Annotated in this window: 50 protein-coding genes (1 of these 50 running past the window's edge); 25 read left to right on the top strand and 25 right to left on the bottom strand. The window is 62.6% G+C overall.

Going from position 1 to position 56,663, the window contains the following annotated elements:
- Positions 1-1,644 carry the 5' portion of a monovalent cation:proton antiporter-2 (CPA2) family protein gene (locus tag PAN08_RS01040; protein WP_269789700.1) on the bottom strand. Its footprint begins 153 nt before the window's first position, so only the first 1,644 of its 1,797 coding nucleotides appear in the window; the start codon lies at positions 1,642-1,644; its stop codon lies off the left edge, out of view.
- Positions 1,645-1,969: 325 nt separating this feature from the next.
- Here PAN08_RS01040 and mgtE point away from each other — a divergent pair, with 325 nt between their 5' ends.
- The 3 genes from mgtE to PAN08_RS01055 all read left to right on the top strand — a co-directional run bounded on the left by mgtE (position 1,970) and on the right by PAN08_RS01055 (position 7,126).
- Positions 1,970-3,340, top strand: coding sequence for a magnesium transporter (gene mgtE, locus PAN08_RS01045; protein WP_269789701.1), 1,371 nt, complete (start codon positions 1,970-1,972; stop codon positions 3,338-3,340).
- A 263-nt stretch (positions 3,341-3,603) separates the two neighbouring features.
- On the top strand, positions 3,604-6,309 hold the full coding sequence (locus PAN08_RS01050) for a bifunctional acetate--CoA ligase family protein/GNAT family N-acetyltransferase (RefSeq protein ID WP_269789702.1): 2,706 nt from the start codon (positions 3,604-3,606) through the stop codon (positions 6,307-6,309).
- 79 nt (positions 6,310-6,388) lie between these two features.
- On the top strand, positions 6,389-7,126 hold the full coding sequence (locus tag PAN08_RS01055) for an alpha/beta fold hydrolase (protein WP_269789703.1): 738 nt from the start codon (positions 6,389-6,391) through the stop codon (positions 7,124-7,126).
- Between the two features lie 139 nt (positions 7,127-7,265).
- Here the strand turns inward: PAN08_RS01055 and dkgB are convergent, their stop codons facing one another.
- Complete coding sequence (gene dkgB, locus PAN08_RS01060; RefSeq protein WP_269789704.1) at positions 7,266-8,066, bottom strand: 2,5-didehydrogluconate reductase DkgB; 801 nt, start codon at positions 8,064-8,066, stop codon at positions 7,266-7,268.
- An 83-nt stretch (positions 8,067-8,149) separates the two neighbouring features.
- The gene (locus PAN08_RS01065) at positions 8,150-9,364 is read right to left on the bottom strand and encodes an MFS transporter (RefSeq protein WP_269789705.1); all 1,215 of its coding nucleotides are present in this window, start codon (positions 9,362-9,364) and stop codon (positions 8,150-8,152) included.
- A gap of 125 nt (positions 9,365-9,489) precedes the next feature.
- Here PAN08_RS01065 and PAN08_RS01070 point away from each other — a divergent pair, with 125 nt between their 5' ends.
- Complete coding sequence (locus tag PAN08_RS01070) at positions 9,490-10,392, top strand: LysR family transcriptional regulator (RefSeq protein WP_269789706.1); 903 nt, start codon at positions 9,490-9,492, stop codon at positions 10,390-10,392.
- 487 nt (positions 10,393-10,879) lie between these two features.
- On the opposite strand, the gene PAN08_RS01075 is transcribed toward PAN08_RS01070, so the two are convergent.
- On the bottom strand, positions 10,880-11,179 hold the full coding sequence (locus PAN08_RS01075) for a hypothetical protein (protein WP_269789707.1): 300 nt from the start codon (positions 11,177-11,179) through the stop codon (positions 10,880-10,882).
- A gap of 81 nt (positions 11,180-11,260) precedes the next feature.
- The gene (locus PAN08_RS01080; protein WP_269789708.1) at positions 11,261-12,220 is read right to left on the bottom strand and encodes an aldo/keto reductase; all 960 of its coding nucleotides are present in this window, start codon (positions 12,218-12,220) and stop codon (positions 11,261-11,263) included.
- 185 nt (positions 12,221-12,405) lie between these two features.
- Between PAN08_RS01080 and PAN08_RS01085 the strand changes: the two genes are divergently transcribed.
- Together PAN08_RS01085 and PAN08_RS01090 are read left to right on the top strand one after the other, a co-directional pair.
- The gene (locus PAN08_RS01085; RefSeq protein ID WP_269789709.1) at positions 12,406-13,263 is read left to right on the top strand and encodes a methyltransferase; all 858 of its coding nucleotides are present in this window, start codon (positions 12,406-12,408) and stop codon (positions 13,261-13,263) included.
- Positions 13,264-13,410: 147 nt separating this feature from the next.
- Positions 13,411-13,947, top strand: a complete 537-nt coding sequence (locus PAN08_RS01090; RefSeq protein ID WP_269789710.1) for a pseudouridine synthase — start codon at positions 13,411-13,413, stop codon at positions 13,945-13,947.
- A 225-nt stretch (positions 13,948-14,172) separates the two neighbouring features.
- Here PAN08_RS01090 and PAN08_RS01095 read toward each other — a convergent pair whose 3' ends face one another.
- Entirely contained in the window at positions 14,173-14,529 is a 357-nt protein-coding gene (locus PAN08_RS01095) for a hypothetical protein (RefSeq protein ID WP_269789711.1), read from the bottom strand.
- 186 nt (positions 14,530-14,715) lie between these two features.
- Positions 14,716-17,220, bottom strand: coding sequence for an ATP-dependent helicase HrpB (gene hrpB, locus PAN08_RS01100; RefSeq protein WP_269789712.1), 2,505 nt, complete (start codon positions 17,218-17,220; stop codon positions 14,716-14,718).
- A gap of 176 nt (positions 17,221-17,396) precedes the next feature.
- On the opposite strand from hrpB, the gene PAN08_RS01105 reads away from it, so the two are divergent.
- The gene (locus PAN08_RS01105) at positions 17,397-18,191 is read left to right on the top strand and encodes a TatD family hydrolase (protein ID WP_269789713.1); all 795 of its coding nucleotides are present in this window, start codon (positions 17,397-17,399) and stop codon (positions 18,189-18,191) included.
- An 18-nt stretch (positions 18,192-18,209) separates the two neighbouring features.
- Here the strand turns inward: PAN08_RS01105 and panE are convergent, their stop codons facing one another.
- The 3 genes from panE to PAN08_RS01120 form a co-directional block, all read right to left on the bottom strand.
- Complete coding sequence (gene panE / locus PAN08_RS01110; protein ID WP_269789714.1) at positions 18,210-19,148, bottom strand: 2-dehydropantoate 2-reductase; 939 nt, start codon at positions 19,146-19,148, stop codon at positions 18,210-18,212.
- 243 nt (positions 19,149-19,391) lie between these two features.
- Positions 19,392-20,186: an ABC transporter permease gene (locus PAN08_RS01115; protein ID WP_269789715.1), complete on the bottom strand. Its 795-nt coding sequence runs from the start codon at positions 20,184-20,186 to the stop codon at positions 19,392-19,394.
- Positions 20,183-21,136 carry an ABC transporter ATP-binding protein gene (locus tag PAN08_RS01120; protein WP_269789716.1) on the bottom strand — a complete coding sequence of 318 codons (954 nt, stop codon included), beginning with the start codon at positions 21,134-21,136 and terminating at the stop codon, positions 20,183-20,185. Before PAN08_RS01120 ends, PAN08_RS01115 begins: the two co-directional genes overlap by 4 nt.
- A gap of 100 nt (positions 21,137-21,236) precedes the next feature.
- Between PAN08_RS01120 and PAN08_RS01125 the strand changes: the two genes are divergently transcribed.
- Positions 21,237-21,986: a ferredoxin--NADP reductase gene (locus PAN08_RS01125; RefSeq protein WP_269789717.1), complete on the top strand. Its 750-nt coding sequence runs from the start codon at positions 21,237-21,239 to the stop codon at positions 21,984-21,986.
- Between the two features lie 176 nt (positions 21,987-22,162).
- Here PAN08_RS01125 and PAN08_RS01130 read toward each other — a convergent pair whose 3' ends face one another.
- Entirely contained in the window at positions 22,163-25,180 is a 3,018-nt protein-coding gene (locus PAN08_RS01130) for an ATP-binding protein (protein ID WP_269789718.1), read from the bottom strand.
- A 179-nt stretch (positions 25,181-25,359) separates the two neighbouring features.
- On the opposite strand from PAN08_RS01130, the gene PAN08_RS01135 reads away from it, so the two are divergent.
- Positions 25,360-26,592 (top strand): EAL domain-containing response regulator, encoded by a 1,233-nt coding sequence (locus PAN08_RS01135; RefSeq protein ID WP_269789719.1) that lies wholly within the window; start codon positions 25,360-25,362, stop codon positions 26,590-26,592.
- 395 nt (positions 26,593-26,987) lie between these two features.
- Positions 26,988-27,677 (top strand): LuxR C-terminal-related transcriptional regulator, encoded by a 690-nt coding sequence (locus PAN08_RS01140; protein WP_269789720.1) that lies wholly within the window; start codon positions 26,988-26,990, stop codon positions 27,675-27,677.
- Positions 27,678-27,713: 36 nt separating this feature from the next.
- Here PAN08_RS01140 and PAN08_RS01145 read toward each other — a convergent pair whose 3' ends face one another.
- Complete coding sequence (locus tag PAN08_RS01145; RefSeq protein ID WP_269789721.1) at positions 27,714-27,917, bottom strand: hypothetical protein; 204 nt, start codon at positions 27,915-27,917, stop codon at positions 27,714-27,716.
- A gap of 473 nt (positions 27,918-28,390) precedes the next feature.
- Between PAN08_RS01145 and PAN08_RS01150 the strand changes: the two genes are divergently transcribed.
- Positions 28,391-29,068: a response regulator transcription factor gene (locus tag PAN08_RS01150; protein ID WP_269789722.1), complete on the top strand. Its 678-nt coding sequence runs from the start codon at positions 28,391-28,393 to the stop codon at positions 29,066-29,068.
- Positions 29,069-29,608: 540 nt separating this feature from the next.
- On the opposite strand, the gene PAN08_RS01155 is transcribed toward PAN08_RS01150, so the two are convergent.
- Together PAN08_RS01155 and PAN08_RS01160 are read right to left on the bottom strand one after the other, a co-directional pair.
- Positions 29,609-29,869 (bottom strand): hypothetical protein, encoded by a 261-nt coding sequence (locus PAN08_RS01155; protein ID WP_269789723.1) that lies wholly within the window; start codon positions 29,867-29,869, stop codon positions 29,609-29,611.
- 168 nt (positions 29,870-30,037) lie between these two features.
- Positions 30,038-31,414 carry an amino acid permease gene (locus PAN08_RS01160; protein WP_269789724.1) on the bottom strand — a complete coding sequence of 459 codons (1,377 nt, stop codon included), beginning with the start codon at positions 31,412-31,414 and terminating at the stop codon, positions 30,038-30,040.
- A gap of 142 nt (positions 31,415-31,556) precedes the next feature.
- On the opposite strand from PAN08_RS01160, the gene PAN08_RS01165 reads away from it, so the two are divergent.
- Positions 31,557-32,288 (top strand): hypothetical protein, encoded by a 732-nt coding sequence (locus PAN08_RS01165; protein WP_269789725.1) that lies wholly within the window; start codon positions 31,557-31,559, stop codon positions 32,286-32,288.
- 14 nt (positions 32,289-32,302) lie between these two features.
- Here PAN08_RS01165 and PAN08_RS01170 read toward each other — a convergent pair whose 3' ends face one another.
- From PAN08_RS01170 to PAN08_RS01190, 5 genes are all read right to left on the bottom strand, one after another.
- On the bottom strand, positions 32,303-32,881 hold the full coding sequence (locus PAN08_RS01170) for an isoprenylcysteine carboxylmethyltransferase family protein (RefSeq protein ID WP_269789726.1): 579 nt from the start codon (positions 32,879-32,881) through the stop codon (positions 32,303-32,305).
- Between the two features lie 516 nt (positions 32,882-33,397).
- Positions 33,398-34,540, bottom strand: coding sequence for a nitrilase-related carbon-nitrogen hydrolase (locus PAN08_RS01175; RefSeq protein WP_269789727.1), 1,143 nt, complete (start codon positions 34,538-34,540; stop codon positions 33,398-33,400).
- Positions 34,541-34,750: 210 nt separating this feature from the next.
- Positions 34,751-35,257 carry a DUF3598 family protein gene (locus PAN08_RS01180; RefSeq protein ID WP_269789728.1) on the bottom strand — a complete coding sequence of 169 codons (507 nt, stop codon included), beginning with the start codon at positions 35,255-35,257 and terminating at the stop codon, positions 34,751-34,753.
- Positions 35,258-35,303: 46 nt separating this feature from the next.
- Positions 35,304-35,666, bottom strand: a complete 363-nt coding sequence (locus PAN08_RS01185; RefSeq protein WP_269789729.1) for a hypothetical protein — start codon at positions 35,664-35,666, stop codon at positions 35,304-35,306.
- The gene (locus PAN08_RS01190; RefSeq protein WP_269789730.1) at positions 35,663-36,850 is read right to left on the bottom strand and encodes a class I SAM-dependent methyltransferase; all 1,188 of its coding nucleotides are present in this window, start codon (positions 36,848-36,850) and stop codon (positions 35,663-35,665) included. The genes PAN08_RS01185 and PAN08_RS01190 overlap by 4 nt, the downstream gene beginning before the upstream one ends.
- A 457-nt stretch (positions 36,851-37,307) precedes the next feature.
- Here PAN08_RS01190 and PAN08_RS01195 point away from each other — a divergent pair, with 457 nt between their 5' ends.
- From PAN08_RS01195 to PAN08_RS01230, 8 genes are all read left to right on the top strand, one after another.
- Complete coding sequence (locus PAN08_RS01195) at positions 37,308-38,162, top strand: DUF1838 family protein (RefSeq protein ID WP_269789731.1); 855 nt, start codon at positions 37,308-37,310, stop codon at positions 38,160-38,162.
- Between the two features lie 89 nt (positions 38,163-38,251).
- Positions 38,252-40,687 carry a TonB-dependent receptor gene (locus tag PAN08_RS01200; RefSeq protein ID WP_269789732.1) on the top strand — a complete coding sequence of 812 codons (2,436 nt, stop codon included), beginning with the start codon at positions 38,252-38,254 and terminating at the stop codon, positions 40,685-40,687.
- 228 nt (positions 40,688-40,915) lie between these two features.
- Positions 40,916-42,280 carry an NAD(P)/FAD-dependent oxidoreductase gene (locus PAN08_RS01205; protein ID WP_269789733.1) on the top strand — a complete coding sequence of 455 codons (1,365 nt, stop codon included), beginning with the start codon at positions 40,916-40,918 and terminating at the stop codon, positions 42,278-42,280.
- Between the two features lie 55 nt (positions 42,281-42,335).
- On the top strand, positions 42,336-43,508 hold the full coding sequence (locus PAN08_RS01210) for an acyl-CoA dehydrogenase family protein (RefSeq protein ID WP_269789734.1): 1,173 nt from the start codon (positions 42,336-42,338) through the stop codon (positions 43,506-43,508).
- 3 nt (positions 43,509-43,511) lie between these two features.
- On the top strand, positions 43,512-44,516 hold the full coding sequence (locus PAN08_RS01215) for an NADP-dependent oxidoreductase (protein WP_269789735.1): 1,005 nt from the start codon (positions 43,512-43,514) through the stop codon (positions 44,514-44,516).
- A 9-nt stretch (positions 44,517-44,525) separates the two neighbouring features.
- On the top strand, positions 44,526-46,109 hold the full coding sequence (locus PAN08_RS01220) for an alpha/beta hydrolase (protein ID WP_269789736.1): 1,584 nt from the start codon (positions 44,526-44,528) through the stop codon (positions 46,107-46,109).
- Between the two features lie 15 nt (positions 46,110-46,124).
- Positions 46,125-47,687, top strand: a complete 1,563-nt coding sequence (locus PAN08_RS01225; protein WP_269789737.1) for an FAD-binding oxidoreductase — start codon at positions 46,125-46,127, stop codon at positions 47,685-47,687.
- Positions 47,688-47,998: 311 nt separating this feature from the next.
- A complete protein-coding gene (locus tag PAN08_RS01230) occupies positions 47,999-48,862 on the top strand; it encodes a PA4780 family RIO1-like protein kinase (RefSeq protein WP_269789738.1) in 864 nt (287 codons plus the stop codon).
- Between the two features lie 220 nt (positions 48,863-49,082).
- On the opposite strand, the gene PAN08_RS01235 is transcribed toward PAN08_RS01230, so the two are convergent.
- Positions 49,083-49,295 carry a hypothetical protein gene (locus PAN08_RS01235; protein ID WP_269789739.1) on the bottom strand — a complete coding sequence of 71 codons (213 nt, stop codon included), beginning with the start codon at positions 49,293-49,295 and terminating at the stop codon, positions 49,083-49,085.
- A 99-nt stretch (positions 49,296-49,394) separates the two neighbouring features.
- Here PAN08_RS01235 and PAN08_RS01240 point away from each other — a divergent pair, with 99 nt between their 5' ends.
- From PAN08_RS01240 to PAN08_RS01260, 5 genes are all read left to right on the top strand, one after another.
- Positions 49,395-50,294, top strand: a complete 900-nt coding sequence (locus PAN08_RS01240; protein ID WP_269789740.1) for a LysR substrate-binding domain-containing protein — start codon at positions 49,395-49,397, stop codon at positions 50,292-50,294.
- Between the two features lie 117 nt (positions 50,295-50,411).
- On the top strand, positions 50,412-51,287 hold the full coding sequence (locus tag PAN08_RS01245) for a hypothetical protein (protein ID WP_269789741.1): 876 nt from the start codon (positions 50,412-50,414) through the stop codon (positions 51,285-51,287).
- Positions 51,288-51,410: 123 nt separating this feature from the next.
- Positions 51,411-52,040: a PAAR domain-containing protein gene (locus PAN08_RS01250; RefSeq protein ID WP_269789742.1), complete on the top strand. Its 630-nt coding sequence runs from the start codon at positions 51,411-51,413 to the stop codon at positions 52,038-52,040.
- Positions 52,027-52,809: a hypothetical protein gene (locus PAN08_RS01255; RefSeq protein ID WP_269789743.1), complete on the top strand. Its 783-nt coding sequence runs from the start codon at positions 52,027-52,029 to the stop codon at positions 52,807-52,809. The genes PAN08_RS01250 and PAN08_RS01255 overlap by 14 nt, the downstream gene beginning before the upstream one ends.
- Positions 52,806-53,357 (top strand): hypothetical protein, encoded by a 552-nt coding sequence (locus tag PAN08_RS01260; RefSeq protein WP_269789744.1) that lies wholly within the window; start codon positions 52,806-52,808, stop codon positions 53,355-53,357. The genes PAN08_RS01255 and PAN08_RS01260 overlap by 4 nt, the downstream gene beginning before the upstream one ends.
- Positions 53,358-53,546: 189 nt before the next feature.
- Here PAN08_RS01260 and PAN08_RS01265 read toward each other — a convergent pair whose 3' ends face one another.
- The 5 genes from PAN08_RS01265 to PAN08_RS01285 all read right to left on the bottom strand — a co-directional run bounded on the left by PAN08_RS01265 (position 53,547) and on the right by PAN08_RS01285 (position 56,656).
- Positions 53,547-54,212: a Pr6Pr family membrane protein gene (locus PAN08_RS01265; RefSeq protein ID WP_269789745.1), complete on the bottom strand. Its 666-nt coding sequence runs from the start codon at positions 54,210-54,212 to the stop codon at positions 53,547-53,549.
- A gap of 241 nt (positions 54,213-54,453) precedes the next feature.
- On the bottom strand, positions 54,454-54,837 hold the full coding sequence (locus PAN08_RS01270) for a YbjQ family protein (RefSeq protein ID WP_269789746.1): 384 nt from the start codon (positions 54,835-54,837) through the stop codon (positions 54,454-54,456).
- Positions 54,838-55,033: 196 nt separating this feature from the next.
- On the bottom strand, positions 55,034-55,237 hold the full coding sequence (locus PAN08_RS01275) for a hypothetical protein (protein ID WP_269789747.1): 204 nt from the start codon (positions 55,235-55,237) through the stop codon (positions 55,034-55,036).
- 97 nt (positions 55,238-55,334) lie between these two features.
- Complete coding sequence (locus PAN08_RS01280) at positions 55,335-55,808, bottom strand: SRPBCC family protein (protein ID WP_269789748.1); 474 nt, start codon at positions 55,806-55,808, stop codon at positions 55,335-55,337.
- 440 nt (positions 55,809-56,248) lie between these two features.
- Entirely contained in the window at positions 56,249-56,656 is a 408-nt protein-coding gene (locus PAN08_RS01285) for an MAPEG family protein (protein WP_269789749.1), read from the bottom strand.
- Positions 56,657-56,663: the final 7 nt, after the last annotated feature.

Consider the following 56,663-nt stretch of genomic DNA (forward strand, 5'->3'; position numbering starts at 1 on the left):
TTGCACGTGGTCGCGTGCGGTCTCGGCGGGAATGCCCAGCGCGGTCAGCACGCGCTCACTGGTTTCAAGGCTGGAGCCGAACACCTCGCGGAACGGTTCGGCCGACATGTCCAGCAGCTTCCAGGCGTGTTGGCGGTTGCGGGCGCGCGCCAGCACCGTCGCGCCGGGATACATGCGGCGTACCAGCCGCACCGCGCGCAGGTTGGTTTCCGGGTCGTCCATGGCCATCACGAAGACACGGATGTGTTCCGCACCGGCCGACCGCAGCAGGTCCGGGCGGGTGGGATCGCCGTAGTACAGCTGGTTGCCGAAGCGGCGCAGGTCTTCCACCGTGTCCGGGTCGGCCTCCAGTGCCACGAACGGAATGCGTTGCGCGGTCAGCAAACGCGCTACCACCTGGCCAAAGCGGCCCATGCCGGCAATCAGTACCTGCGGCCGCTGCGCGCCGGCATCCTTCAGCGCGGCGTCCGGCGCATGCTCCGGGCGCGCTTCGGGCTTGCGAAGTTGCAGCACCCGCTGCAGGCCAATCATCAACAACGGCGTGATCGCCATCGACAGGCTGACGACTGCCACCAGCCGGTCGTGGTTGATGCGGCCCAGCAGGTGCGCGCGCTGGGCTTCGTTGAACACCACGAAAGCGAACTCACCGCCCAGCCACAACACGCTGCCCAGCATCAATGCACTGCGCAGCGGCATGCGCGCGGCCAAGCCCAGTGCGAGCAGGATGGAGAACTTCACCAGCAGCAATATCGCCACGCCACCGGCAATCACCATCGGCTCGGCGGCCATGCGGTCCAGGTTGATGCCCATGCCCACCGCGATGAAGAACAAACCCAACAACAGGCCTTTGAACGGTTCTATCTGCGATTCGATCTCGTGGCGGAATTCCGAATCGGCCAGCAGCACACCGGCCACGAAGGCGCCGAGGCTGGCACTGAGGCCGGCTTCGGTCATGATCCACGCGGTACCCAGCACCACCAGCAGCGCCGTGGCGGTGAACACTTCGGGCATGCGCGTGCGCGCCACAATCGCGAACAACCGCCGCAGCACCGGCCGGCCCAGCACGATGACCAAGACGAGCACGCCCAACGCAATGCCGGCGTCTTGCCACGTGAGGGTTTCGTTGCGCACGCCACCCAGCAACGGAATGGCGGCCAACAGCGGAATGGCGATCAGATCCTGGAACAGCAGAATCGCGAAGCCGAAGCGGCCGTAGTCGCTGTTCAATGCCTTGTGTTCGGACAGCAGCTGCAGGCCCACTGCGGTGGATGACAGCGCCAACGCGGTGCCGATCACCAGCGCGCTCTTCCAGTGGAAGTGGTACATCAGCAACAGACCGCCGAGGACGCTGGCAGTGAGCAGTACCTGCACACTGCCGCCGCCGAATACCGGCCGCCGCATCACCATCAACCGCGACGGCGACAGCTCCAGGCCGATCAGGAACAGCAGCATCACCACGCCGATTTCGGCAGCGTTGAGGATGCGGTCGGCGTCCTGCACGAAGCCCAGCACATGCGGGCCCAGCACCACACCGGCAGCCAGGTAGCCCAGTACTGCGCCCAGCCCGAATTTCTTGAATATCGGCACGGCAATCACTGCCGCCAACAGCAGGACCAAGGCCAGTTCGAGACCGCCGCTATGCATGAAACCGTGCTCCGTGGGGCTGTGCAGATGCACCGGCATCACAGCGAAACCGGCCCGCGCCATTATGCGGGCTGCGCTGTCAACGAAAGCGAATGCGCGCCCAACCGAGGGCTGCATCTGCCCGGGAAGCGGTTGACCCCGCCCGCCAACAGGCCCAGACTCGCCCCGCTGCCGGCGAGCCCGGTGCAGCACCCTCCCGGAGTCAAACCCATGTCAAGCGACAGTAGAAGTCGACCTCGATCGACACCAGCGGTGACGAACGCCTGAGTGGGCCGGTTCGCCAGTGCGGGTGTTGCGTGGTCGCATCGCAAACAGGCGAATCAACATGAACCAGAAGCAGCTCCTGCGTCCGGTGGCCGATGCGGCCACCCTGAGCGCACCTCTTGCCGATTTCAATACCGCGGATGCGGTGGAATACCTCAACACCCTGACGTTGCTCCGCGCGGCCGACACACTGGCGGCATTGCCATTGCCGCGTGCGGTCAAACTGCTGGAAGCTCCCGAACTGCAGCGCGCCGGTGAGCTGGTGGCCGCGCTGGCACCGGCCCGTGCGGCCGCCTTGCTGGGTTTGATGGCCGATGACCGTGCCACCGATATCGTCCACGAGCTGGATGCGGGTGAGCGGGCGCGGCTGATCCCGCTGCTGGCGCCGGAAGCGCGCCAATCCATCCAGTTGCTGCTGAGTTACCCGCCGCGCACCGCTGGCGCTTTGATGACCACCGAGTTCGTCGGCGTGCCAGCGGATTGGACGGTCGCGCAGACGCTGCAACATATCCGCGAGGTGGAGCGCACCCGCGAGACGGTCTACGCCATCTACGTGCTCGACCCGCAGACCCGACAGCTGCAGCAGGTGGTGACCATGCGTCGCCTGATCACCGGTGCGCCAGAAGACTCCATCGTTGACGTGGCGCAGACCAATCCGCCGGTCACCGTTGGCCCGCAGCTGGATCAGGAAGAAGTGGCGCAGCTGATCCGCCGCCACGACCTGCTGGCCATCCCGGTGGTGGACGCACAGCAGCAGATGCTGGGTATCGTCACCGTGGACGACATCCTGGACGCACTCATCGACGAGTCCACCGAAGACGTGCACAAGTTCGGCGGCGTGGAAGCGTTGGACAAGCCCTACATGCAGATCGGTTTCTTCGAGATGTTGCGCAAGCGCGCCGGCTGGCTGAGCGTGTTGTTCCTCGGTGAAATGCTCACCGCCAGCGCCATGCAGCACTACGAAGACGAACTGGCCCGCGCGGTGGTGCTGACCCTGTTCATCCCGTTGATCATGAGTTCCGGCGGCAACTCTGGTTCGCAGGCCACGTCGTTGTTGATCCGCTCGTTGGCGCTGCGTGAACTGCGCCTGCGTGACTGGTGGCGGGTGGCGCTGCGCGAGCTGCCCACGGGCTTGGTGCTGGGCGGCATCCTTGGCCTGCTGGCCATCGTCCGCATCACCATCTGGCAGCTCGGCGGTTTGCATGATTACGGCGAGCACTGGGTATTGCTGGCAGTCACCATCGGCGCGGCGTTGGTTGGCATCGTTACCTTTGGCTCGTTGTCCGGTTCGATGCTGCCTTTCATCCTCAAGCGGCTGGGCTTCGACCCGGCCAGTGCCTCTGCGCCATTCGTGGCCACGTTGGTGGACGTGACGGGACTGATCATCTACTTCAGCATTGCCGCGCTGATTCTGGGTGGAACGTTGCTGTGAGGCCGGTTGCGCCGGGCCAAGCCCGGTGGGGCCCTCATCACGGTTGCCAGAAGGACGGGTGAAGAGGAGTGACGAGTGCGGAAGGGCCAAACGAAAGTGAAAGCACTCCGCCCCAACCCTCCCTTTCGCAACGCGAAGGGGAGGGTGCTGGTGGCTTTGCCTCTGCACCCACGCACTCCCAACCGCCAGCTCCTTGATTCAACGCATGCCACTTCCACAGCGGGCCGTGTACCTTTGATCACGTTTCCGCAACTGGCGTCGTCATGAGCACTTATCACCTGCAAACCGTGTTCCGCCCCCGTTCGGTTGCCGTCATCGGCGGCAGCCCACGTGAACGGTCAGCAGGGCGCGCGGTGATACGCAATCTGCGGGCCGGCGGCTTTGCCGGGCAAATTGGTTGGGTCAATCCGCGTCACGCCGAAATCGACGGCATGCGCACGGTCAAAAAGCTCAAGGATCTGCCGTGGATACCGGACCTGGTGGTCATCACCGCACCGGCAACGATGGTGCCGCAAGTCGTGGCGCAAGCGGCCGAGCTGGGTGTGGCGGCCGCCATCCTGTTGACGGCCGGTTTGGGCAGTGGCCCAGGATCACTCGCAGCGCAGGTGGAGGCGGCGGCGCGGCCCAAGGGCATGCGTGTGCTTGGCCCACATTGTCTGGGCGTTATCGCACCACATGCACGCCTCAACGCCAGCATTGCCGCACACACGCCGCAGGCCGGTGACCTGGCGCTGATTTCCGAATCCAGTGCGATTGCCGCCGCGCTGGTGGAGTGGGGCGTGGCGCGTTCGATTGGTTTCTCGGGCGTGGTGTCGCTGGGTGATGCGCTGGACGTGGACTTTGGCGACCTGCTTGATTACTTCGCTTCGGACTACCGCACCCGCGCCATCCTGTTGTACGTCGACCAGATCAGTGACGCGCGCAAATTCATGTCCGCCGCACGGGCAGCGGCCCGCGCCAAACCGGTGGTGGTGGTCAAGGCCGGCCGTCAGCCCAAGCCCAACGGTGAGGGCATCAGCACCCATTCGCAGGCATTGGCGGCCTCTGATGCGGTCTATGGTGCAGCGTTCAATCGCGCCGGCCTGCTCCGCGTCAATGCGTTGGACGAGTTGTTCACCGCCGCTGAAACGCTGGGCCGCCTGGGTACGTTCCCAGGCCGACGCTTGGCCATCCTCAGCAACGGCGGTGGTGTTGGCCGGTTGGCGGTAGACCAGCTGCAGGCGTTGGGCGGTTCGCTGGCCGACCTGTCGCCCGCCACCATCGCGCAGTTGGACAAAGTGCTGCCCGAAGGGTGGTCGCGCGATAACCCGGTGGATATCGTGGTGGATGCCGACGGCGGGCGTTATGCCTCGGCCATCGAAGCGTTGCTGTCCGATGACGCCAACGACGCGGTGCTGGTGATCAACGTGCCCACGGCATTCACGTCGTCAGCCGATGCCGCCCAGGCATTGACCCACACGTTGGGGTTACGCTCGCGGCAGTTGCGCGAAAAGCCGGTGTTTGCGGTGTGGTTGGGTAACGATGACCGTGCCACGGTGACGCTCAACACCGCGCGCGTGCCGACCTATCCCAGCGAAGCCGAGGCAGTGCGCGGCTTCCAGCATCTGGTGAAGTATCGCGAGGCGCAGGCGGCGCTGATGGAAACCCCGCCCAGCCTGCCATCCGATTTCGTGGTGGACGTTGCTGCCGCGCGCGCACTGGTGGACGCCGCGCTGGCCAACGACCAGCAATGGCTGGACCCGGTCGCCACGCATGGCTTGCTGCAGGCGTACGGCATTCCATCGCTGGAAGTGATGGTGGCGCGCGACGCGCACGAAGCGATGGATCTCGCCCAGCCGTTGCTTGAGCAGGGCGTGAGCGTGGCGGTGAAGATTCTATCGTCCGACATTCCGCACAAGTCGGAAGTGGACGGCGTGCGTCTGAACCTGAGCACCTTGCCGGCGGTGCAGGCGGCGGCTACGTCCATCCTGAAACGCGCACGCGAGCTGCGCCCGCAGGCGCGCATCGACGGTGTGATGGTGCAGCCCAGCCTGCTGCGGCCCAAGGCGCGAGAGTTGATCGCCGGTATCGCGGACGACCCGGTCTTCGGCCCGGTGGTGGTGTTCGGCCGTGGCGGGACGGCAGTGGAAGTGATCGACGACAAAACCCTGGCGCTGCCGCCACTGGACCTGCGGCTTGCCCACGAAGTCATCGGCCGCACCCGTGTGTCGCGCATCCTCAAGGCCTACGGCAACGTGCCGGCCGCCGATGAGCGGGCGGTCGCACTGGTGCTGGTCAAACTGGCGCAGCTGGCGGCGGATATTCCGGAAATCCGTACGCTCGATCTCAACCCGCTGCTGGCCGACCGCAATGGGGTGATCGCGCTGGATGCGCGCATCGCCATCGCCCCGGTCAAGCGCCTGCACAAAGGGCGCGGCCATCCGCGCTTTGCGATCTTCCCGTATCCCACCGAATGGGAGCGCAGCATTCCCTTGTCCGATGGCAGCAAGGTGTTCATCCGCCCCGTGCGACCGGAGGACGATGCGTTGTTCCGCGCGTTCTTTGCGCGTGTTACGGACGACGACCTGCGGCTGCGCTTCTTCCAGTCGGTGAAGCATTTCAGCCACGAGTTCATCGCACGCCTTACCCAGCTCGACTACGCGCGTTCCATCGCATTGGTTGCCATCGACCCGAAGACTGGCGACATGCTCGGCGCAGTACGCCTGCATGCCGATGCGGACTACAACCGCGGCGAGTACGGCATCCTGATCCGCTCCGATCTCAAGGGCCACGGCATTGGCTGGAAGCTGATGCAGATCATGATCGAATACGCACGCTGGCAGGGCTTGAACATGGTGGAAGGCCAGGTATTGCGTGAGAACACCACCATGCTGGCGATGTGCCAGAGCCTGGGCTTCAAGGTGAAATCCGACCCGGACGACTCGACCCTGATGAATGTCACGCTGCCGGTGGCCGAGGGTGCGGTGTAGCGCTCAGGCGGGACAAGCACCGCCACTGCGTTCCAGCGGTGGCGCTGCCACTCACTCGCGGCAGGTTCACACTACCGCCATGGACATCGCCCCTACCGGGAACCCTCCCGAGAAAATCCCCTTGCTGCTGTTGCCGGGACTGCTCAACGACGCAACCCTTTGGCGCGCGCAGCTTGAGGCACTGGCCGATATCGCCGATTGCCAGGTCGGTGACCTCACCCGGCATGATTCGCTGCGGGCCACCGCCGAGGATGTGCTGTCGCACGCGCCGCCACGGTTTGCTTTGGCCGGCTTCTCTCTGGGGGGCTACATCGCCCAGGAAATACTGCGAATCGCGCCGGAGCGGGTCACCCATCTGGCGTTGCTGGACACATCGTTCAAGCCCGATTCGCCCGAGCGCGCCGCACAACGCATCGCACAGCAAAATAGCGTGCGCATGCCCGGTACGTTCCACGGCTTTGGCGACACGCTGATGCGCAGCTACATCGATGCCTCGCGGCTGCACGATCAGGTGCTGGTGGAGACCGTGCGCGGCATGACTTCACGGCTGGGAGCGGACGTGTTTCTGCGCCAGAGCCGTATCGAACGGGTGGATGGCAGCGAGGTGCTGCGCCAGTGGCGTGGGCCGACGCTGGTGATCTGCGGCAAGAATGATGCGATCACGCCGTTGACGGTGAGCGAGCAGATGGCCGCTTTGTTGCCACAAGCCACGCTGGTGGTGATTCCGCAATGCGGGCACCTGGCGCCGCTGGAGAAGCCGCAGGAAGTGAGCGCTGCGATGCGGGAGTGGTTGGTGGCGCCGAGTGGAGATGTGTGAAGTAAAGCCCTTCTCCCGTTTACGGGAGAAGGTGCCCCGCAGGGGCGGATGAGGGCGCTTTTGAGCTTTGCTTGCTAGAAGCTTCCCCTCACCCCAACCCCTCTCCCGTATACGGGAGAGGGGCTTAAGTGCAGAAGCTTCAATCCCAAGCCGGCGCGATTTCTGGATTCGCCACGCGCTCGCCGCGATCCAACGTAGTGATCTTGGCCATATCCTCATCATCCAATCGCAGCTCGGCAGCCTTCAGATTGCTGGCCAGATTCTCGCGCCGCGTCGAAGACGGAATCACTGCGTAGCCCTGCTGCAACGCCCAGGCCAACGCCACCTGTGCGGTCGTCGCTTGGTGCTTTTCAGCGATGGCTTGAATCACCGGGTCCTTCAGTACCGCGCCATACGCCAGGCTCATGAACGCGGTGACGTGGATGCCTTGTTCGCGCAGGTAACCGATCAACGCGCGGTTCTGCAGATACGGGTGCACTTCAATCTGGTTGGTAGCGATGGCGTCCGCGCCCAGGATATCGATGGCCTGACGGGTCAGGTCGACGGTGAAGTTGGAAATGCCGATGGCCTTGGTCAAGCCCTGCGCTTTGGCTTCCGCCAGTGCGCCGAGAAACTCGCGCATCGGTACGTCATCGTTGGGCGAAGGCCAATGGATCAATGCCAGATCAACATGGTCGGTACGCAGCTTGCGCAGGCTTTCACGCAGGCTGGCCAGCAGGCCGTCGTGGTGGAAATTGCTGATCCATACCTTGGTGGTCAGGAACAGCGACTCACGCGGCACCTTGCCACTGGCCAGTGCATCGCCCAGGTCGGCTTCGTTGTCGTAAATCTGCGCAGTGTCGAAGGCGCGATAGCCCAGTTCGAGCGCGTTGTGTACCGAATCGGTGAGCACCTGGCCTTTCAGGCGGTAAGTGCCAAGGCCAATGGAAGGAACAGTCATTGAGGTTCTCCTGAAGATGTCGCGACGCAGGCTACGCCGTGCATCGCGAACGGAAAGTAGTGGGTGGGCGAGATGGGGGTACGTCAGTGCGCGGCGACGGCGATGCCTTCGGCACGATCGTCAATGCCATCGCGGCGATCCAGGCGGCCGCTGAGCACGGTTAATCCGTAGGCGGCCACCACCACCAGCGCACCCAGCCATGGCGTGTGCATCAGGCCGATGTGGTCAACGACCAGCCCACCCAGTGAGGCACCCAGCGCGATACCCACATTGAACGCGGCGATGTTCAGGCCCGAGGCCACGTCGGTGGCCTGCGGCACGAAACGCTGCGCCTGCTTGACCACATAGACCTGCAGGCCCGGTACGTTGCCGAACGCCACCGCGCCCAGCGCCAGCACCGTCAACAGCACCAGCCAGGTGTTGTGCGCGGTGAAGGTGAGCACGAACAACACCAGCGCCAGCAGCGCGAAGATGCGCTTGAGTGCAGGAATCGGCCCCATCTGGTCAGCGAGGCGGCCGCCCCACAGGTTGCCGATGGCCACCGACACGCCGTACACCAGCAGTACCAGGCTCACCGCATTGGCGGAAAAGCCGGTCACGTCCTGCAGGATCGACGCCAAATAAGTGAAGGACAGGAAGGTGCCGCCGTAGCCCAGCGCAGTGATCGCGTACACCAGCAACAAACGCGGCTGCGCCAGCACCGCGAACTGCTGGCCGAACGTGGCCGGTGCACTGCGGGGCAGGTTGCGTGGCACAAACAACAGGCTGCCGATCAGCGCGATCACACCCAGTGCGGCCACGGCCAGAAAGGTCGCCCGCCAGCCCAGATGCTGGCCGATGAAGGTGCCCAACGGCACGCCGGTAACGAGCGCAACAGTCAATCCGGTGAACATGATGGCAATCGCGCTGGCGGCCTTTTCCTTCGGCACCACCGAGGTGGCGATGATCGAGCCGATGGAGAAGAACACGCCATGCGCCAGGCCGGTCAGTACGCGCGCCACGATCAGCGAGCCGTAGCCTGGCGACATCCATGCGATCAGGTTGCCAACGGTGAACAGCACCATCAGCGCGACCAGCAGTGCCTTGCGTGGCACCCGGCCGGTGAGCGCAGTGAGCACCGGTGCGCCGACGGCCACGCCCAGTGCATAGAGGGACACCAGCAGGCCGGCCGAGGGCAGGCTGACGTGCAGGTCGGCGGCGATGGTCGGGATCAACCCGACGATGACGAATTCGGTGGTGCCGATGGCGAACGCACCTAGCGTCAGCGCCAGCAGGGCAAGGGGGATGCCACGGGACATGGGCGTTTCCGGGGATGGACGAGGCTGCGAAGTCTGCGCGCCCAACTCTTGCCGAAAAAGCGGTCTTAATGCCAATGACTGTTGATTTTTAGTCAATAATTGGCCGTCTCCCTGACCCCATGCCCATGAAAACCACCCTCGACGAGATGCAGGCCTTCATTGCGGTGATCGACGCCGGTTCAATCACCGCTGCGGCCGAGCAGCTGGAGCAGACCACCTCCGGCGTCAGCCGCGCGCTGGCCCGGCTGGAAGAGAAGCTGGGCACCACGTTGCTGACCCGCACTACCCGGCGCCTGCACTTGACCGAGGAAGGAGAGGCTTTCCTGGAGCAATCGCGCGGCATCGTCGCCTCGGTGGAGGCGGCCGAGGAGCAGATCGCCGCCCGTCGTGAGCGGCCTTCTGGCCGCCTGCGCGTGGATGCGGCCATGCCGTTCGTGCTGCATGTCATCGCGCCGTTGGTTGCGGGTTATCGCGTGCGTTACCCGGAAGTCGCGCTGGAGCTCAACAGCAGCGAGCGCTACATCGACCTGCTCGAACGCCGCACTGATGTCGCCATCCGCATCGGTCCATTGGCCGATTCCACCCTGCATGCGCGGCCGCTGGCGCACAGTCGTCTACGCATCCTCGCCAGCCCGGCGTATCTGCAACAGCACGGCACGCCGAAAAACGTGGCTCGGCTGCGCGAACACGCCTTGCTGGGGTTCAACGAGCCGGATTCGTTGAACCATTGGCCGCTGCGTGACGAGGCCGGCACGCTGCTGCACGTGCGGCCGGTGCTGGCGGTATCCAGCGGCGAAACACTGCGGCGACTGGCATTGGAAGGCGCAGGCATCGTCTGCCTGTCCGACTTCATGACCGAGCGTGACCGTGAAGCCGGCACGCTGATTGAAGTGTTGCCAAAGCAGACGGTGGAAATACGTCAGCCGATCCACGCCGTGTATTACCGCAACACGGCGGTGTCGGCGCGGATCACTTCGTTCCTGGATTACCTGGCGCAGGCGATGGTGAACGCGCCATTCGCGCGGTGAACGCAGCGTAAGGCTGCTGCGCTTAAGCCCTTCTCCTGCGGCTGCGTTTAAGCCCCTCTCCCGCTAGCGGGAGAGGGGCTGGGGTGAGGGGGATCGAAGTCATTTGCTGGCCGAGTGCGGGTCTTTCCGAAGCTAATCGCAAAGCGCAGAGCACCCCTCATCCGCCCCTTTGGGGCACCTTGCTTAAGCCCCTCTCCCGCTGGCGGGAGAGGGGTTGGGGTGAGGGCGTCGAAGTCATTTGCTGGCCGAGTGCGGGTCTTTCCGAAGCCAATCGCAGGGCCTAAAGCACTCCCTCATCCGCCCCTTTGGGGCACCTTCTCCCGTTAACGGGAGAAGGGAGAGCAAGAGCAAGAGCAAGAGCAAGAGCAAGAGCAAGAGCAAGAGCAAGAGCAAGAGCAAGAGCAAGAGCAAGAGCTCAAAGCCAAAGCCAAAGCCAAAGCCAAAGCCAAAGCCAAAGACTCACCGCATTGCCCTCGGCCTCGGTCCTTCAGTGCATCCCTTGTCCGGATTCCGCGTGGTGCCAGGCATGTCGCACCAGCCAGCGGGCTTCATCCCATGGCACGGCCAGTGACGGGTTGTGCCGGTGATAGCTGTCCTGCAGCACTCGGTAGAGCTGTTCCTCGTTGGCACGGGGATACGCTTGATAGACGTCGTAGCCCATTTCCAGCAGGCGCTGGTAATGGTCGAAGTCGTGTTGGCCAAGCCGGCCGATGGCGTGGACGCCGCGCCAATAGGCGAGTTCGGCGTCACGATTGATGGCGCGCTGGGCTGCGGATGTGGTCTTCATGGGTAGGACTCCATTCGCGGTCTACCCCCTGTCCGGCCGATGCTACGACGCGTCCCGCGTCGCGTCCAATCACCGCCGCATTCAGCTTTGATCGGCGCTGGCCACGTCCAACTGGGTGATGTCTGCTTCCGAAAGCGCCAACCGCGCGGCAGCCAGTACATCGTGCAACTGCTCCACGCCGGTCGCGCTGACGATGGGAGCGGTGATGCCGGGGCGGGCGATCAGCCAGGCCAACGCCACCTGTGCTGGTGTGGCCTTGTGCGCGGCAGCCAGGTCGTCCAACGCAGTGAGGATGCGCAGGCCGCGTGGGTTGACGTAACGCTCCACCACTTTCGCGCCGCGCGCGCTGCTTTTGGCTGCATCGTTGGCGCTGCGGTATTTGCCGGTGAGGAAGCCACTGGCAAGTGAGTAGTAACTGATCACGCCCAGCGAATGTTCACGGGCCAGTGGCTCCAACTCGGCTTCGTAGCCTGCGCGGTCATAGAGGTTGTATTCGGGCTGCAATGTTTCGTAACGCGGCAGGTGGTAGTCGGCCGATACTTTCAGTGCATCGCGCAGACGCTTGGCGCTGTAATTGGAGGCACCGATGGCGCGCACCTTGCCCGCGTCGATTAGGCGCGCGAATGCACCCAGCGTTTCTTCCAGTGGCACCGATTCATCGTCTTCATGTGCCTGATACAGGTCGATGACATCGGTCTGCAGACGGCGCAGCGAATCCTCGACGGCGTCATTGATGTTGTCGGCTGACAGGCCCGGGTGTTCGGCCCATTTGGCTACCTTGGTGGCGACCAGCACCTTGTCGCGCTTGCCACTGTGCGTGAGCCAACGGCCGATGATGGTTTCCGACTCGCCACCGCGGTTGCCCGGCACCCACGCCGGGTAGACGTCGGCAGTATCGATCAGGTTGAAACCGGCATCGACAAAGGCATCGAGCAGGGCGAAGGAGGTTTTCTCATCAGCACTCCAGCCAAAGACGTTGCCGCCGAAAGCGATGGGGCTGGCCTGCAGGCCGGAGCGACCAAGTTCACGGAGCTGGGTCATGTGCTTCTTCCTGTTTTTTCTCAAGCCTCGCAGCATAGACGCAGATGGTTCCGGTGCGATGGCAGCAGGGGCGAAAACAGCGTTCCGCATTGCATTCTCTTGCTAACGCAATGTGAACATTCGTGGCGCATTACCGGTGATTCAACGCGTGCTAGGCTCGCGCCACACCCTTGCCGGAGTACGTGATGAACAAGCCAGTCCCGTTGCTGTGTGCCTGTCTGTTGGGCGTGGGCACCCTGATGTCCAGCCTGCCCGCGTTGTCCAAGGATGGCGCAGTTGCCGTCACCGAAATCCAGGTATCGCCGCAGTTGCAGGCGGCAGTGACCAACAGTAGTCGTACGGCGGCCAATATCGTGCGCGATGAATACCGCCATCCGGCGCAGACGCTGGCGTTCTTCGGCCTGCAGCCGCAACAGACGGTGATCGAAATCACCCCGGGTGGTGGCTGGTATGCGGAAATTCTGGCGCCGTACCTGCGTGAGGGTGGCCAGTACGTAGCAGCAGTAGTGGATCCATCGGCGTTGCCAGCCGGTGGCGGCCGTGATTACCAGCAGCGTTCACGCGATGGGCTGGCCAAGAAGTTCGCCGAAGCCCCGGCACTGTTTGACCGTGCCACTGAAGTTGCCTACAACCCGGCCGCTCCGGTGCTGGGCAAGCCGGGCACGGCCGATGTGGTGCTGACCTTCCGCAACGTGCACAACTGGCGTTCCAACAACCAGGCCGAAGGATTGTTCCGCGCGTTCTTCGACGTGCTCAAGCCCGGCGGCGTGCTGGGCGTGGTCGAGCACCGTGCCAAGACGGACGTGCCGGCTGACGACAAGAGTGGCTACGTCGGTCAGGCGCAGGTGATTGCCATGGCCGAGGCGGCTGGCTTCAAGCTCGATGCCAGCAGCGAGGTCAATGCCAACCCGCGCGACACCAAGGACCACCCCAACGGCGTGTGGACACTGCCGCCGTCCAACAACCATGACGCTGCCGATGCCGCCAAGTACAAGGCCATCGGCGAGAGCGACCGGATGACGCTGCGCTTTGTGAAGCCTTGAGGGTGGCGGGGGAGCGGGGAATGGGACAATGCGGCGGCGATACGTGCACTGCTCCGCCACTGAAAGTGGGAGCTGATCCTGGAGATGCTCTCGCCACGCGCCGCAAACGTTCATTCCCCACTCCCTGTTCCTCGACGCCTGTCTTGCATGCTCATTGCCTTCAATAAACCCTTCAACGTTTTGTGCCAGTTCACCGACCGCAGCCAACCGCCGCGCGCGACATTGGCCGGTTTTGGCCTGCCTGCCAACGTGTATGCCGCCGGCCGCCTGGACTACGACAGTGAAGGGTTGCTGCTGCTCACCGACAACGGCAGCCTTGCCCATCGTTTGACCGACCCGAAGCACAAGCAGCCCAAGACCTATTGGGTGCAGGTGGAAGGCGTGGCAACCGAAGACAAATTGCAGGCGCTGCGTGATGGCGTACAGCTCAACGACGGACCAACCTTGCCGGCCCGGGTACAGTTGCTGGAAACCGCACCGGCGTTATGGGAGCGCGACCCACCGGTACGCTTCCGCAAGACCGTGCCGGATGCCTGGTTGGCGGTAACGATTACCGAAGGCCGAAACCGGCAGGTGCGGCGCATGACCGCTGCCGTGGGATTGCCGACGCTGCGGCTGGTGCGCGCGTCGATGGGGCCGCATGCGCTGGGCGCGCTGCAGCCAGGGCAATGGCGGGAAATCTGAAGGGCAGGAGCGTGTAAAGACGGAAGTGGGAGCGGAGTGGTTGTTGCTCTCTTTCACTTCTCACGGCGCGTTACCTGCTCGCACCGCCAACATTGTTGGTCAGATGAGAAGCGGTGGAAACCAGTAGTGAGTAACGGTTGAAGCCAGAGCAGAGCTACTGCGCTTTTCTCACTTCCCGTAATTCTTCACTCACTCCTGGCTTCCACGCACCTCTGCTTCAATGCTTCAGGCGTCGCTACCGATATCGCTGGTTTCGTCGGTGACGCTGGCTGCATGGCGGCGGCGCTGGGCGATCTGGCGTGACTTGGCTTCCACGGCGTCATTGTCACGCTTGTTCTTGCGGTACAGCGCGTAGCCCAGCAGGCCCAGGCCGACGGCGGCCACGGCGATGGTAGCGGTGGGGTTGCGCTTGGCAACACGGGTCACGGCCTTGCCGCTGGTTTTCATCGCACCGATGGCAGCACCGGCCTTGAGCCACTCGGCGGCATTGGCACCGCCACCCTTGAGGCTGCCGCCTGCGTGGTTGACCAGTTCCATGGCGCGCTCCAGCGCCGGACCAGTGATATCGCTGAACTTGCTCATGTGGGGAGTCCTTGTTGTCGCGGGTTAGGTGCCCATTTTCGCTGCATGGGCGTGTAGGGGATGTTAGCCGGTACGGCGGAAGTCTGGAGTGGGTGGGATTCAGTGGTGAGTGAAGCGGGGTGAAGGCGACAGTAACCGCACCTTGTCCAACCCTCTCTACTCACGCCTGGCCTGCCTGCGCCGCGCTCACGTCCCGCGCGGCTTGGCCCGGTGTGTTGCCGTCGCACTCCACGGGTCATCCGGCCACGGGTGCCGGGGATAGCGTCCTTTCATTTCCTTTTTCACTTCGGCGTATGTGTTCTGCCAGAAGTTCTTTAGGTCGCCTGTCACCTGCAACGGCTTGCCACCGGGTGAGAGCAGGTGCAGCAGCAGCGGCACGCGGCCATCGGCGATGCGTGGCGTGTCGGCCAGGCCAAACAATTCCTGCAGTTTCACCGCCAGCACCGGTGGGCGCGGGGTAACGCCATCGTCGTCCAGTGTGTAGTCGATGCGGCGATCCATGCCGGAAGGCACGCTGATGCGTACCGGCGCATGGCGGTCGATCAACTGCCGCGTATTCCAGTCGATGCCGGATTTCAGTGCTTCGCCGAGTGCTTCTTCGGGCAACGCGTCCAATCGCGTTTTGCCGGTGAAGGCAGGCAGCAGCCAGTGGTCCAGTGTTGCCAGCAAGGCCGCATCGGAGAGATCAGGCAGGCCCAGCTCCGGCATCCAGTGGCGCAGGCCCATCACGCGCCCGCGCCATTGCTGCAGGTTCTCGGTCCAGGGCAGGGCATCCAGACCCAGTTCCTGCACCGCATCGGTGAGGGCACGTGCGGCATGGGCCGGGTTCACCTGGCCGGCGGGGCGGCTGTCGAGCACGATGCGCTCGAAGCTGCTTTCGCGGCGCGCTTCCAGTGCACGCTTGCTGCCGTTCCAGCGCACCACATCCTGCTGCCGGAAGCGCGTGGGGAAGTCACGACGCAGGCGTACTTCGTCCACCGGCGCGGCCCGCAGGATCAAGGCATCGCGCGGGTCGTGGCGCAGTTCGCTGATCACCAGCCACGGTTCGCCGCGCAGGTCGCTGTTGTCGAACTGACGCGCGCTGCGGCCATTGGCCAGCTGATAGCGCATCGGGTCACTCGGATGCTGCACGGCGATGCGGTCAGGGAAGGCGTGCGCAAGCAGGTCGCCCAACTCGTGTGCTTCGATATCGGCCGGTGGCGCGCCATCGCAACGCAGACGCCGTCGCCATTGCTTGGCAGCCGCATCAATGGCGGCCAGCGCGCTGCGATTGGCGTCATGCGGTGCGCGTCCATTGCGGAAAGCGGCCAGTGCGCGCCAGCGGGCGGCCAATGCGTCGCCGCCTTGGCGTAGCGGATCGCGTGCTTCCAGCAGTGCGGCCAGATCCGCCGCCAAAGCCTGCTCTCGGGTGTTCGTTGCCGACAGCAGCATCGCGGCCATGCGCGGATGCGTGCCGAGGCTGAGCATGCGTTTGCCCAGGGCGGTGATGGTGTTGTCGCTGCTCAGTGCGCCCAGGCGCTGCAACAGCTCGCGCGCGGCGGCGAGTGCGCCAACCGGTGGCGGATCAACAAAGCGCAGGTCATCACTGCCCCACGCAGCCAGTTCCAGTGCCAATGAGGCCAATTCGACCTGCATCATTTCCGGGCGCCGTTGTGGCTCCAGTCGCTGCGATTGCGGCCATAAGCGCCACGCCCAACCGGCGGCCACGCGGCCCGCGCGGCCTGCACGCTGGTCGGCGGAGGCCTGTGAGATGGCCACCGCATCCAGCCTCGAAAAGCCACTGTTGGGGTCGTAGCGCGGCTCGCGCGCCAGGCCGGCGTCGATCACCACACGCACGCCGGGCAAGGTTACCGAGGATTCGGCCACGTTGGTGGCAAGCACCACGCGGCGACGGCCATCCGGATCGAGTTGCAACACGCGGGATTGGTGCTCGATGGGGAGCTCGCCGTGGAGGGGGAGTACATCGAATCCTTCTCCCTGCGGCGAGGGACTTAAAGCCGCCTGCACCTTATTGATCTCCCGCTGCCCCGGCAGGAACACCAGCACGTCGCCCGGATGCTCAGCCAGCGCCTGCTCCACCGCGCGGCGGGTCTGCGCTTCCAGCGCCTCATCGCGACGGGCCGGAAAGTGGCTGACGTCCACCGGATAGCTGCGTCCTGCGCTGGACAGGCGCGGCGCATCGAGGAAGTTCGCCAGCCGTTCACCGTCGAGCGTGGCCGACATCACCACGATGCGCAGGTCGTCGCGCAGCTGGTCTTGCACGTCCAACGCCAGCGCCAAACCGAGATCGGCGGACAGGTGACGTTCGTGGAATTCGTCGAACAGCAGCGCGCCCACGCCTTCCAGCAGTGGGTCGTCCTGCAGCATGCGGGTCAGGATGCCCTCGGTGACCACTTCAATGCGGGTGCGCGCTGACACCTTGTTCTCGAAGCGGATGCGGTAGCCGACGGTCTCGCCCACCGGCTCACCGAGCTGCTTGGCCATGAACAGCGCCGCGCTGCGGGCGGCCACGCGGCGCGGCTCCAGCATGAGGATCTTGCGGCCTGCCAGCCATGGCGCATCCAGCAGCGCCAACGGTACCTGGGTGGTCTTGCCGGCGCCGGGCGGGGCTTCCAGCACCAGGCGCGGATGCGCAGCCAAGTGCTGGAGGATGTCGGGGAGTAGCGGAGTGATGGGGAATGCGAGTGACATCGGTCTATTGTAGAAGCGCGCCGGTGTTGCCGCCGGGCAAGGGGCATGAGCCTTGTAGCCCAGGCAAGCGCAGCACCCTGAGCGACGAAATTCAGGCTGTGCGGGCACTGCCTGGAATGCCTCAGGAGACAGAGTGTCTACAATCCCCCTCTCCCGTTTCCCTGTTCCCCGCAAAAATGCAATTGATCGACATCGGCGCCAACCTTACCCACGAATCCTTTGATCGCGACCTGGACGCGGTGCTCGAGCGTGCCCGCGCCGCCGGCGTGGTGCAGATGGTGATCACCGGCGCCAGCCGCGAGCATTCGCCGATGGCGCTGGAACTGGCGCAACGCCATCCCGGTTTTCTGTACGCCACGGCCGGCGTGCATCCGCATCACGCCAGTGAGTACACCGACGAATGTGACGCGGAAATGCGCGCGCTGCATGCGCACCCGGAAGTGGTAGCGGTGGGCGAATGCGGGCTGGATTACAACCGCGATTTCTCGCCGCGTCCTGCGCAACGCAAGGCCTTCGAGCGTCAGCTGCAGATTGCTTCAGAGAATGGCAAGCCGCTGTTCCTGCATCAGCGCGATGCGCATGACGATTTCATCGCGATGATGAAGAACTTCGATGGCCAGATCGGCCCGGCGGTGGTGCATTGCTTTACTGCCGAACGCCGCGAACTGTTCGACTACCTGGACCGCGATTGGTACATCGGCATCACCGGCTGGTTGTGCGACGAGCGCCGTGGCGCGCATCTGCGTGAGCTGGTCAAGCACATTCCTGCTGAGCGCCTGTTGATCGAAACCGACGCGCCGTATCTGCTGCCGCGCACGATGCGGCCGTTGCCGAAGGACCGCCGCAACGAGCCTGCGTTCCTGTCGCATATCGTTGAAGAACTGGCGCGTGATCGCGGTGAGGACGTTGCTGTGACCGCCGCCAACGCTACCGCTGCCACGCGCACGTTCTTCCGTCTGCCGCCGGTCTGACGGCAGGCGGGTTTTCAGTCACGCGGCGCGCTGCGACTCATAGGCCTGCAGGTGGCAATACGCTGCCTGCAGCAGCGGTGCAGCATGTCCAGCGGCAAACGCACGCTCCAGCATGTCACCGACGATATGCGCCGCTTCCACGCGCTGACCGGCTTCCAGGTCGCGCAGCATCGAGGCCTTGATCGGTGAGCCGGGTTTGGTCACCGCGCCGAGTGCGATGTCCTGCGCCTTGGCCGGAATCGGTTGCCCGGCCTGCGCCGCCACGGCCAGACATTCGGCATACAACGCCTGCATGAACGCGGTGCCGTGGTCGGTGGCGACGATGCTGCCGACATCCGCGCGCATCAGGCAGGTGCCCGCGGCCAGCGCGGTCAGGAAGGTGTACTTGATCCATTGCTCTTGGGCGATATCGGCCGAGGCGACGTGATCGAGGTTGGCGCTTTCACATGCGGCTGCGAAAGAAGCAACACGCGCGCTGATCGCGCCGCCGTCGCGCTCGCCAAAGGTCAGCTTGGCCGGCTTGTCCAGGTGCAGCACCGCACCATCATCGGCCTTGGTGGCGCTGATGAAGCACAGCCCGCCCAGCACCTTGTCGCGACCGAAGCGTGCATCCAGCGTGGCGTAATGCCGTAGGCCATTGAGGATCGGCAACACCGTGGTGTTGGCACCAACGGCCGCCGCAATGGCGTCGATGGAGCTGTCCAGGTCGTAGGCCTTGCAGCTAAGGATTACCAGATCGAACGGCCGTGCGTGCGCGAGTTGCGGCAATGCATCGGCAGTGACGTACGTCACCGGGAACGCCGTGTCGCCCAACGGACTGCGGATCACCAGCCCATCGCGATCCAACTGCGCGGCGCGGTTGGGCCGCACCAGGAAGGTGACATCGACACCGGCCTGCGCCAGGCGCCCACCAAAGTAACCACCAGTGCCACCGGCACCAAGAATCAGAATACGCATGCGTTCGAACGTCCATCCGTCAACGGGAAGCGAGTGGGGCCATGATAGGCCCAGTGACGACACGATGGGCCCTTGCAGGAGCGGCTTCCGCCGCGAAGCTGGCAATGGCTCCGTTGACGTGTCATCTGCAAATGCAGTGGTTCCCACGCCGGGATATCCGCTTCGCGGTTGAAACCGCTCCGACTGGGGCGCAAAAACAAACGGCGCCTTTCGGCGCCGTTTGTTCGGGGCAATAGCGCCTGCTCAGCTGCGCAGGCCGATACCACGACGCAGCAGCCACAGTGCCAATGCAGTCAGTGCCGCCACAAAGCCGAGCATCAACGCGTAGGAAATCCACAACGGCACATCGCTGCTGCCCAGCAGGCCGTAACGGAAGGCGTTGACCATGTAGAAGATCGGATTGGCGTGCGTCATTGCCTGTGCCCAGCCCGGCAACAACGTCACCGAGTAGAACACGCCGCCCAGGTAGGTGAGCGGGGTCAGGATGAAGGTTGGCACGATCGCAACGTCGTCGAACTTCTTGGCGTAGACGGCGTTGATGAAGCCAGCCAGCGAGAAGATCGTTGCACCCAGCAGCACCGTGGTCAGCGTCACCAGCGGGTGCGGGATGCGCACGGGGGTGAAGAACATGGCGATGATCAACACGATCACACCCACCATCATGCCGCGCAGCACCGCACCGGTGACATAGCCACCCAAGATCACCCAGTTCGGCATCGGGCTGACCAGCAGTTCTTCGATATGACGGCCGAACTTGGCGCCGAAGAATGACGAACTGATGTTGCCGTAGCTGTTCTGGATCACGCTCATCATCACCAGGCCCGGCACGATGAACTGCATGTAGCTGTAGCCACCCATCGGCCCGATCTTCGAGCCGATCAGGCCGCCGAAGATCAGGAAGTACAAGGTCATGGTGATGGCCGGCGGCACCAGGGTCTGGCCCCAGATGCGCAGGATGCGGCTGACTTCACGGCGGACGATGGTGCCCAGCGCCACCCAATTGCGGCTGCTGTCGGTCACGGGGACGGGGGTACTCATGCTGCGGTGGTCTCCAGGTTGCCGGTCAGGCGCACGAACAGCTCTTCCAGGCGGTTGCTCTTGGTACGCATCGAACGCACACGGATGCCGGCGTCAGCCAGTGCGGCGAACACGCGGTTGAGATCCATCGCGCGCGGCATGTCCAGGTCCAGCGTGTGCGCATCGGTGGCGATCATCGTGGCGCCCTCGATATGCGGCAGCTGCGTGGGCAGCACGCCGTCGATGTCGAAGATGAAACCTTCCACGTCAAGCTTGGCCAGCAGGTCGCGCATCGGGCCCTGCTCGACGATGCGGCCGTGGTTGATGATGGCCAGGTTGCGGCACAGCTGCTCGGCTTCTTCCAGGTAATGCGTGGTCAGGATGATGGTGGTGCCGGCGGCGTTGATTTCCTGCAGCGTTTTCCACATGTCGCGGCGGATTTCGATATCCACACCGGCCGTGGGCTCGTCCAGAATCAGCAGGCGCGGGCGGGTCATCATGGCGCGGGCAATCATCAACCGGCGCTTCATGCCACCTGACAGCGTGCGGCTCATCATCTGTGCCTTGTTCCACAGGTGCGCGCGCTTGAGCTCTTCTTCGGCGCGCACTTCAGCTTCGGCACGCGGAATGCCGTAGAAACCGGCGTAGTTGACCAGGATGTCGAACGGCTTTTCGAACAGGTTGAAGTTGATTTCCTGCGGCACCAGCCCGATCAGGCGCATGGTGGCGCTGCGGTTGCTGACCAGGTCGGTGCCAAACACTTCCACCTGGCCTTCACTCAGGTTCACCAGCGAGGAAATGATGCCGATCATGGTCGACTTGCCGGCGCCGTTGGGGCCCAGCAGGGCGAAGAAGTCGCCCGGGGCGACCTCCATCGAGACGCCCTTGAGCGCTTGTACGCCGTTGTCGTAGGTTTTGCGGAGATCGTGGACGCGCAACGCGGGCGCGATCGGGGAAATTCGGGAGTCCAAGCTCGGGCCTTCGCGCCAGGTTCACGGCGCCGGATGAGTGCAAGGCCGCTATTATAGGTGGCCCCGTGGCCCATGCCCGGCTACACACTGTTTCTCCCCCGTGCCAATCCAATTCCCCCTCAAGCTGGTCGGCCGTCACATGCTGGCGCCCAGCGTCGGCCATTACCAGTTCGTCCGTGACGACGGCCAACCGCTGGATTTCCAGCCCGGCCAGTTCATCCAGGTACATTTTTCCTACGCCGACGGCACCGCCACCAAGCGCAGTTACTCGCTGGCCACCATCCATGACCATGCCCTCGGGCCGGGTGACGCGGTGGATATCGCAGTCAGTTTCGTCCCCGGCGGCGCCGCCACAGCCTTGTTTGAAGGGCTGGAGCTCGGCGGGCACATCACCGGCAGCGGCCCGTTTGGACGCTTCTGTCTGAACCCGGGCGACCACAACAGCCGTTACCTGCTGATTGCCACCGGTACCGGCGTTACCCCGTATCGCTCGATGTTGCCGCTGCTGCGCAAGGCCATCGAAGAACGTGGCGTAGAAGTGGTACTGCTGCAGGGCGCACGCACGCCTGCTGAGCTGCTGTACAGCGAAGATTTCAGGGCCTTTGCCGAGGCTACCCCGGGCTTTCGTTACATGCCGTGTCTGTCCCGCGAACTGCCGGCCAATCCGCACCCGGATGGGCGCCAAGGCTACGTGCAGCAGCATCTGGCCGAGATCGCGCCGGACCCGGCCCGCGACATCGCCTACCTGTGTGGCAACCCGGACATGGTCGACGCCTGTTTCGAGGCGCTGAAGGTCGCCGGGTTGCCCGTTCCGCAGATCCGCCGCGAGAAGTACGTCAGCAGCAAGTAAAGCGCCTGCAAATGCCGGGAATCCGGTGTTTGTTCAGCGCGTTGCCGCGTGGTGATCGAGCGCCCAGGCAAGGTGGGCGCTCGCCGTGCAGGACGTGGAAGGTGAAGGGAGTGCAGAAGCCCGCGATTGGAGTGGTTTCGTCCTGCCATGCACCTTGAATTGCGAGTGGAGGGTCCTTAGCTGGGGATGCGCCCTCGCAGTGCGTCGCGGCTGGTCTGGCCCAGGATGTCGAACTGGGCTTTCAACTCTGCGATGTTGCGGTCCTGCAGCAGTTGCTCCATGTGTGCGCACAGACTGGCTACTTCCATCTCATGCACCAGGGCAAAGGCGCCGCGAATCGAGTGCAACTGTTCGGCGATGCGCTGCACGCGCAGGGCAGCATCCGCTGCGTCGGGGGAAAGCGCCCATTTCTCCACGAGGGTATCCAGCGCCGTCAGCGAGTTCTCCAGGGCTTCGCTCAGGGCGCTGTGGACGCTGGCGGGCAGCGGTCCGAGCGAAAGATCGGGAGGTGAAACCCGGTCGCTTGCTGGGCGGTGGCCTCGCAGGTGGTGGTCCAGCGTGCGCGCCAGCGTCCCCAGCAGCACCGGCTTGACCAGCACCTGGTCGATACCGGCCTCGATGCACAGTTCCCTATCCCGCTCGGAGGCATAGGCGGTGATGGCGATGATGGGTGCCCGCAGGCCTTGGCCGCGCAGACAACGTGCCAGCGTGCGGCCGTCCATGTCCGGCATGTTGAGGTCGGTGAATACCAGATCGTAGACAGACGCTGCCTGCAGTGCGACGGCTTCTGCCGCCCGGGTGGCGGTATCGCAGGAATGGCCCAGTGCATTCAACTGCAGGCGCATCAGCTCGCAGTTGGCTGGATGGTCGTCCACCATGAGGATGCGCGCGGATGCCGAAAGTTCGGGATAGTCCTGTGCTGCGACGGCGGTGGGCTCAACGGCAGTGGCCGACGGCAGCGGCAGCATCACCATGAAGGTGCTGCCTTTACCCAGCTCGCTGTGGACGGTGATGCTGCCATGCATGAGATCCGTCAGGCGACGACACAACGCCAGCCCCAGACCACTGCCGCCATAGCGACGGGCGATGGTGGCATTAGCCTGGGCAAAGCTCTGAAAAAGGCCGGCCTGCTGTTGGGCGGTCATGCCGATGCCGGTGTCGCTGACACCTATCACCACGGACGATTCAGGCTGGTTGTCGTCCTGCAGATACACCTCCAGCAGCACATCGCCGTGGTCGGTGAATTTGATCGCATTGCCCACCAGGTTGTAGATGATCTGCCGTATGCGCGTGGGGTCGCCGAGGTACGCCGGTGCGAGCGCGTCATCGATGCTCAGATCCAGCTGCAGGCCCTTTGCCTGTGCTACCGGCAGGAAGAACGCCACCGTTTCCTGGATGAGCGTGGACAGATCGAAGCGGATCGTTTCGATGGTCATCTGCCCGGACTCGACCTTCGAGAAATCGAGGATGTCGTTGATGATGCCCAGCAACGTGGACGACGACGATGACACCGTGTGCAGCTGCTGCAGCTGCGCGTCGGACAGTGGCGTGCGTTCCAGCAGTTCAAGGTTGCCCAGGATGGTGTTGAGCGGTGTACGGATTTCGTGGCTCATGGTCGCAAGGAACGCCGATTTCGCATGATTGGCGGCGTCGGCAGCCTGCCGTGCCTGCTCCAGCTCATGTTGGGTTTTCTTGCGCAGCGTGATGTCCTTGAAGTTGCACAACAGCACATCGTTGCCCTGGTACTTGGTGTGCACACTGCTGACCAGCAGGTCGCAACTGGAGCCATCCTCCAGCGCCAGCTGGAACTCCTGCTCGCTGTGGTCGTCGGGGCTGTGCGCGCTGCCGCCGAACAACGCCAGGAGCCGTGTATGCAATGGCGGGTCGCTGTGCCGAGCCTCCTCGGCATAACCGCGCATTGCGGCGTTCTGCAGCAGAACGTCGCCGCTGGAAACGGACAACAACGCCAGTCCGAACGGTGCCGTTGTCACCATGGTGCGGTTGAGGTCCTCGCTTTCGGCAATGCGTTGCGAGCGTGCAAAGGCAGGCCTGAATACCTTTCGGTCAATGAACAGCAGGCCGCCCCAGACAAAGCCGATCACCAGCAACATGGCGCCCACGTAACCAAGCTGGCGTGGCCACAGCTCGGCCAGAATCGTGCGCCACGAAAACGCGTGCACCAGCTTCCAGCCGGCAGGGTTAATGCCGTCGCTGACGACGAAATAGCCGTCGTGGTAATTCAAGGTTGCCGGAGCGGCACCTGCCAACGTACCGGCGATGCGCAGCACCTCGGTCTGCGTATCCACCGGGGCAGTGCCCAGCAGCAGCGTGTTGTGCGAATCAACCATCAACGAAGCTTCGTGCGGATTCTTGCCGGCAAGCAACGACGTGAACGTCTGCGTTGGGTACGACGCGACAAACACTGCAAACAGCGTGCCTTCCGAAGCGGCACCCTGCACCAGTCGGATCGACGTGCCACCGGTGATTGGATCGGGTGCCGGTGGCATCCACCACGGCGTGGCGGGGTCGAGCAGGCGGCTGACATTTGCAGGTGTCGTGAAGTCGCCCAGGTCAGCCGCAACCCGTTGGATCAGGGCAGCGGCACCGGTGTCGCTTGTTTCCAAACCGGTCGGTTCGATGGGCGCCGGGCCCATGCCAACGAATTGCCGGTCAGGGCTGAAGAAATAACCGGTGGCCATCAACGCCTGCGAATAGGCGCCGGCCTGGTAACTGATTTCATCGGCCATGCGCAGGTAGGGCGTGTAGCGTTCAATCGGTTGCTGCGGTGAGACATCCGCCAGGACCAGCACCGGTGGGAAGCTGGTGTTGCGTTGAAGTACCAACCGACCATTGCTGCGTGCGAACTGCGCCATCAATTCCGGGAGGGGCTCCTGCCGCGATGGCCACGCGTACTCTTCTTGCTTCACGCTGATGCGCATTGCGCCTTCGCGCACTGCAAATGCCCATTGCAGTGCCGTCCGTTGCATCACGAAATCGGCGTAGCGATTTCCGATGTAGTCCTTCACCTGTGAATGCACAATCACCGCGGTGACCGCTGCAAGCACCAATGAGGTCACCACGCCGCCGATATACAGAAGCAGACGTTGGTGGCGGCTGAGCAGATTGAGTGCGCCGCGCTCGTTGCCGCCGGATCCCGGCGTGTCGGGTGAAGACCTGGTCAGCTGCGTTGTCATCTATCGCCTTCCCCAGGCTGAGTGGTACTCATCATAGGTCCACAGGCTGGTTGCGGCACTGTCCTACCTGCGATTCGGAAGATTAGGACTTGACCGATAGGGGCTGACTCATGGCGCTGGAACAATGGCTTACATCGAAACGCACCACGTCCATCGGCCCTCGCCGGGAGAAGCCACGCATGAACGCTCTTGTACGCGCCGTACTGCCCACCGTCCAAACCCGCGTCATTCACAGCACGTTGGTGGTGGATGGCAACGCGCTGCACCAGGCTCCGTTGGTCAAAGCACTGACCCGCGCCGGCGTCAGCAGCGTAAAGGGCGTGCTGGATGGCAGCAGCGCGGTTGACGCGTTACGTGACCAGTTTTGGGACGTCGTATTCCTGGATCTGGATGTGCAGGACATCACCGGCATGCAGCTGATCGATATCCTTGCCGATCGCGGCAGCAAGGCCGGTGTGGTGATCATGAGCAACCAGCCCAGCCGCTTGCTGCATGCGGCCAGTGGCTATGCCCGTGCGCGTGGTTTGAACGTGATCGGCGCCCTGCGCAAGGCCTTGGATCCGCAGTTGATCCGCGATGTGATTGATGATTTCGCGCTGTCGCAAGGCGCAGCCGCCAGCGTGGCGAGCGCGTTCGCGCCGTTGTTGGACTTCCCCGCAGAAGCGCTTCGCCATGCGTTGATGGCGCAGGAGATCAAGCCGTACTTCCAGCCGCAGCACAACGTAGCCAATGGAACGCTGCGCGGCGCCGAGGTGTTGGCGCGCTGGCACCGCGCCGATGGCACCGTGCTCAACCCGGCGGTGTTTCTGCCGTCGTTCGAGCGTGCGGGTCTGTTGGAGTGCCTGACCAACTACATGCTCAGCTGTGCGTTTGAGACCATGGTCACGGACGCACATGGCGGCGGGCACGTGTTGGCGATCAATGTGCCGGCCACGGTTGCCCGTTCGACGCATTGGGCGCAGAGCATTGCCGATCTGGCAGGCGTAGCCGGGGTCGATCCGGGACGGGTGGTCATCGAGATCACCGAAGATGGTGGCGCGCTGTGCAATGACGCGTTGTCCGGTGCAGTGACGCAACTGCGCCTGCGTGGCTTCCAGTGTGCGATTGATGATTTTGGTAGCGGGGATTCGTCGCTGGATCGCTTGTTGTGCGTGCCCTTCAACGAAATCAAGATCAACCGCAGCATGGTGCAGCAAGCGCGCGAGCACCCGCATGCGCGCAGCGTGCTGGCCAGCATCATTGCCATGGGAAAGCAGCTGGTAGCGACCGTGGTTGCCGAAGGCATTGAGGACGAAGAAGACCTTGGCATGGTGCGTAGCCTCGGCTGCCAGGTGACGCAGGGTTACCTGCACGGTCGACCGATGTCGCGCGCGGCTTATCTGCGCTACCTGTTGCGCAGTAGCAACCGCTGATCGGCGAAGGTCACCGTCCGTTCGGCCGCAGCGGCGAGGTGGTTCACGTGGGTTGATCGCTCGTGCAGCGGTGCCGAGACCCGTTGCGCAACACGCTTCACTCGGTTGCTGGACAGAGCCGCTGCAGACCGTGGTCAGCCACTTCATCGTCAGGCCAATGGCAGGCGGTGGGTCCAGACCATGGTGTTCGGCGTTGGACCGCATCCAGACACGTTCTGGCAGCTGCCGGTGTGGGAGTGTCGTCGTCAGGCTTTGGATAAGCAGCCTCTGACAAAGAAGTCGTCCACTGGCGGGGCTCATGTCATAGAATCCTCTGACACATGAGCCTCATGTGTGCTGATAGGCAGAGGCGGAGCCGTTGCCCTCCAGCTGGCGTGCTGTCCAGAGGGGATGCGATGGAAGGTTTCACGATCCGCGTGGTACTGGCCGACGACCACCCCGGCATGATTGCAGGCGTACGCCACGAACTCTCTTCCGTACCGACCATTGACTTGGTGGGTGTTGCCAATGACTCCACGTCGCTGATGGCCTTGCTGGCCGAGGTGTCGTGCGAGGTGGTGGTGTCGGACTACGCCATGCCTGCCGGCGAAGTGGGCGATGGCATTGCCCTGTTTGGCCAGATCAATCGCCGCTATCCCGATGTTCGCCTGGTCGTGTTGACCATGCTCGACAACCCTGCCGTGCTGCATATGCTGGTGAAGCAGGGCGTGCAGTGCATTGTCAGCAAGTCCGATGCAATCACCCACTTGGTGCCCGCCATTCACGCCGCGCGTACCGAAGGCAAGTACTACTCGCCCTCGGTCGAAAAGATCATCCGCATTGCCGATGCGAAGCGGGTGGGCCGTAATCCGGAAGGTGTACTCAGCCAGCGCGAGGTTGAGGTCATTCGCCTTTATGCCTCGGGTCTGACCGTCAACGAAATCGCCGAGCGCCTGCATCGCAGCAAGAAAACCATCAGCACGCAGAAGGCCATGGCGATGGACAAGCTCTCCATCGATCGCGATATCGACCTGCTGCGTTATGCCATGGAGAACGGCCTGGTGCCGCCAGCAGGGGTTGGCTCGGGACAGGGCGAAAACACCTGACCGTTTTGCGCATGACACAGTTCACGGCGCGGCCTGCTACATCGTCGATTCGACCTGCGTGCGGGCAGTCGCCGTGCTGGCCGGAATTTTCTGCCACTCGCGCATGATCTGCTGCCTGCGCTGCGGCGATGCAAACATGAAGTGATTGAGCGTGTCGAGAAACAGACTCTTCTGCCGGGCAGAAAGGTGTGAGAACTCGATAAGAAGTTGCCGCACTTCAACGATCTTTGTATTGGTCAAGGTCTGTTCTCGTTGAGGCTGTTCTGCTGTGTGTCGATACCCAGACGGGACGTGGGCGAACGTGCTTTGTCGCTCCAGCAGCCGAGTGACGGTGCCCAAAGTAAGCTAGTTCCTAACGAGGCCTTGGTCCATCGGACAAGTGCCGAAAAGCAATTGACGATTTCGGTCTGTCGGAAGGTTGCGTCGGCTCAGCCAGAAACATCATGTGGGAACGGGATATACCTGCCGACGAGTGGGTTGCGGCCCTGCAGATGCCGTAATTGAAATGGAAATTTCGGATTTTCCCTAGTCGTACCGGCCCTGTAATAGGACGCGGTCTGCTTACCCTGTGCCGTGGCTGCCCATACAGTCTCATCTTGAATCTGATTGCTTGCGACATGGCTGATTCCGGGGGTCAAAGCCACGGGTGACCACGCCGTTGTGCACGACCTTCGCGTTCTTTTCCCCTCGCCAAACTATCCACGCGGTTCACCATGAAACCATTCAGTCTCCGTGTCGTTGTCGCCGATGACCATGCTGCTGTACGTGCAGGAATCCACCACGCAATTGTCTCCGGTGGTGCTGCTTCCATCATGGGCACGGCGCGGAACTCCACCGAACTGTTGGACGTGCTCGGCAAGGGCGCATGCGACGTTCTTGTCTGCGACTACTCCATGCCCGGCGGCCGCTACGGCGACGGCGTCACGCTGTTTCGCCTGATCAAGCAACGTTACCCAATGGTCAAGATCGTGGTGCTGACGATGTTGGAGAACCCCGGCATCGTGCATTCACTGCTGAAGCTGGGCATCACCTGCGTGATCAGCAAAACCGACTCCATGAGCCACCTGATGCCGGCCGTGCATGTTGCCTATGCCGATGGCCGCTACCTGTCGCCGACCATCACCGCGATCATGGACACCGTGGCCGCAGGCGGTCCCGAGCTGCACTCACTTACCGGCCGCGAACTGGAAGTGGTGCGCCTGTACGTGTCGGGTTTGACCGTCAACGAGATTGCCGAGCGGCTCAACCGCAGCAAGAAGACCATCAGCACCCAGAAGGGCGCCGCCATGCTCAAGCTTGGCCTGCGCCGCGACGTGGATCTGCTGCGTTATGGGATTGAAACCGGCCTGGTGGCCGCCGACCCCGGCTCGCTGCCACCGCGTTTCCAGTAGGGCTTCAATGCGGGGGTGTTACGGGCTGCGTGTGCTTCTGCATGCCTGCGACGGAAAGGCCGCACGGTTGAGATGCCGCCGTCGCCGTCGCCGTCGCCGCCGTGTGGCGCTCAAGGTGTGACTCTCCCTCGGTCAGCGGTATGACGGGTTTTCATCCCCGGTGCTGGCCTTCCCGCCCAGGGACGTTGTTGGTCGTATCTGCATCGTGATGTCGCGTGCTCGCCAAACGCGAGCCAATCCTGCCGCAGTGCGCAGCATCGAGGCTCGGCCGATAGGACTTGAAGCCGAGTGTTGCGGAAACCGATGGTGCCGGCGGGATCGGGCCGGAGACCATCGGTCGAAACGGGCAACCAACCGATGAAGGGAACGCTCATTCGCGCTGACCGGCACCGGTTGTCAACGGGATGGCTTCAACGACGGTGAGTCGCGCTCGGCAGTCCATCCTTTTGCCCTCTCAACGCTTCTGTTCAGAAGGTCGCAGGGCGCTGCAGGATCCAAAGCGATTGGCTGCCGCCGCCATGGGGTTCTGCTTGCCGGTTCTCAGCTCTCAGGCCGGTTGAGCACGGCCGTCATTGCGGCGGCGTCTTCGCGGGACAGGAACAGGTACTCCAGCTCGCAACCACCGAACTTGTCTTCCAGCTCGTGCTGGCGCACCGGGTGGCTGCCGAAGCGGTAATGGGTATTGCCGTCATCGGAATCGATGACGTAAACGCCAAACGACGGCGGATTGGTCAGGGTGCCTTCCAGCTTGACAGTTGAAGGGTCGATGGCGCGCTGGATGAGGTCTTCTAGGTCGATCATGGGGTAGCAGCAAGAGGGGGTGGGGGGCTGGAATCGCCCGCGTGCCCAGCGCCACAACGAGTGGGGCGCTGGCACGGCGAGGTTCCAATGCGCGCAGCCTGCCGTCAGTCGGGTCTTAAAACAAGCCCGCCATGTAGGCGGGCTCGTCAACAGCCTGTTTCGGCACGATCAGCCGTTACGACTGCGCCGGGCCAGCCCGCTGCACAGCGCGATGAAAGCGGTCAGCGCAGCCATCGACAGGAACTGCAGGCGGGTTTCAGGAGCGGCCATCAGCAGCGCGAAAATCACCACCAGAATCACCAGCGCCAGCACCGTCAGGTACGGATAGCCGGCCATCTTGAACGGCAACACGGTGCCGGCCCGTTCGGCCCGGCCGCGCAGGATCAGCTGCGAGAGCAGGGTGATGGTCCACACCAACAGGCAGGTCGAGCCGACCACGTTGAGCAGCACTGGCAGCACCTTGTTGGGGTACAGCAGCTCCAGCACGGTGGCACCGAAACCGAACAGCACGCTGGCCAGCACCGCCAGCACGGGCACCTGACGGCCATTGGTACGGGCCAGCCAGCGCGGTGCCTCGGCGCGGGACGCCAGCGAATACATCATCCGCGAGGCGCCGTAGAGGTTGGCATTGAGCGCCGACAGCAGTGCGATCACCGCGATCAAGGTGATGGCCGTGGCAGCGCCGGGAATGTTGGCCACGCTCAGCACGGCGGCGAACGGTGACTTGAGGGTGTCGCTGGTCCAGGGCACCACGGCGATGATCACGCCGATTGAGCCGATGTAGAACACCAGAATGCGCCACGCCACGGTGCGGATGGCACGTGCCAGGCTGCGCTCGGGGTCCTGTGTTTCAGCGGCGGCCACCGCCACGATCTCGGTGCCACCGAAGGCGAAGATCACTACCAGCAAGGCAGCGCCGATGCCGGCCAGGCCCTTGGGCATGAAGCCGCCGTGGCCGGTGATGTTGGACAGGCCCGGTGACGGCACGCCCGGCAGAAGCCCGAGCAGCAGGGCAATGCCGATCACGATGAAGGCAATGATGGCGCCGACCTTGAGGATGGCGAACCAGAACTCGAACTCACCGTAATTGCGCACGCCCATCAGGTTGATCACGGTGAACACCACCATGAACGCCAGAGAGGTCAGTGGCACGGAAAGCTGTGGCCAGACCGTGGCCAGCAGCCCCGCTGCGCCTACCGATTCAGCGGCGATCACCACCACCAGCTGTGCCCACCACAGCCAGCCCACGGTGGCACCGGCGGTCGGGCCCAGGGCGTCGGCGGCATATACCGAGAACGCGCCGCTGGTGGGGCGCGCAGCCGCCATCTCACCCATGGCGTGCATCATGATGATGACCAGAGTGCCGGCCACCAGATAGGAAATCAGCACCGCCGGACCTGCGGCCTGGATGCCGACACCGGAGCCAAGGAACAGGCCGGCGCCAATGGCGCTGCCCAGTCCCATCATGATCAGCTGGCGCGGCTTGAGCGCACGCTCCAGATTCTGCGACGGCGCGGTGGCCGGGGCGGAAGGATTGGCGGGCATCGATATCATTCAACAGTATTTGGAGGCCGACACGATACCGCGTCCGCCAGCCATCGTGACGTCTGGATTGCCTGCGAAACGGTGCATGCCGGTACGATGAAGGCCTCGGCGTCGATGTGCGCCTGCAGCATGCGGAGCTTCGATGCGCGGTCTGGATTTCAGCTCATGGCAGGGTCTGCTCTCGACCTTGGTCGGCCTGGCCATCATCACGCTGATCGGTGTGGGCATCCGACTGCTGGTGATGCAGGTGGTGCAGCAGAAGCGCGAGGCGGCCAACCGCCAGATCAACGAACGGCTCAAAACCCTGATCGCCGCCTACAAGACGTTGGGAGGTTCGTTCACGGGCAACCTGAGCGTGGACCCCAGCCATCTGCGCGACGTACGGCTACGCGCCGCCGCGTTGGCCGCCGGGCAGGCGGTCGCTACGGCCGAGGGGGCCGTGCTGTTGCCGCCGGCGGAACAGGGCGATGCAGGCGACCGCGCGCGCCGCATCCGTGATGCGGTGGAAGGGGCGCTGTCGGATGTGATCCTGCTTGGCACCGAGGAACAGGTACAGCTGGCGGCGCGCGCTGCAACGGACATGGTCGAAGGCAGGCCGATCCACACGGCCGAGCTGGTGGTGTCGTTGCGTGACTTCATCCGCAAGGTGCTCGACCTGGACACGATTTCAGCGAACGTAGCGATTCCGCAGCAGGGGCCGTCACGCCCGGGTAGCGGTGGTGGCAACAAGGGTGGCGCCAAGGAGGGGGAGCGTGGCGGTGGCAAGGGCGACGGAGGTGGCGGCGCGGGAGGCATGGGCGCTGGCATGGGGATGGGGGCAGGCCTGGGCTACGGTGCAGGCCGCGGTAGCGAGGGCGATGACGGGCGCGCTTGAACGCGCATGTTCTGTCAGAGCAATCCTGGAATCAGCAGCTTGGTGCGGCGCGCATAGTCGAGATAGGGCGCGCCGAAATGCTCGGCGAGGAAACATTCTTCCTGGCGCAGCTTGAACCAGAACGAAGCGAACACGATGGCCACCGCGATCACCCCGCGCCAGTCGCCAACCATCAGTGCGGTGCCGCAGAACAGCAGCAACAAGCCGCTGTAAATGGGATGTCGCACCCAGGTATATGGCCCCGCAGTGATCAGCGTGTGCTCCTGCTTGATCTGGACATTACCGCTCCAGTTACGGCCCAGTTGGTGTCGGGCCCAGATCGCCACGACGGTGCCGGCGACAGACAACACCAGCGCGATGGTGAAGACCGGCGTGGTGTGCGGCACGAACTGCTCGCGTAGCCAGCTGTGGCCGAACCAGTGGCCCGGGCCGAGCAGAAACACGGCGATGGCCAGTGGCAACCAATACACCAGCAATTGTTTGAGTCGCGATTCGTTGCGTGCCACCGGTTTGGCACGTAGCGCGCTCCAGCCCCAATAGATGAGCAGGACGAGCCAGCACAGCATCAGGGCGGTCTTGAAGAAGGCAGACATGGTGCAGCCCGGAGTTGGGGTGTGGGTCGGACTTTACTCGGATGGGGTGGTTCGTGATGTTGATGTTGATGTGACCCCCTCTTCCACGTGTGGGAGAGGGGTGGGATGAGGGCAAGAGCTATCTGGAGGAGCGAACAACCAGAACAAATCGCAAAGCCTGCCCTCACCCCCTGCCCCTCTCCCGTAAACGGGAGAGGGGAGCAAAGCAAAGCCAGAGCCAGGGCCAAAGCCAGAGCCAGAGCCAGAGCCAGGGCCAGAGCCAGGGCCAGAGCCAGGGCCAAAGCCAGAGCCAGGGCCAGGGCCAAAGCCAGAGCCAGAGCCAGAGCCAGAGCCAGAGCCAAAGCCAGAGCCAAAGCCAGAGCCAAAGCCAGAGCCAAAGCCAGAGCCAAAGCCAGAGCCAAAGCCAGAGCCAGAGCCAAAGCCAGAGCCAAAGCCAGAGCCAAAGCCAAAGCCAGAGCCAGAGCCAAAGCCAGAGCCAAAGCCAAAGCCAAAGCCAGAGCCAGAGCTAAAGAAGCCTTACTTCCAGCGCGACTTGCCGCGGATGTAACGTGCTGCGTCTTCCAGCGATGTCGGCAGGTACTCCGCCCACAGGTTCGGCGCGTAGGCGTTCTGGTAGGTGTCGTAAACGTCGCGGAACAGATCCATGTGCACGACCGGCTGGCGCTTGCGAGCGCGCAGCTCGGCAATTGGCACGCGGCCGAGTACCAGTGTTTCTTCCTTGCTCTGTGCCTCCGCGACGGCCTTGCCAGTGGGGTCGTAGAGCGCGGTGCCGCCTGAGCCCGGGTCGTCGAAGTACGGGCCGTTGTCGGGCGATATCGAGTTGTTGACGATGGACGAATACACGCCGTTGTACATGGCGCAGGCCGCCACATCCATCTCCGAGAAGCCGCCCGAGGCAGTACGCAGGAACACCTCCGCGCCCTTGAACGCCATCGCCCGGAACAACTCCGGCTCGCGCTGCGTGGAACTGGTGCAGAGGTTGCCCAAGGGTGTGCGTGTCACGGGCACCACGGCATCACGGCCATACATTTCCACGTAGCGGTCGAGGACGTCGTAGGTGGTGGTGGTGAACAGTTCGAAGTCCGGGAACGCGCCCTTGAGGTTGCGCGCCTTCCAGTGCTTGTCCACGATCTCGCCCTTGTCGTTCATGATCGTGGTGATCGACAGCACATGGCCCGGCCAGTCTGGATCCGTGGCATAGGCGCCGAACACAATCCATGTGCCGTATTGGCGAGCCTTCTGTGCGATGGCTTCGGTTTCCGCGCCGGGAATGGTAATGGCGAATTTGAGGATTTCATCGCGCGTCCACTTGCGCCAGCCGGTCAGCGGGAACTCGTGGAACTGCAGCAGATCAGGCTTGGCGTGGTAATGCGCCTTGTCGATCAGTTCGAGCATGTGCGCCAGGTTGCGTTTGGTGCCGGCCTTCCATTCCCGCGCATCAAAGCTGTGCACGCGCGACTGCACCAACCCCAGCGTCCATGCGGGCTTGACCAGTTCGACTGTGTCGTACGTGCCATCCGTGCGTTCATTCAAGGCGTCAGGGCCTTTGCCCATCGCGGCCTGTGCGGGTGCGGAGGTACCCAGCAAGGCAGGGCCTACCGCGCCTAATGCGGCCAATCCTGCGGCGCTGCCAAGAAAGTGTCTGCGGGAACTGCTCATCTATTGCCTCGTGGTTGGAGGGGGCGGGTAATGTCGAGGGCGCGCGTGCCTGAGCGGATCAGGGGCCCTGGCTTTCCCCGTATTCGGGAGAGGTGCTTGAAGCTCAGCGGCGAAAAAACCACAGCGTTTAAACAATCACGGGGCGCTGTGGCGCCCCGTGATTGCTTTGCATGTCGTCCGGGCGGGCTGGGCCAGATCAGATCGAAATGATCAGATTGCCTCGCCCGCAAAACTCGGGCCGGTGATCTTCTGCCAGTCGCGGCTGACGAACTTCTCATCGATCTGTGTGCGCTGTATCAGTACGCCGTTTTTGTACCAATGCCAGATGCGGTTGCGCAGCTGACCGTCGTCAGAGAGCTGGATCATCTCGTACAACTCCAAGCCGTCCTCGCCCTTGCGCTGCCAATACAGCATCAGCGTGCGGTGATGGTCGTCTTCCGGAATCTCGGTGCACCAGCCATAGATCAACTCGTTGTCGAAAATGATGCGGCCGAACAGGTACGAGGTCGGGAAGTCACGCACTTCGGTCTTGCCGTCTTCCCAGCTGTAGTGATTGGTCTGGTGGTACGGCGCCTTGTCATCGCCGGTGATACGGCAGATCAGGCGTGACTTGTGTTCATCGATCTTGTTGCCTTGCGGATCGTAGTAACGATAAACGCCGTCCCACACGCCTTCATGGCGGGCGAGGGCGGGCATGTGCTTCTTCAGATCGGTCATGTGCTTTCCCTTGGTGTGAACTTTGATGGGCGACGCGCGTGGCGCCTTACTGGTCGCGAAGTTCATCCATGACTTCTTCCATCGGCACGTCCATAGCACCGCTTTCCAACGCTTCGGTTTCCTGCTGCACGATGCGCAGCACCCGCGCGATGTATTCCTTCATCCACAGCGTGCGCTGTGCTTCTGCTTCCCGGTCCGGACGGTACTGATCCAGTTCTTCGCGGCTGAGCAGTCCTTTCTGTTCAATCAAACGTTCCAGTGCATCCAGTCGCTGATGGGTGACGGCGTTCTCCATCGCAATGGCCATGGCGATGGAGAGCACACGCTCCACGTCGGGGTCTTTGAAGAAGTACGGGCGCTTGCCGCGTGCGCGGCTGCCGGCCAGGGCGATGGGGTCGATGCTGCTCATGCTTTCCACGCTCCGAACATGGTCCACAGCGCGGCGCGACCGTGGTCTTCTCCGCTTTCGCTGGCTACCGGAAAGATGTCCCGGTCCACCACGCCGCGTACCTTGGTTTCGAAATAGCGTTCGGCATCGAAGCCGGCCGCAGCCATCATCTGGCGCAGGTCGTACTCGTGCATCACGCTCCAGAACGGCTCGTTGTTGTTGTACGCATCCCAGTCGCGAATGAACTGCTCGTACGGGTCCATGCCGTGGTACTGCGGCTGTTCCAGATGCGCGGTGAGGCCGCCCGGCGCGAGCAAGCGGTTGATCTCGCGCAGCTTGCGCGGCATGGCTTTCGATGAGCTCTCGTGCCAGAACATCGCGGTGGTGATCAGGTCGAAGTGACCTTCGGGGTAATCCAGCGCTTCACCATTGGCTTGGCGGAACGTGATGTTGTTGATGCCGAGTGCGCGGGCGCGTGCATGCGCGTAGCGCAACATCGGCGCTGCCACGTCAATGGCGATCACTTCCGCATCGGGGAATGCCTGTGCCACCGGCACGATGTTGTGGCCCACGGTGCAGCCGATATCGAGGATGCGCCGTGGCTTGAACGCCGGATGTTGTTCCTTCAGCCACTGTGCCAGCGCCTGACCGCCACCGTCGTTGTAACGGCCGAGCATGCCGCCGGTAGTAGCGAAGATGCCACAGTCGTAATTGGCCGCAGCTGATACGTCATCGGCCAGCAGTTCAGTGTGATAGCCGCCGGGCATGCAATGGATGTCCACCGCACTGGAGTAGCGCGGCACTTTCAACGAAGCATCCAGCTGCAGGCCGTCATCGGTTGCGTTGAGTGCGCGTGTTTTTTCGATCAGCGCATTCACCTGCTTGAGTACCAGGCCGCGGCCTGCCTGCTGGCGCATTTCCATGCTGCTACGGCGCAGGGCGCTCCAAGTCTGGTAGACGGCGTCACCGGCCATCGCCTTGCGCACTTCGTGGCGGGTTTCCGGTGCGCGGCCTTTTTCTTTCTCGAAGGCCGGTTTCACCCGGCGCTCGTAAGCCACCTTCACTTTGGGGCCGAGCTGGGTGGCCAGGTAGCCATTGAGGTTGGCCAGGAAGTCGAAGCGCGCGGTGTCGTCATGCGTGCTTTCGGGAAAGACCGCGTGGCGACCGACGTGCTGCCAACTTGGCGGCAGGGCTTGCTGGCTCATGGCGACTCCTGAGGGCAGGGGATTAGGTTCTAAAGTTATATCTATATGTCATATTGATCCGGACAGGGTCAAGCATCCGGACCAGACCTTTTCTGCTTTCTGTGATGGCGGCAGGCGTTCATGCATTGACCAACTCGTGGCCTGCCGCCCGCCCCCGAATCTCTCAAATGTCCGGACAAAATTCCAGTGCCATTTCACCTCGGTTGAAATCGAATTTGTGTTGCAAAGCAACATCTTGCGCAATTCGTCCGAAGGCGCTCCGCCGCAGGCTTTCACGCCAACCAGCAACGCTGCGGCCTCGATGGCGCAGGTATTACAAATGATTGGACAATCATGTCCTAATGATATAGCTATATGTCATCTTGGCCATGCCGGCAGTCCTGCCGGTTGTGCTCCGGGGCAGGGGACGCAGCGGTTGTCCAGGCTCCACTCAAACGGGGGATTGCACGTGATTCGAATGTCATCGGTTTTGCTGGCTGCTGCAATTGCACTTTCGCCACAGGCGAAAGCGCTGGATTTGCAGTCCGAACAAGGCAGCGTTGAGGCCATGGTCAAGCTGCGCTGTTCGCTGGACCCCGCTCAGGAAGAACTGCTGTGGTGGGCCGGCACGTTATTCGCACAGGAGCCGGGCAAGAAAGCGGCACCGTTGCTGGGCTTTGAGGGCTACAACATCTGCCGCGCGGAAAAGCAGGCAGACGGTGTGTGGCGGCTGGTCACGCGTGAGCTCACGTTCTACCGCGATCTGAAGACCGGCAAGATCATCGACAGCTGGGACAACCCGCTGTCTGGCGAGCGCAACGATGTGGTGCAGGTGGCCAATGACCCGGTGAACACCGTGCTCAATCCAGCCGGCCGTCCATTCCACATGCCTTGGGTGGAGGCCGGTGACCAGGTGATGTTGACGCTCAACATTCCGCTGGCCTATCCCAACCCGCTGCAGCCAGATGAGTTCCCGGCGGAATCGTCCGGCCCAACCTACATGGGCTCGGAGCACTTCATGTTTTTCGCGCCGCGCGCGGATCTGGAAAACCCGGCGCTGAAGAGCGTGCCGGTCACCTACGGATGGACCCGCATCGGCCCTTGGCTGCCGTGGATGAAGCTGGGCGTACGCCCGGGCAACCTGCTGTACGTCGCGCAGGGCAACAAGCGTGCATCGGTCAGCGAACTGCCGGCCGATGTGCAGGAACTGGTGCGTAGTCGCTACCCGGAATACGCCCATGCACCGGAAACCTGGGTGCAACCCAACGTCACCAGCTGGAGCTACTACAAGCAGCTCAAGCAGGGCGCTGCGGCGAAACAAAAGCAGGACTGAAGCACGGAAACACAGGATGGATCCCTCCCCCAAGCGACGGCGCATCCAACCTCCCAATGCAGTTCCGATCAACCTCCAGTCGGTAAACCATGAAGACCATCAAGCCAGACCTGTTGTGCGCCTCGATCGCCTTCGCGCTGCTGTTGTGTGCGAACAACGCGGCCGCACAATCCGCCGAAGCATCGAGTGCAACGCCGGCAGCCAGCAATGACGCCGTGTCCAGCCTCGACAAGATCACCGTGACCGCGCGTGGCGTGTCCGAGCCGCTGCAGCAGATGCCGTTGCCGATCACCGCCATGTCCGAGCAGACCATCGAAAAGAAGGGCCTGACCGATGTGCGCGACATCGCCAACCTGTCGCCGAGCTTCTCGTTCAAGTCCGGCTACGGCCGTGGCTTCGACCGCCCGGTGATCCGTGGCATGTCGAATATCCAGGGTGAATCCAACGCCTCGTTCTTCATCGATGGCGTGTATGTGGAAGGTGATATTTCCAGCTACGGCTTGGAGAACATCCAGCGCGTGGAAGTGATCCGTGGCCCGCAGTCAGCCGCGTTTGGTCGCCGCACGTTCTCCGGCGCGGTCAACTTCATCACCAAGCGTCCCGGCAGCGTTCCGGGTGGCAAGGTGACTCTGGGCGTAGGCAACTACGGCCAGGAAAAAATGGGCCTGTTCTACTCCGGCAGCAACGATGACGGCTCGTTCGGTTACGACATCAGCCTGAACAAGCGCGGCAATGATGGCGTGTTCTACAACCAGGCATCGGGCCGGAAAGACCTGAATGGCACCGAGACCCTCAGTGGCATGGCGGCCATTGCCTGGTCGCCGACCGAAAACCTGGACATCACCGCCCGTGTGATGAAGCAGAAGAGCCGCGATCAGCACTTCGCAGCCGCGCGTCTGGGCAGCGACAACCTCAATTGCTACCTGCCCGAATACACCGGCGGCCTGTACTTCGGCCTGTATCCGATTCTCGAATCGCGCCGTCGTGGCTACTACTGTGGTGACCTGAAGTCGCCGTCCGATTACGCCATCAACACCAAGGAATTCGAGGCTGCCGGTTACTTCTCCGGTCGCAAGACCGACCTGCTGCGTACCAGCTTGGTGGTGGATTATCTGTTTGATAACGGCTGGAACCTGACCTCGACTTCGGCCTACAACAAGAACGAAACCTACTCGGCCAGCGACCAGGACTACAGCGCCATTCGCGGCTACGGCGGCGCGTTTGAAAGCTTTGCCAACACGGGCCTGAAGAACTGGTCGCAAGACATCCGTTTGAGCACCGACCAGAACCTGGCGGTGTCGGGCATGGTGGGGGCGTACTACTACCACCAGCAGGCGCAGCCGGGCTGGGGTGGTGACCTCACCGGCTTCGTGCTGCCGGGCAACAAGTCGGTGACCACCATCGCCACCGATCCGGATGACAAGACCGTCAACAAGGCCATCTACGGCCTGATCAACTGGCATATCAACGACAAGTGGACCACCTCGCTGGAAGGCCGCTATGCCCGCGATGAAATCAGCAAGGGCGGCGTGGACACGCGTGCGCTTGGCACCAGCATCTACACCCAGGCCTATGCACTGAGCGAGACGTTCAGCAGCTTCACTCCGCGCTGGACGCTGAGCTACCAAGCCGCAGAAAACGTCAACGTGTACGGGCTGGTGTCCAAGGGCACCAAGCCGGGCGGCTTCAACACCGATGTGTATCGCGCCGACTTCCTGGAAACCGAGCGTGACGCGCTGATCGCGCGTGGCCTGGAAACGTTCAAGGAAGAAGAGGCCATCAACTACGAGCTGGGCATCAAGAGCGACTGGCTGGATGGCACCTTGCGCGTGAATGCCAACCTCTACCAGATCGACTGGACCAACCAGCAGCTGACCGAAACGGGCCCGGTGATCCGCAAGAACGGCTCGCTGTTCGCCACCAGCTACACCACCAACGTGGGTGAATCGCGGATTCGTGGTTTCGAGCTGGAAACCCAATGGGCGTTTGCCAAGGGTTGGTTGGCCTCGTTGGCATATTCGTACACCGATGCGGAAATCCTGAAGTTCCTCAGTCAGGATCAGGCGGATCTGTTCTCTGACAGCAACGCACCGACACTGGCCGACCCCGCTGCCAATGCGGCCGGTTACACGCTGCCGCGCGTGCCCAAGAACAAGGCCACGCTGGGTTTGATGTATGACGGCGCGTTCGCCAACGGCTGGCAGTACACCGCCAACATGGATACCACCTACGAAAGCCGTCGTTATGTGCAGGTAGACAATCTGGCCAGCCTGGCCCCGTCCACGCGCACCAACTTCCGCTTCAGCCTGCGTCCCACCGAGCAGCTGCAGGTGTCGGCCTACGTGACCAACGCATTCAACGACCGCACCCCGGAAGACGCACAGCGCACCATCAACCCGGACGCCTATGTGGCCATCCCGGCGGTGCCGCCGTTGACGGGTTTGGCAGTGAGCAACCTGCGTGACTTCGGCGTCACGCCGTCGTTGCCGCGCATGTATGGCGTCGAAGTGAGTTACAAGTTCTAAGCACCAGACGTAGGCCGGGACGACGCGATGCGGCGTCCCGGGCTACGGTTTGTGAGCGTTTCGCAAGACATTTCAAAGCGTCATTTTTCCGCGAAGGCGGGAATGACGGCAGCGAACCCGACAACATCAGCGACACAGCAAAAGCAGCGACGGAAGGCAATCGCCTCCATTCAGCCAATCGCGGAAACAACAATGCAACGACGCCATTTCATCCAAGGACTTTCAGGCATGGCCGCACTGTCACTGGTCCCGGGCATGCTGCATGCAGCACCCCCGGTCAGTGATGTGATCGTGGTCGGCGCCGGTCTGGCCGGTCTGGCTGCGGCGCACGCTTTGGAAGCTGGCGGTGCGCGCGTCACCGTGCTGGAAGCCAATCCGCGTGTGGGTGGCCGCCTGCAGACCGTGGAGCGCAATGGCCTGCGCTTCGAGGTGGGTGGTGTTGAAGTAGGTACCAATTACGAACGTGTGCATGCACATGCCAAGCGCGTGGGCGTGGGTATCGTGCCGCCGTCGGCCGCGTTGCCGACCGCCGCCGGCCTGGGTCTGGTGTTCGGCGATACGTTGGTGCCGGCCAAACAGTGGAGCGAGAGCCCGCTCAATACGCTGACCGGTCGCGAGCATGGCCTGTTGCCGCCGATGCTGCTGTCCACCGCCATCGGTGAGTTCGGCCTGCCAGCCGTGGACAGCTGGCGTGACGCCGCCCATCTTTCGCTCGATATCCCATTGTCCGAGCTGATCCTGAGCAAGGGTTGGTCGCCGCAGGCGCTGCAATGGATGGATATCGGCAACAGTTTTTCATCGGTGCAGACCATCAGTGCGCTGGATGCCTTGCGCCGCGATGCACTGCGCCGTTTCGGTTCCCGCGGTACCGGCTGGGTGCAGGGTGGCAGCCAGGCATTGCCCGAGGCCATGGCCGCTGCACTGGCGCAGCCGCCGGTGCTGGGCGCACAGGTCAGCCGGGTGGAATCGAGCCGTCGTGGCATCGAAGTACGTTGCGCCGATGGCCGTCGCTTCCGCGCCGCGCATCTGGTGCTGGCGTTGCCCAGTGGTCCGCTCAGTCGCATCGCCATTGATCCGGCACCGCCCGCCGAGCAGCAGGCGGTCTGGTCGGCGCGGCGCTCCAATGCGGTCACCACCATCCACCTGCATCCCACCCGCAAGTTCTGGGAGGACGACGGCCTGCCGCTGTCGTTGTGGGGCGACGGCCCGCTACAGCGCGTGTTTGCGGTGCCAGGCGCCGATGGTGAGATCAATCGCTTGATCGTCTGGCTCAACGGCGCCATGGCACAGCAGGCCGACAAACTCGACCGCGACGCGCGCCTGGCCTGGGCCATCAACGCGATGGAGCGCCTGCGCCCGGCCGCCAAGGGTGCCCTGCAGCCGTTGGAGACCCGCAGCTGGGGCAACGACCCGCTGGCCGACGGCGCATTCTCGGAAATTGCCCCTGGCCATTTCGCGCAAACCCTGCGCTGGAACAACACCCCGTTCGGCCGCATCCACTTCGCCGGCGAGCAGACCGAACTGCACGTACCGGGCATGGAAGCGGCCGTCAGCTCGGGTGAGCGTGCGGCTGCAGCAATTCTTTCGGCCTGATTGAACTACCTTATCCCCCACCTTCCGAGCGCGGATGCGCCTTCCAGAGACAGTAATGAGCCTGAAGACACTGAACCCCTACGATTTGTTCGACGTACGTTCGCTGCTGAGCGAGGAAGAACGTGCGGTGCAGGATTCCGTTGCCCGTTTCACCAATGAACGCGTGCTGCCGATCATCGGCGACTGCTTTGACCAGGCCCGCTTCCCGACCGAGCTGATCCCTGAGATCGCCGACATGGGCCTGCTGGGCTGCTCGCTGCCAGAGCAGTACGGCGGCGCCGGCTTGAACGGCGTCAGCTATGGCCTGATCTGCCAGGAACTGGAGCGCGGCGATTCCGGTATCCGCAGCTTCGTCTCGGTACAAAGCTCGCTGTGCATGTACCCCATTTATGCCTACGGTTCGGAAGAGCAGCGCATGCGCTGGTTGCCGGACATGTCGCGCGGCAAGGTCATCGGCTGCTTCGGCCTGACCGAAGCACACGGCGGCTCCGATCCGGCCGCGATGAAAACCCGTGCAGTGAAAGACGGCGGCGACTGGGTCATCAACGGTTCCAAAATGTGGATCACCAACGGCTCGGTGGCTGACATCGCCATCGTCTGGGCCAACACCGATGAAGGCGTGCAGGGCTTCGTCATCGAGAAGGGAACCCCGGGTTTCACCACCCAGGAAATCAAGCACAAGATGAGCCTGCGTGCGTCGGTTACCGGCGCGTTGTTCTTCGACAACGTGCGCGTGCCTGATGCCAACCGTCTGCCCAACGTGAAGGGCCTGAAGGGACCGCTCGGCTGCCTGACTCAGGCGCGCTACGGCATCACCTGGGGCCCGATTGGTGCCGCCATCGCCTGCCTGGACGAAGTGCTGGCCTACACCAAGGAACGCATCCTGTTCGGTCGCCCGGTCGCCGCCACCCAGAGCGCGCAGATCAAGATGGCCGACATGGCACGGCGTATCACCGCCGGCCAGTTGCTGGTGCTGCAGCTGGGTCGCCTGAAAGACGCTGGCGTGATGCAGCCGCAGCAGGTGTCGCTGGCCAAGTGGAACAATTGCCGTCTTGCCATCGACATTGCCCGCGAATGCCGTGATCTGCTCGGCGGCGCCGGCATCACCACCGAGCACGGTGCGATCCGTCATGCGCTGAATCTGGAATCGGTCATCACCTATGAAGGCACCGAGACCGTGCACCAGCTGGTGATCGGTCGTGAGTTGACCGGCATCAACGCGTTCTGATTGATGAACGGCCTGCACGCAACGATGCAGGCCGTCTGCCTGCGGCGAGTTCCACAGGGTGTGCCGCAGGCGCAGGATTTCGAGCTGCGTCAGCTGCCGTTGCCGGCTCTCGGCGACGGCCAGTTGCGGGTACAGGTGCAATGGTTGTCGCTGGATCCGTTTCTGCGCGCGCAACTGGGTGGGCGCTATGCGGTGCCATGCCCGCCGCTGGGCAGCATCGTGCCGGGCTATGGCATCGGCACGGTGGCGGAAGACCGCAGTGGACGTTTCGCCGTCGGTGATGTGGTCAGCGCGATGACCGGCTGGGCCGAACAGGCGGTGCTCGATGCCAGTGTTGTGTCGCGCGTGGACGCTACATTGGCGCCTATCAGCACCGCCGTCGGTGTGCTTGGCATACCGGGCCTCACCGCATGGGCCGGGGTGCGTCATATTCTTGAACCCAGGGCCGGTCAGACCATTCTGGTGTCTACCGCCGCCGGTGCGGTGGGTAGCGTCGTGGGGCAGTTGTGCAAGGCCGCCGGCTGTCGCGTGATTGGTATCGCCGGCAGCGCAAGGAAGTGCGCCATCGTGATTGATGAGTACGGCTTCGATGCCTGCGTGAACTACCGCGATGCAGATTTTCTGCAAACACTGCGTAGCGCATGCCCGGATGGCATTGATGGCTACTTCGACAATGTGGGCGGCGCTGTGCTGGAGGCGGCCCTGTCGCTGTTGAAGCTGCACGCCCGCGTGGTGCTGTGTGGCCTGAGCGACCAGTACAACAGCGCCGAGCGCCCGGCTGGGCCCAACCTCGGGCCGGTGATCGGGGCGCGTGCGCGACTGGAAGGATTGGTGGTTTACGACCACCTGGCGGATTTCAATCGCTGCCGCAGTGAGCTGTCGCGGATGATCGCCGATGGCACGCTGCGTTACCGCGAGCACATTCATGACGGGCTGGCGAACGCGCCAGCCGGTTTCATCGGCCTGCTCAACGGCGACAACCTGGGCAAGGCGCTGGTACGGCTTTAAGGAACGTGCATGACTTCAATTCAACGCCGCTTCGTGTCCATCAACGGACGCCAGGTGCACTACCGCATTGCCGGCAGTGGTCCGGCGCTGTTGCTGATTCACCAGTCACCGCAGAACTCGCGCATGTGGCACGCGATGATGCAGCGCTATGCCGATCGTTACACCGTGATCGCACCGGATACGCCCGGCTTTGGTCATTCCGAAGCATTGCCCGGCAATCCGATGACGATTGCCGACTTCGGTGCAGCGACGCTGGAGTTCATCGACGCTATTGGCCTGCAACGCTTCGCTGTGTTCGGCATGCATACCGGCGGCCTGATCGCCACCTGGCTGGCGTGGGCCAATCCGCAACGCGTCGCCGCATTGGTGGTGGATGGCTATGCCGCCTTTACGCCGGAAGAAAGTGCGCTGTACGGCGAAGCCTATCTGCCGCCATTCGTGCCGCAATGGGATGGATCACATCTGCGCTGGCTGTGGTCACGCATGCGCGAACAGAAGTATTACTTCCCGTGGTACGACGGTCGCGCTGAAGCGGCCATGTGCATCGCACCGCAGACCACGCAGAGCAGCCACGACACAGTGATGGATGTTCTCGACGTTGGCGACACCTACCGCGCCGGTTACGCCGCGGCGTTCCGCCACAACGACCATCATTGGGTCAACGAACTGCAGATGCCGTCGTGGTTGGTATTCCGCCACGGCGACCCGCTGCTGGCACATATGCCGCGCCTGTCGGATGTGCCAGACCACGTGCAGTTGATTGAAGAGCCTGACGGCATCGCGGCAATGCACGCCCGGATGGATGCATGGTTGGCGCAGACGTTGGCTATCGAACCTGCATTCGTCGTCACAACATCCGCTGCATCGCAGGACAGCAGCTGGCATCGCCGCATCATCGCCACCACTGCCGGCGACATGGCCGTGTGGGAGCGCGCGGGTGAAGGCCCTGTGCATCTGGTGTTGCACGCACCGGGCACGCGACCGTTGTCGCCCGCACAGCTGGATGCAGGCGAGGGCGCCTGGTTGCTGCCAGATCTTCCCGGCCACGGAGCCTCCTGCGAAACCGAAAGTGAGCTGAGCGCTGCCGTCGTTGTGGATGCGGTGTTGAGTGCATTGCGTGGTGGTGCAGAACAACAGCCGTTGGTGATCGAAGCCCACGGTGCAGCGGCCGGCTATGTGCCGTCCTTGATCGATGCGCTGGGTGCCCGAGTGCAGCATGTGCTGCTGCACTCGCCCTGGCTGCTGGACGCCGACGAACAAACGCAGCTGCTCGACACGCTGCCAACCACCGTCATCGATCGCGCCGGTGGTTACCTGTGCGATGCATGGCAGTGGGAGCGTGAGCGCCATCTGCTATGGCCGTGGATGGTGCCGAGTGCGGAAGCACGCCGCCGCGTCGACGCACCAACACCGATGCAGGTGCATGCCAACGTGGTCGAACTGCTGCGGTTGGGCCCGCGCCTGCGCACGCTGCTGCGTGATGCGACCGCGCCGGGCCTTGCTGCACGGCTGCGCAGTCTGCCGGTGCCGCTGCAGGTCAACACCGATTCCGAATCCGATTTCCAGGGGCGCGCCGCCGCCCTGTCTGCCTGATACCGAAGGACCCCCATGAGCAACGACAACGCAACCGTGCATGACGTCATCACCCGCCTGCAGGACAGCTGGGGCAATGGCATCGTCACCGATGCCAAGGCACTGGAGTACTTCGCCACCGACGTCTACTCACAGGGCCAAGCCCTATTGGCGGTACTGCGGCCGACGGATGCGCAGCAACTCGCCGATGCGGTGAAGCAACTCACTGATGCTGGCGTGGCGGTGGTGCCGCGTGGCGGCGGCATGAGCTACACCGGCGGTTACCTGGCCGCGCACAGCCCCAGTGTGCTGGTCGATACCGGCGCACTCGACAAGATCATCGAGATCAATCTGGAAGACGCCTACGTTGTGGTTGAGGCCGGCGTCACCTGGCGTGCATTGAAGGAAGCGCTCGACGCCAAAGGTGTGCGCACGCCGTATTTCGGCCCGATGTCCGGCTCGCACGCCACGGTGGGTGGCGGCATGTCGCAGGGTGCCATCTTCCACGGCAGCGCCCGCTACGGCTGCTCGGCCGATGTGGTGCTGGGCCTGCAGGTGGTTACCGCCAATGGCGACATCCTCACCACCGGCTCGGCGGCTGCGGCCAACACCACGCCGTTCTTCCGCTGGTATGGCCCGGACCTGACCGGCTTGTTCCTCGGTGATTGCGGCCTGCTCGGCATCAAGACTCGCATCGTGCTCAAGCTGATTCCCAAGCACGCGCATATCGATTATCTGTCGTGGCAGTTCCGCACTGGCGAGGGTTTGTTTGGCGCACTTGGCGCGTTGTCGCGTCATGGACTCGCCAGCGAAACCGCTGCGTTCGACCCGGCACTGACCAGCATCCGCATGCGCCGCGCCAGCCTGTCCAGCGACGTGAAGGCGCTGACCAACGTCATCAAGAAGGGTGGTTTGATCTCCGGCCTGAAGTTGGCGGTCAAGGGCCGGGACATCGTCGATCAACAGCAGTTCTCGCTGCACATCACGTTGGAAGGCGACAGTGCTGCCGAGGTCGCCGACCGTGTCGCACGCGCGCGCAAACTGGTGGAAGGCTTCGGCGAAAGCGTTGAACCTTCGATCCCAAAAATGATGGCCGCCAACCCATTTGCCGCGTGGAACTCCATGCTCGGCCCGCAGGGCGAGCGCTGGGCGCCGGTGCATGCCATCGTCCCGCATTCCCGGTCCGTGGCGGTCTTCAATGCGTTGCAGGCGTTGTTCGCCCGCGAGCAGCAAACCATGGACGCACATGGAATCTTCATCGGCACGTTGATGTCCAGTGTCGGCGCGCAGGCGGCGGTGATCGAGCCGTGCATCTACTGGCCGGACAGCCATAACGCGTTCCACCTGCGCACCGTGGATGCCGACCACCGCGAGCGCATCGGTTGCCCCGGTGAACACCTGGACGCCCGCGCGGCGGCGGACAAACTCAAGCGGCAGATCGCGGACGTCATGCGTTCCCACGGTGCGGCCAACCTGCAGCTTGGCAAGTTCTACGACTACCGCGCTGGGCGTGACCCGGCTGCGCTGGCGCTGCTGGATGCCATCAAGGCCCAGCTCGATCCCAAGGGCCTGATGAACCCGGGCGTCCTGGCGCGCTGAGTTCCGGAAGCCCCTCTCCTGTTTACGGGAGAGGGGTTGGGGTCAGGGCAGACCGAAGCCAAATCGGGCAAACCCCGGCACCGCCGCAACGTTCCCCAAAGCCAAACACTAAAAACGACCGGGCATCCCCGGTCGTTTTCCCGTGCCTGCACCTCTCCCACCCGCCAAAATGAACAAGCGCCTGCTGCTCACCGTCACCGCTGCCCTGTTCTCATTCCGTACCATCGGCAACAATATGCCTCCTTGATCCCGTCCTATCGGGCCACGTTCGACGTCGTTCGAGCGGTCACCCCATTCCACACTGAGAGACTGTGAAGACACCCCAGCAACTACAGGCACTGATCGATGACGGTGTCATCGAAGAAGTGCTGCGCCCGCTCAAGAGTGGCAAGGAAGCAGCGGTTTACGTTGTCCGCAGCGGCGGCGAAGTGCGTTGCGCCAAGGTCTACAAAGACATGGCCCAGCGCAGCTTCCAGCAGCGCGTGCAGTACCAGGAAGGCCGCAAGGTCCGTGGCAGCCGCGAGGCCCGCGCCATCGGCAAGGCAAGCAAGTACGGCCGCAAGCAGCAGGAAGTGGCCTGGAAAAACACCGAGGTGGACGCGCTGTATCAACTGCGCGAAGCCGGTGTGCGGGTGCCGGAACCGTTTGGCTACTTCCACGGCGTGCTGGTGATGGAACTGGTCACCGACGCCGACGGCTTCAGCGCCGCACGTCTGGGTGAAGTGGAACTCAGCGCCGAGCAGGCGCGCGAGTTTCACGAAGTGCTGGTGCAGCAGGTCAAGCTGATGCTGTGCTGCGGCCTGATCCACGGCGATCTGTCTGCTTACAACGTGCTGGTCGGCCCCGACGGCCCGGTGGTCATCGACTTCCCGCAGGTGGTCAGCGCCGCCGGCAACAACGGCGCCCGCACCATGCTGCTGCGCGACGTCAACAACCTCACCGCCAACCTCGGCCGCTGGGCACCGGAGCTGCTGGAGACCTGGTACGGCGAGGAGATGTGGGAGTTGTTCCAGGCCGGCGAATTGCAGGCAGACACCAAGCTGACCGGCGAGTTCACACCGGACGAAAGCACCATCGACCTGGACAGCGTCCGCCACGCCATCAACGATGCACGCGAAGAAGCCCTTATCCGCCAGCAGGGCCGCGAGGCGGCAGCTGAGGAAGAGGGGTACTGATCGAGGCTGCGGCGTTCAGCTGAACGCTGCAGATGCCCGACAGGACGTTGCCGGTGCATCTCCGGATGCCCGCCGTTGTCGAAAGTGGTAGCCCGGGTAGCCGAAGTGCACCCGGGGAGCGTGAAGCCCGGCCATCGCCCGGCTTCCCAGCGGTAGGCCGCAGGGCCGAACCCCACGCTGAAAGGGACCCCGGCTGTCTTTCCGGCCACCATCGGCAGGCTCAATGATTGATGCAGGCCGTCGCCTTGAGAGGCGTTTCGCTCTGTGTGGTTGAAGCCCGCGGGTGATGCGGGGCCTGTTCCATTGCCTTTCTCTCCTCCCGGTTGCTCGGGGCGGCTTCCGGCTGGGCCGCATTTGCCCCCGCCAACTCGCGGGCCAGTTCCACGTTGGCGATATGTCCGTGCAGGAACAGCAGGTCGGTGAAGATGCGCATGTTCGTACTCCCACTTGAGTGATGCTCACGGTAGGGCCAAGCTATCGCCGGTAGTAGCGAGCGATATTCAACCAACCCTTGAGTACAGCTAAAGGCTCAATGTCCAAGCCACCTCTCAATTTCCTGCAGGGATTCGTCATTGCCGCGCGGTTGGGCAATCTGTCGCGCGCCGCAGAAGCCATGAACGTCACCGTCAGCGCATTGAGCCACCAGATGCGTCAGCTGGAGGAGCGGCTGGGGTATCCGCTGTTGCTGCGCCAGGCGCGTGGCGTGGCGCTTACTCCGGAAGGGCGACGGCTGCTCGATCAGGTGGGCCCGCATCTGGATGCGATCAACGCGGCCTTCCGGCCGTTCTCGGCGCGGCACGACTGCGTGCTGACAGTGAGTGCGGTGCCGACCATGGCGTCGGCGTGGCTGGTGCCGCGCCTGGGCCGGTTTGTGGCGCTGCATCCGCAGATCGAGATCAACCTGCAGTCCAGCCAATACCTGGTCGATTTCGAGCGGCAGCTGCAGTTCGATGCAGCCATGCGTGTCGGCGATGGCCGCTGGCCAGGGCTGATCGCCGAGCCGCTGATTGATGAGTGGTTGGTACCCATGGCCAGCCCGGCGCTGGTGGAACGCATGGGCGGCCTGGATGCGCTTCCGCTGTCGCAGTGGCCGCTGTTGGGCGATCCCGACGGCGAATGGGACCGCTGGTTCGCCCTGATCGGTGAGCAGCCGCCCAGGCGCTATGTCGCCATTCTCGACGATTCCGAATCGCACCATCGTGCAGCCATTGATGGCGTGGGCGTGGCGCTGGGCCGGGTAACGCGTGCGCGATTGCTGCTGGAATCCGGGCAATTGGTGCTGCTGTCGAAGCAGCGTTTGAAGACACCGTGGTCGCATTGGCTGGTGTATCCCGAGCGCTCGACAACGCATGCAGGGTTTCTGGCATTCCGCGAGTGGTTGCATGCAGAGGCCGCAGAACATCGCCTGCATATGGATGAAGCGGGCGCGTAGTTGAATCTGAAATTCAGTGCGACGCGCGCCCGCTGTGCCCCGAAAAGCCGCAGCGGAGTCTGAGCGTCTGGTTGCCGCTATAGTCAGCCCACTTCGATAACCGATTGCCGAGCAGACATGGAACGTCCCCTCTACACGCGTGTGGGCTTCTGGATTGGCGCGCTGGGCCCGGCGCTGCTGACCCTATGGGTGCTGATCGAGTTCAACACGCCCAATCCTGCCGCATCGAATGTTGCGGGTATGGGTGCGGTGTTCCTGGGGCTTCTGGGTGCCGTGGTGTTGGGCATCGCCTGGCTCTGGGCGATGCTGCAGAGTCGTGCGTGGCTGGCGAGCATCACAGGCGCGGTGTTGGGTGTGGCGCTCGCGCTGGCCACCGGCCTGTCGTACGGCTACGTCAAGGACCAAGCCAAGCATCGCGCATGGGCACAAGCCTCCGCCGAGGAGGCGATCGAGCGGGAACGATTGTTGCTGGCCTTGGATGCCGCGCGTCGCAACGACACCGCGGGAATCCACTCCGCACTGGCAACAGCGTCCTCGTTTCAGCCAGCCGAAAGCATGTGCGCGCTGGTCGCTACCCATGGTCGTCTGCTACACCGCGTGCTGGACGGCGCGCCCGAAATTAGCCGTATCGACGGCCGGACACCGACCGGCGTGGAGACCGAATCGCTGCTGGGCATTGCTGCGGAGATGGTGAGCAACGATGACACCGTGCAGGCCAAACAGACGATGCTGTTCGTACTGCTGGAGGCGCTTGCATCGCGCAGTGATGGTGCAGTGGTATTGCCGGCGTGGCGCAGCTTGTGGGAGAGCGTTGAACAGCAGGCAGGAATCACGTCGACATGGCCGCCGGTTTTCGCCGCACCGGGGCCGCGCACTTACAGGGAATACTGTGGAGGCGGCAATGATGCAGCGATGACCCGGATGATCCAGTACATGGTGCCGGCGCCGGAGGCGGTGGATGCAGATGCAGCGGCGGCTCAATTTGCCCAGTAGTCCATCGCCAGGCAAGCGACGCGCACATAGCGCGTGTTCCCGGGAACGTGCTGTTCCCAACTCCGGAATCAAGCCGGTCTGCGAAATCAAACGTCGCGTGGATTGCGCCAACACATCTGGGACATGTCCCATCGCCTGAATAGCTTTGAGTTGTTACGTTCCATAGGCGCGAAAGTTCGCGCAAGGAGCAACGATTTGTCAAAGCTATGGATAGTGCTGGGTGATCGGACTACTGGGGGTGGCACGATGATTACCGGCGCCCCGGATACGGATATAAACGGTGTAAATGTATGCCGGAAGAACGATGTTGCAACCTGCCCAAAGCATAAAGGCACATTTTCGATAATTGGTGGATGCGACACAACAATCATCATCGATGGTCAACCGGTGGCGTTGGATGGTGCCGCTTTAGCCTGCGGTTGCCGAGTAATGGGTGGCAGTCAAAAAATTGTATTTTCCGACTCAGCGGGAGCCGGAGCTACTTCCACGGCATATCTACGCAGAGTCAATGGTTCATCAATGGAGCGGGCCGAGAGCCCAGATTCCATATTCGATGACTGCTTCAAGATAGAGCTGGAAGATGGCTCCCCCGCAAGCGGGTACTCCTATGAGGTCATACGGAAAGACGGTAGTGCAGTAGAGGGGGTAACCGATTCGGAAGGAATGATTCCCCTCCAGGAGAGTGAATTGGAGGAATCGGTGGAAATCCGTCTTCTTGGCAAGAAGGAGGAGGGTGGAAATGTCAAGTGGTAGTAGGGAGGTGAAGGCCCAGGTCGACGTTCGGGGATGCCTGGTTTTCAACTGGAAATTGACTCCACGCGACAGACGTGACCCCGTGGTTTGTCGTTTACCGCCAGATCTTCTCACCTATCGAATTCATGTTGATGGAAAAATTGAACGACTTACGCCGAGTCATTTCGATCCTGAAGCCACGAAGGGCTTGATCAGGTATGTCTACATTTCAACGGATGGACTTCACCACGAGCTTGGCCATTACACGTATGAAAAAGTCACCGGGCGAGGCGCATTGGCGGGGAAATTCATCCGACTCATGAATTTGAATGAGGTGAGGGACTACTCTTCAAATGGTGTAGGGTTCGGTTTTGAGAACGACTCCAGACGGCCGTATATCAGTGACATCGCCCTTGCTAGCCTGCTCGGGGCGATGCTGGAGACGGGATACGGCGACTTCTCATGTAATGGATTCAGTCATTCCGATGGATCATCTACACCAAGTACATCCCATATAAACGGTGTAAATGGTGACCTGAAATTCCTTCGGCTTGACAAGACTACCCGGGGTCGCCGAAGCCTGCATATTGATGTGAGCCCGGAGTTGATGGACGAAGGCAGGCAGAACTTGTTCAACGATGCGCTCTACCGATTTGGCTGGAAGAGCATGCTCGCCTGGCGCTATCGAAGGAACGGCCAAATGCGCTTGTTGAATCATACACAGCACTATGCCGGCCATCACCATCATCTGCATGTTCAGGGATATGCACCCAATGTGGTGGATGTATGAAAGCTCTAGCGCTTTTTTTCATGGCACTTTCGATGTCCGCATGCGACCAAGGCAAGGATCTCGCCTGCGCGAACTTCCTTTCTGCTCTTGCACAGGAGGATGTTCGCAATATCGATCTTCTGAAACAGTCAAAGTATCCGGTAGAAGCCTCGATTCATGCGGCTTTGATGAAGCACCGATTGGGCGTTCCGTGTAGATCATTGGAATCCGTGCAGGGAGAGTTTCCCGTAGCGATGGGCCGTGCACGGCAGGCGTGGGTACTTTTCGTCTCAGAGAATGAGCTGGAGCATCAAGGCGAGACGCTGGAGGGCGTCTCTGGGACTCTTGTCTTCTATGCGTCGAACGGAGTTCCTGTTCGGCAATACAAGAACGCTGTCACTCTGTTTGGCTTTGAAGGGTTCGGCATTTCGCGCTCGGCAACGGTCTCATCGAGCGGAGTCGACGTCTGCGATCAGGAATTTGAGATATTCGAGTATGCCGACAATGGTGATGTGATTGGCATGCTGGCGGAGCCACAACGCGGTGCTTGCAAAGGCAGCCTGCGATAGCAATAGGAGACAGCTCCCGGAGGGCGTTGCAGCGTTGTGAGCCACGAAGCGGATGTCGTTGAAGAGGTACGTACTTCGTGGCTCGCACTGCTAGCGCAAAGATTCATTTCAATTTCTCGTACTTCAGCAGCCCGCTACCGCGATGCAAGCGCGAAGCTTCCGACCTCCCATGTCGCTATACGCCTGATGTCATCGTTCTTCTGAATCCTGCGGTGCGCGCGTCCGGTGGCGTAGCGCCGGGACGATGCTAACAAGAACACCAGCAGCTAGAAACGCGACCAACATTGCCCCGGCATTCAGTAGCGCATGACGGTATCCAATCTTGGCCACGTCAATGAAGTAGTACGGATAGAACCCAGACAGTTCGCCCCGAACTAGTATGTAAGCCATGTAGCTGACCGGGAAAGCACACCAGACGAGCGGCGCGCGCATAGGCAGCCTGCTGCGAGGGGGAAAGATCAGCCAGTATCCGAGCGCCGATAGCGGAACAACGTAGTGCAGCAAAGTGTCGGCGAGCAACTGCAGCCCTTGTGGGCTCCAGACATTGCGCAGCAGGAGGTGATAACCCGCGCCGACCACGACTATCGATGTAATCGCACAGCCAAACACCGTCGACCTGGCGAAGTAGCGGCCTACCCGCTTATTGCCTGCGACGAGCGGCAACGCGGCCGAAAGTGCGATGAACAGATTGGTCAGCACGGTGAAGTACGCAAGGAAGAGGGATACTCCGTGGGCCACGCTCTGCGCATTGGCGCGTGCCAACTTGACGGAAAGCCACAACTGCAGCAGCAAGGCAATCCATGCGATCGCCGCTAAAGCAGCAAGTGCGAGCTTGCTAACTACTTCGCTCTCCATTTGTATGCGCCGTCCGAGGAATGATTGTTGGTGCCGAGTCAAGCGGAATCAATTGAGATTGAAGACGCCGCGTTCCGCGCGTGGTCCTGTTGTTGAGAGGCACGGCGGCCGAGATTCGCTTGGCCCCTGTAGCGCGAGCAAGTAATGCAGATCCGGGGTTTGCGCTGAAAGCCAGACAAGTACAAGACGGATCCAGTAGATAGCCCAGTTCGCTGTCAATACGAAGTATCCGAGCGTGTAGTCACCCCTGATGTGACTCCACCACCACTGCGGTGCCGTAGCACAGCACCTCGGTCAGCCCCGTCATCAACTCGGTGGCGTCGTAACGGACGGCGATGATCGCATTGGCGCCAAGCTGCCGTGCGTGGGTCACCATGTCGCGGTACGTCTCATCGCGGGCCTGCTCGCACAACTCCGTATAGATGGTGATATTGCCGCCGAAGATGGTCTGCAGGCCACCCAGGAAGTTTCCAACGATGGATCGCGAACGCACCGTGATGCCGCGTACCAGGCCAAGGCTGCGCACCACCCGGTAGCCTGCCAACTCGGGCGCGGTGGTGACCATCGCGTCGTTCAGCAGTACCGCCATCGAACGGGGTGAAGAAGAGTTGTACGGGTCCGCCATGGATTCGCCTTGGTGTGGGTGGGCAACTGTGTTCAGTGGCGGATTATGTGGCGCCAGTTGCGGGTAACGCATCCGGCATCGGGGTGTACTGAGTGGTTGGTCACTGATGCTGTGTGTTCCAACGAGCTGAGCTCAACAGAAATTGCGTCTGTCCCGGGTTGTTCGATCAACCGGTGGATCGGCGGTGCAATGAAAATCAACCATCGCTGGCTTGGGCTTGCCAACGAAAGCTCAGAAATAGTCCCGCAATGCAGAGTGGCACGCATATCGCCCAGGCAAGGGCCGCGGATGGCGCGATCAATACAGCCAGTCCGCAAAGCAGCGCGGTAATGCCGATGCCGATGAAGAAGCGCCAGTGGACGAGCATATCGGCAACATCAAGAAGGTCCAGCAGTGACATGCATCCCCCAAGCGTTCAACGGATAGGGCCGCACACTGGTGGCACAGCACCGAGTGTGGCGGCTTCATTGACTGGATGAAATCGCGGGCAGGTGCGGCTAAGTGCTGGCCTGGGTCGTCTTCCTGGGCTGGGAAACGCCTGCTGCGTGCGCCTGGGCTACGTCGCTCTCCGCAAGCTCCTTGAGCGATGCCAGGGTGATGGGGAGCCCCGTGCGCAATGGATTCCCGACGATACGCCCCAGCAGAAAAGACAGTGCGCCAGAAAAAGTAACTCGATGGATGACTTCTGTTCCTGCAGCCGTGACGTTGAGTTCGTGTTCAAACATCATGCGAAAAAGCGGGATTCTCGATTCGACGGTGAACGATGTGTTGGGAACCACCGAAACGAAATCCATTGGAACCGCCATGCCTTTGGGTGGCGTTATCTTGCCCTTGCTCCCCGTCTGGAATGGCCCATAGATGACGGAATCCTTGGTGTCTGGATCCCAGCGTTTCCAATTGCTGACATCCGCGTAAATCGCGAATATCTTCTCGGGCGGCACTGCAATTGTGATTCGACTTTCCACTTGCATTCGCGTGTTCCTACGAGGTTTGAAAATCTCTGAATGTGCTTTGCGAGCACTGCAGCAGTAGCGATATCCCGCGAGTGCCCTGTTTGACTCGTTGCAACCCAGCCCTGGGATCAAACGGTGGTTTCGCCGTCTGCCTGGAACGAGTAGTCAGGGTATGCGCGGCACCGAGGCTACAAGCACTGCCTCGAAGCGGCCGGAGGCAACGGCAACAGGATACGAGCTTGGGAGTAGTCCTGCTGGGTTTCCTCGCTGGCAGATGTATCTGGCTTCACGTCGTTGCGCAGGCCACATCTCATCCTTTCTTGCACCTGCGGTGGGCGAGCAGCTCTACCACGTCGTGCGAGAAGCTGTGTGTCGTGAAATCCTGACGTTAGCCGGAGAAGGCTGCCACTGTCAGGTGCGATCGAGCCAATCGAGCCGTGGTGATACCGAGGCCTGCTTCAGGCCGTGATCAACTTTATCGCCCAGTACACCGCAATGATCATCTGCACCGTAAAGGCAGTGAACCGCAACGTGACAGCAAGCGAGGACAGTGAGCTGAGGTGAATGAGCGATTGCAGGATACGCGCGGCAAGAAATGTGTACGCGAGTGGGTCGGTGATGGAGGATCTGTCGCTTATCAGCGCAATCAACATCAGGCCGCCGAAGATGGGCAGGCCCTCGATGCAGTTGGCATGGGCTCTGGCCAGGCGCTGCATGAAGGGGGAAAGATTGGAGTTCTGCGGATTGAACGCGGTGGCCGCAAAGGTTCCCGCAACCACCAGCTTGGCGCGGATGATTTCCATGAGCACCAACAGCGACAACGACCAGATAACAAATCCAGTGAGGGCAGCGAGTGTGGGGTTCATTTGCTTG

Source organism: Stenotrophomonas sp. Iso1, from assembly GCF_027497995.1.
Classification (GTDB): Bacteria; Pseudomonadota; Gammaproteobacteria; order Xanthomonadales; family Xanthomonadaceae; genus Stenotrophomonas.

Bases quoted from the DNA above. Each gene is read 5' to 3' on its own strand.
- mgtE (WP_269789701.1), top strand. From the start codon at position 1,970: ATGAACCAGAAGCAGCTCCTGCGTCCGGTGGCCGATGCGGCCACCCTG.
- PAN08_RS01050 (WP_269789702.1), top strand. From the start codon at position 3,604: ATGAGCACTTATCACCTGCAAACCGTGTTCCGCCCCCGTTCGGTTGCC.
- PAN08_RS01055 (WP_269789703.1), top strand. From the start codon at position 6,389: ATGGACATCGCCCCTACCGGGAACCCTCCCGAGAAAATCCCCTTGCTG.
- dkgB (WP_269789704.1), bottom strand. From the start codon at position 8,066: ATGACTGTTCCTTCCATTGGCCTTGGCACTTACCGCCTGAAAGGCCAG.
- PAN08_RS01065 (WP_269789705.1), bottom strand. From the start codon at position 9,364: ATGTCCCGTGGCATCCCCCTTGCCCTGCTGGCGCTGACGCTAGGTGCG.
- PAN08_RS01070 (WP_269789706.1), top strand. From the start codon at position 9,490: ATGAAAACCACCCTCGACGAGATGCAGGCCTTCATTGCGGTGATCGAC.
- PAN08_RS01075 (WP_269789707.1), bottom strand. From the start codon at position 11,179: ATGAAGACCACATCCGCAGCCCAGCGCGCCATCAATCGTGACGCCGAA.
- PAN08_RS01080 (WP_269789708.1), bottom strand. From the start codon at position 12,220: ATGACCCAGCTCCGTGAACTTGGTCGCTCCGGCCTGCAGGCCAGCCCC.
- PAN08_RS01085 (WP_269789709.1), top strand. From the start codon at position 12,406: ATGAACAAGCCAGTCCCGTTGCTGTGTGCCTGTCTGTTGGGCGTGGGC.
- PAN08_RS01090 (WP_269789710.1), top strand. From the start codon at position 13,411: ATGCTCATTGCCTTCAATAAACCCTTCAACGTTTTGTGCCAGTTCACC.
- PAN08_RS01095 (WP_269789711.1), bottom strand. From the start codon at position 14,529: ATGAGCAAGTTCAGCGATATCACTGGTCCGGCGCTGGAGCGCGCCATG.
- hrpB (WP_269789712.1), bottom strand. From the start codon at position 17,220: ATGTCACTCGCATTCCCCATCACTCCGCTACTCCCCGACATCCTCCAG.
- PAN08_RS01105 (WP_269789713.1), top strand. From the start codon at position 17,397: ATGCAATTGATCGACATCGGCGCCAACCTTACCCACGAATCCTTTGAT.
- panE (WP_269789714.1), bottom strand. From the start codon at position 19,148: ATGCGTATTCTGATTCTTGGTGCCGGTGGCACTGGTGGTTACTTTGGT.
- PAN08_RS01115 (WP_269789715.1), bottom strand. From the start codon at position 20,186: ATGAGTACCCCCGTCCCCGTGACCGACAGCAGCCGCAATTGGGTGGCG.
- PAN08_RS01130 (WP_269789718.1), bottom strand. From the start codon at position 25,180: ATGACAACGCAGCTGACCAGGTCTTCACCCGACACGCCGGGATCCGGC.
- PAN08_RS01135 (WP_269789719.1), top strand. From the start codon at position 25,360: ATGAACGCTCTTGTACGCGCCGTACTGCCCACCGTCCAAACCCGCGTC.
- PAN08_RS01140 (WP_269789720.1), top strand. From the start codon at position 26,988: ATGGAAGGTTTCACGATCCGCGTGGTACTGGCCGACGACCACCCCGGC.
- PAN08_RS01150 (WP_269789722.1), top strand. From the start codon at position 28,391: ATGAAACCATTCAGTCTCCGTGTCGTTGTCGCCGATGACCATGCTGCT.
- PAN08_RS01155 (WP_269789723.1), bottom strand. From the start codon at position 29,869: ATGATCGACCTAGAAGACCTCATCCAGCGCGCCATCGACCCTTCAACT.
- PAN08_RS01160 (WP_269789724.1), bottom strand. From the start codon at position 31,414: ATGCCCGCCAATCCTTCCGCCCCGGCCACCGCGCCGTCGCAGAATCTG.
- PAN08_RS01165 (WP_269789725.1), top strand. From the start codon at position 31,557: ATGCGCGGTCTGGATTTCAGCTCATGGCAGGGTCTGCTCTCGACCTTG.
- PAN08_RS01170 (WP_269789726.1), bottom strand. From the start codon at position 32,881: ATGTCTGCCTTCTTCAAGACCGCCCTGATGCTGTGCTGGCTCGTCCTG.
- PAN08_RS01175 (WP_269789727.1), bottom strand. From the start codon at position 34,540: ATGAGCAGTTCCCGCAGACACTTTCTTGGCAGCGCCGCAGGATTGGCC.
- PAN08_RS01180 (WP_269789728.1), bottom strand. From the start codon at position 35,257: ATGACCGATCTGAAGAAGCACATGCCCGCCCTCGCCCGCCATGAAGGC.
- PAN08_RS01185 (WP_269789729.1), bottom strand. From the start codon at position 35,666: ATGAGCAGCATCGACCCCATCGCCCTGGCCGGCAGCCGCGCACGCGGC.
- PAN08_RS01190 (WP_269789730.1), bottom strand. From the start codon at position 36,850: ATGAGCCAGCAAGCCCTGCCGCCAAGTTGGCAGCACGTCGGTCGCCAC.
- PAN08_RS01195 (WP_269789731.1), top strand. From the start codon at position 37,308: ATGTCATCGGTTTTGCTGGCTGCTGCAATTGCACTTTCGCCACAGGCG.
- PAN08_RS01200 (WP_269789732.1), top strand. From the start codon at position 38,252: ATGAAGACCATCAAGCCAGACCTGTTGTGCGCCTCGATCGCCTTCGCG.
- PAN08_RS01205 (WP_269789733.1), top strand. From the start codon at position 40,916: ATGGCCGCACTGTCACTGGTCCCGGGCATGCTGCATGCAGCACCCCCG.
- PAN08_RS01210 (WP_269789734.1), top strand. From the start codon at position 42,336: ATGAGCCTGAAGACACTGAACCCCTACGATTTGTTCGACGTACGTTCG.
- PAN08_RS01215 (WP_269789735.1), top strand. From the start codon at position 43,512: ATGAACGGCCTGCACGCAACGATGCAGGCCGTCTGCCTGCGGCGAGTT.
- PAN08_RS01220 (WP_269789736.1), top strand. From the start codon at position 44,526: ATGACTTCAATTCAACGCCGCTTCGTGTCCATCAACGGACGCCAGGTG.
- PAN08_RS01225 (WP_269789737.1), top strand. From the start codon at position 46,125: ATGAGCAACGACAACGCAACCGTGCATGACGTCATCACCCGCCTGCAG.
- PAN08_RS01235 (WP_269789739.1), bottom strand. From the start codon at position 49,295: ATGCGCATCTTCACCGACCTGCTGTTCCTGCACGGACATATCGCCAAC.
- PAN08_RS01240 (WP_269789740.1), top strand. From the start codon at position 49,395: ATGTCCAAGCCACCTCTCAATTTCCTGCAGGGATTCGTCATTGCCGCG.
- PAN08_RS01245 (WP_269789741.1), top strand. From the start codon at position 50,412: ATGGAACGTCCCCTCTACACGCGTGTGGGCTTCTGGATTGGCGCGCTG.
- PAN08_RS01250 (WP_269789742.1), top strand. From the start codon at position 51,411: ATGTCCCATCGCCTGAATAGCTTTGAGTTGTTACGTTCCATAGGCGCG.
- PAN08_RS01255 (WP_269789743.1), top strand. From the start codon at position 52,027: ATGTCAAGTGGTAGTAGGGAGGTGAAGGCCCAGGTCGACGTTCGGGGA.
- PAN08_RS01260 (WP_269789744.1), top strand. From the start codon at position 52,806: ATGAAAGCTCTAGCGCTTTTTTTCATGGCACTTTCGATGTCCGCATGC.
- PAN08_RS01265 (WP_269789745.1), bottom strand. From the start codon at position 54,212: ATGGAGAGCGAAGTAGTTAGCAAGCTCGCACTTGCTGCTTTAGCGGCG.
- PAN08_RS01270 (WP_269789746.1), bottom strand. From the start codon at position 54,837: ATGGCGGACCCGTACAACTCTTCTTCACCCCGTTCGATGGCGGTACTG.
- PAN08_RS01275 (WP_269789747.1), bottom strand. From the start codon at position 55,237: ATGTCACTGCTGGACCTTCTTGATGTTGCCGATATGCTCGTCCACTGG.
- PAN08_RS01280 (WP_269789748.1), bottom strand. From the start codon at position 55,808: ATGCAAGTGGAAAGTCGAATCACAATTGCAGTGCCGCCCGAGAAGATA.
- PAN08_RS01285 (WP_269789749.1), bottom strand. From the start codon at position 56,656: ATGAACCCCACACTCGCTGCCCTCACTGGATTTGTTATCTGGTCGTTG.